Source organism: Coprococcus sp. OM06-34AC (genome assembly GCF_003462545.1).
Classification (GTDB): Bacteria; Bacillota; Clostridia; order Lachnospirales; family Lachnospiraceae; genus Coprococcus; species Coprococcus aceti.
On record NZ_QTZF01000001.1, the window covers coordinates 634,385 to 692,055 of the forward strand.

Consider the following 57,671-nt stretch of genomic DNA (forward strand, 5'->3'; position numbering starts at 1 on the left):
TCTGGAATACTTTTGGAATAGTGATAAACATCAGTGATGGTCCGGCCTGAAGGGTATCCGGATCTCCCCCAGAGAATGCAAATACCGCCGGGATTATCATAAGTCCCGCCATGATCGCTATACCAGTGTCAAATATCTCTACATTTCTGGTCGAATCCTCTATCGCCGTATCCTTCTTCATATAAGAGCCAAATGTTATGAGTATTCCCATGGCAATGGAAAGCGAGTAGAACATCTGCCCCATGGCAGAAACCACTGTCATCCACGAGAAGTTCTTCACATTTGGCACAAGGAAGTATTTTACCCCCGCAAGTGCGCCCGGTCTTGTCACGGAATATACCGCAATGATGACAGACAAAACGATCAGTATAGGCATCATGATCTTGGATACCCTCTCTATTCCGTTCTGCACACCGGCAAATATAATGATAAGTGTAAATGCGCAGAATGCCACAAAACACAGCTCCGTTGACACACCATTCGATATGAAATCGGTGAAATATCCATCCTCAGCCAGCAGCTTTGCATTTCCTCTGAAATACTCCACCAGATATTTGATAACCCAGCCGCCGATAACCGAATAGTACGGCACTATAAGCACAGGTATAACGGCATTTATCCAGCCGCCAAACGACAGCCATTTCTTCTTTCCAAATGATTTGAATGCCCCAACCGGACTCTTTCTCGTCATTCGTCCGATCGCCGTCTCCGCAACTATCATAGTATAACCAAATGTAAGTGCAAGCACGATGTATATAATGAGGAAAATTCCTCCTCCGTACTTTGCCGCAAGATAAGGGAATCTCCATATATTTCCAAGGCCCACAGATGCACCTGCCGCCGCCAGCACGTACCCCAGCTTGCCCGAAAATGAACTTCGCTTACCATTCTTCATATCTTCCATATACCTTCACCATATTTTACCTGGAACTAATCCCCGTAATCTTTCCTTCCACATTTATTTGCATATACATGTGATTCTAACATGACCCGAGAGGAAAAGCCACTATATATTTGAACATCATCCAAACTGCTGACATCTCGCCCTCAACACTCCATTTATTTTTGCCGCATCGCGATAAAATACTTCCTTTGAGACCGCCTTGGGGTTATCTCCAAAGGCCCTTATCCCCTGTACTACTCCATCAAGATATAAACCATCTTCCTGAAAAATATGTGTCATAGGGAGATCCCCCAGCATATCCATCAGCACAGCTACTTCCGATTCAGCAACCTTCTTTACCCCGATCATAAATTGTCCTTGTTTTCCAGGATGCTTTTCTGCTTTTTTGCACAGAGCAAACGGATACATTTTTATTGGATTTTTCTTTATCCACGCTATTCTCAGTCTCCATTCTACAAATACCCTTTTATCAAACGTGCATACTTATTCTCCGAATCCTCCACAACCTTTATCTTGCCCTGCCTGATGAAATGTTCTATCCTCGCCGCATACCACCAGTCGCCGATTCCAATCGGAACCTGTCCTAGAATATCTCCGATCAGCCTGCACTCCTTAACAGGCTTTTCAGTCAGCCTGTTCCAAATAATAAAATCGTAGAAATCCTCTGACACACTGAGCACAGTTCCGTTTACCACAGCCCTGAGCGGTGCATTTTCAAGGACAAGCTCGCCCCACATCTCCGCATACATTCTTATCTCATCTGATGTGAGTTTCCTCTCATTTCCGAGGAACCCAGCGAATTCCTCCGCCGCCACCTCGTTCCAGCTATGATACGACACTATGACGTTTTTCTTCACAACATGCTCTGGCTGCGTGACAACAGTCACTTCATTTGGATAGTTCTTCAGGATGCTGCATACATGATAAAATCCACACCTTGAATATGGAGCGTCACTGTACCATATTCTTACCGGCTCACCACCCTCAAGAAATCTTATAAGCCTTACCAGTTCCCCAGCATACACATCACCAAGTTTCTTAAGTTCATTGTCATATTCCTCGTCCTGCTCCCACTGGTTCTTAGCATACATTGAGTAGATAAAATCCTTGCGGTACTGACTGTCAACTACCTCGCCGATGTAGCCCATGTCCAGCATGAAACCAAGGCAGATCACCTCGTCAGAAGAACCCTGTATCCACAGTGGCTGTCCATTCTTATATTCCACATTCTCGCATTTTGCCGCTTTCATGGAGCCTGCCGAACTTTCTCCAAATAGTATCTCTAACATAATCTGCTCCTTTTGAATCTCGTTTCTATTTTGTGCATTTATCTGCATCACATTCTTTTACCCATTCGCCCAGTTTATCCTGTAGTAGCTTTTTATCTGGTAAATAAAGCTGATACTTCGACGCAAATATATTTGAATCCTTTGGAAGAGTCAATTCCACCATAGAATCGTCCTTGTCTTGGCAAAGTAGAACTCCTATAGTAGGATTTTCATCCTCCTGCTTTTCATAACGATCATAGTAATTCACATACATCTGCATCTGTCCTAAATCTTGGTGTTTCAGCGAACCTATCTTTAAATCAAAAAGAACAAAGCATCGTAACATTCTATTATAAAACACTAAATCTACCCTGAAATGTTCTTCATTAAAAGTAAATCTTTTCTGTCTGGCTACAAAAGTATATCCGGTGCCCAACTCTAGAAGAAATGACTGCAGATTATTGATCAACCTCGTTTCCAGTTCATTCTCTGAATACTCACTTTTATCCTCCAGCCCCAAAAATTCTAAAACATAAGGATCTTTAACCAAATCAGAAGATTTCTCTATTATCTGTCCCTCCACAGATAGTCTCTGAATCTTATCTTTATCAGTACTAAGTAAAATTCTGTGATACAGAGCACTATCGAACTGTCTCTCTAATTCACGCAAGCTCCAGTCATTCTTTACAGCTTCAATTTCATAAAAATGCCTCTCATCAACATCTTCTATTCGCATCAATTTCAAGTAATGTGACCAACTAAGATAAAATTTTCTTCCCGTGTTAATCGATGGAAGATCCTTGAATTGGCTAAACACTGTTTCGCCAATTTGATCCGCAGAATAAACCTTATAAAATTGACGAATATTTTTTAAATTTCCAACAGAAAATCCTTTTCCAAAATTCTGTGTTAAATAATCAGATAATCCCTTCAAGAGTTGCTGTCCATATGCTGCTCTCCGTTCTCCGCGCTGTTCTTCCTCTACGATTATTCTGCCAATTTCATAATAGGCATATACCATAGTGAGATTAACTGCCGTTTTAGCATTCTTCCTTGCTTGTAACAATACATCAGAAACGCTTTCCAGGAATACATGATCTATGGTAGCAATTTCATTCTTACTCATAATCCACGCTCCTTAATCTTTGTGCTTATTTTATGTATCTCTTGAATACCTTAACAAACAACACTGCTTTGTCTATCATTTCATTCATTAAATAATCATAATTTGAATGGTCGTCGAAATTTAATCCAGGTAACCTGTACATGATACGTGAGGCTTTTTTGTCATCCAGTCTTTGCCAATCTAACTTTAATCCTAACTTAGACTCTATCTCTGTTCTCGACAATTCTAAATGATCGAACAATTCTTTATCATCATTTATATACAACTCAATCACAACACAACTGTCCTTATTTACAAGATTTAATGCAACATGACACCCACTTACCCCTATAGCTATATCATACCAATGATCCGTGGATGCTTTTCTGACATTGAATGGCTTTCCTCTTTCCGCAACTATTTCGTTAAATCTATTCCAGAATTCCAGCCTTTCTGATTGTGATCTATTATATTCACCTGATCCAGATTGAGTTTTGGCATTCTTTATAAATCCATTTGGTTTTTCAACCACTTCAAACTTTGGTGCATAAAGTGAATCTCCAATTTGATATGCATGCACCTCAATCAGGAAAAAATTGATATTCGTGGCAGTATTATTATTAAGCCACTCTATAGCACTTCTATGCTCCTCACGAGCCTCCTTAACAATCCATACAATAACATTTGCATCCAACCCGGAAGCATATGTAATAATTTTGCCAAGATGATCGTGATTTGATGCTTCAAGCTGATTTTCAATGATTACTTTTTCTCCTGTAACCTCATCTTTCCCTACCAAGTCACATCTATATGCACCTACATAAACTTCTTTTTCAACTTCACTTAGCGTTAATCCTATTGTCTCGTTTAGTAATTCAAGGTTCTCTTTATCCGCAAGCCAATTTGAAAAATCATACTGTTCATGTCCCCATAACTTTCTGATATCAACCTCGACCAATTTTCCCATTTTTATAGTTGCCATTTCTTTATCCCATCCTTCACATCAGTATAATTACTTTATCTTTCCCCAATACCGCCTATTAATCTGTCAATCTCATGATATGCCGTTTCTGTCCGTGCTGAATATGTACCATTCGGAGAATCTCCCTGCATAACAAACAAGATTTCTTCATCAGTTTTCGTGTATAGATCAATTCTGTCAGAATACCAGTTATAAACATGATACGGATATTTATTTAATATCCCATCTATCTTTTCAACATCACCATCATCATACCAGATAATATCCTCTGCGCAAAACTCAAAACAGGATATTGCCGCCTCATATATCAACATTCCCATCATAAATGCAGACAAACTATTTTCAGCCTGGCCGATCTCGTTGACCGTGCCATCGTCATCCGTTTCCACGACATACACAGGTGGATCATCCTCAGCCATATCAGCCCTTCTGATCGCGACCTGATATACACCTTGATTCTCATTCAAGATATAAAAATATCCTTTTGTCTTCCTTGTCCATTTATACCTGCGCTGAAAATCAAGAGTAACCCAGGGATCATTGCTATGATCAAACAGCTCGCTTGTTTTACCACATTTCTTCCATATCTCATATAGCGTATGTGGGATGCTCTCAAATCCCGCTCTCAGCCCTTTTATCTCCTCATCTGTATATCCTACAAATGACTTGATATTGTATATTTTTTGTAATAAGGCATAATCCATTTACATTTCTCCATAATTCTCATCCCGGTTTTAAGTTTCGGTTTATCAACTCTCAATCCACGATGTCATACCCTGCTGCCGCCAGAACTTCAAGTGCATCTTGAAAATTCTCCTTCTTCACCATAACATAATCCGTATTGTATGTGGATACTGCAAATATCGAAATTCCGTTATCCGCCAGAACAGATGCGATTTTTGCCAGAATCCCGATCAAAGAAAAGTCCAATACGCCCTGAATGCGGAAGGCCATCCAGCCGTCATCACGCTTTATAACATTTGCCGGCACTTCACTCACCGGGCATACCAGAGACTTTTCCTCATCAGTTTTTCCTAGAAAACAATAATCAGAATCGAGATTCGCATATGTATAAGCTTCCACCTGACACACTGAAAATTCTTCATCAATCTTTTTTATCTCCATGACCTCTCCTTAAATCTATTTTGTAAGCACCTTTTTGCAATATCTATGTGCACCACAATGAGGACAAACTAATTTACGCTTTGTTAATGTATGTGCTCCCATTACATATGACTTCATATCCGGAACAAACCTTGTGTTGCAATCAGGGCATTCAAATGCTCCTGCCTCTCTATCAAGAATACACGCAATCACTATTCCGCCACATACCACTACTAACCCTATTGCGATAAGCAGAACCCTCAGCCAATTCTCCATCTCCAGAATTCCTGACAATAAAAACAATGGAAATGCCGCAACTATCGTAAGTGTCGCGACCATTGCAGACAAAATAATTTTCTTTTTGCTTTCCTGTGCCTCTCTAACTAAATTCACCATATTAACCTCCGCTTTCTTTCGATAATCCTCTTCAGATACTCTTTCGCCAGATAGTAATTCATTCACTGTTATCTCTAATTCATCACATAACGGCAACAGTAATGAAACTTCCGGAAAACCATTTCCTCGTTCCCATTTTGAAATTGTTTTATCGCTGATTCCAAGTTTTTCAGAAAGCTGTTTTTGAGTATATCCCTTTCTCTTTCTCTCATCAGCGATGAATCGTCCAATTTTAATCTGGTCCATATGTTTTCCTCCTTTCTGGCTCAACTATCTCCCCTTTTTATTGCAAATCACACCCACGAGGCGTAGAATATGGTGAATCTATGCGGGTTCTACGCTTCGTAGACTAATCTATTTATCTGTTATCACCTATTTCTTACCAAAGCTACTTATATCTTCTAAATCACTTACCATCTACGACAGCCTGCAAACCATTATATATTCCTCATTATTCTCATCCACGATCTGGAATCCAACGCTCCACTATCTCCAGCTCATCCCGTGTAACCCGGCACGTGAGATTTAACACCTCCACGCCGGCAGCCTTCGCCCCATAGAAAGTCTCCGCGAACTCCCTGTGCATTTCCGCATTTGGCCTGACCTCAGTTATCCCTGTCATCGGAATGACAAATGCCACATAGCATTTATATCCCTCGGAGACCGCCTTCATCAGCTCCCGCAAATGCCTGACTCCCCTGTCGGTGGGTGCATCCGGGAAATATCCTATACCACCGATCTCCTGCGTACAGCCCTTGACCTCCATGAGATACTTTGTGCCATCCTTTTCCATATAGAAATCAATCCTTGAATCCCCGTATACATACTCCGGCTTTATAAAGTCATAATCCTTAGTTTTAAGCCATTCCAAAACCACCTTATTCGGCACCTGACTGTCCACGTTCACCCAGCCAAGCTTTGGATCCTCCACCGCTATGAGATCGTATTTCGTCTTGCGTTTTGGATTTGCAGACTTCTCAAGGCTGACCGTGTTCCCCGGTATCAGCAAACTGCTAAGCCTCCCCGTGTTCTTTACGTGCACGGTCTCTGTAACTCCGTCTATCTCCACATGGGCTGTGAACCTGTTTGGTCTGTCTACGAACTTGCCTGAGATAACATTTGTATATTTCACCTTGCCTTACATCTCCCATCTATTCCACAACAGAACGGTTCATCATGTAGAATGAGAACCTTGCCTTGTCTACAAGCTGTCCCTTGTCATCGTAAATATTTGCCTCGTACAGTGACACCTTCTTGCCCTGGCGGATCTCGATTCCCTCACAGATGAGATACTCCGTGTTCATAGCTGGAGCTATATATGTCATGGTTCCATCTATAGTTGAAGAAAACTTTCCGTAGGTACATGCTGCGATCCCGCTCACTATATCCGCAAGTGAGTACAGACATCCACCATGCACAGAACCATATGGATTAAGGACATCCTCTGTGACCATCATCTTGCCCTTCACATATCCAAGGCTCATATCGACCAGCTCTATCTTCAGGTTCTGAACATAGATGTTGTCCTTGTTAAACCTTATCAGTGCCCGTTTCACATCCTCGGACATAGCTTTTTTGTTGTCGTTTATCTCATTCATGCTTCATTTTACCTTTCAACTCTATTTTCAAGTTCATACATCCTGCGCACATATCAAAAGCACTTGTCCAGAATATCCGGATCAAGTCCTTTTCTTCCCGTTATAAACCCAATTCCAAAGTACAGCACCGCACCTACCATCAGTCCCCACACGACCGCATTTATCCCAGCGATCTTGATAAAATACGTTGCAAATATATATGTCGCGATCGCACCTACGCTGCTGCACACCGCCGCCTGCTTAGTTCCCTTCTTCCAGAACAGACCTCCCACAAGAGGCCAAAAGAATGTGCATTCAAGTCCGCCAAATGCAAACATGTTGAGCATGAAAATTATATCTGGCGGATTGATCGTGAGAACCATCACCACCACGCCGAGCAACATCGTAAGTATCGTGCTCACCAGCTTGACATTCTTGTCGTATTTCTCATTTTTCACCGGATCATCACCCACCACGTAATTCTTCCACAGATCCTTCACTATAGCTGCTGCGGCAAGTATGAGGAGCGAATCCGCTGTCGACATGACTGCTGCCATCGGCGCTGCGAGGAATATCGCTGCTATTCCAGGCGGCATGATCTTCTGTACTATATACGGTATAAAATAATCCGAAGTTGGAAGATTGTCCGTATCGACAAGTGCGCCAGCCCATGTTCCTGCAAGATGCATTCCCACGATTACAAAGCTGCATGTGAGAACTCCGATCCACATCGCTCTGTGCATGCTCTTCGTATCCTTAAATCCCATGGCGCGCACAGCAGTCTGGGGAAGTCCCAGCGTTCCAAATCCCACAAGCACCCAATAGCTGAGCAGTCCTCCTGGCGTGTATTTCGAGAAAATGTCATCGTACACCTCCGGCAGATTTGTCTGAAGACCGGCATCTATCGCGGCAAGACCGCCCCCGCTCCTTAAGACAAAGAATATAAACAGGAATGTTCCGATACACATTACTATTCCCTGAATCGTGTCAGTTATGACAACCGCACTGAATCCGCCAATAGCTGTGTACAATATCACGACTGTGCCAAATATCAAAAGTGAACTCACATGATCCATTCCCGTTATGGATGCTATAAGTGTGGCCCCTCCCGTAAACTGGCTTATCATCTGTGCTATGAAGAAAACTATAAGTCCAAGGCTCGTGATGACCACCAGCGCATCGCTCTTGTATCTCGCCTTGAAGTAGCCCACCACTGTCACAGCGCCCGTTCGTCTGGACACTATCGCCAGCTTATTTCCAAGCACACCGAGCACCAGAAATGTGACCGGGACCTGGATAGCAGCTATCCACGCCTGTGCATATCCATATGTAAGACCCGCTGCACCCGGCCCTGATATAAATGAACTTGCGGAAGTGTATGTCGCCATGATCGTCATGGCTAGGACGATTCCGTTCATATTTCTTCCGCCTATGAAATACTTCTTCTCGGACGTTGTGTGCAGACTTTTCTCCGCCCTTCTGCTGTAGACAAAGCTCACCACAATATTGAATAACAGATATCCGAGAAAAACCGATAAGATCAATATCTGATTACTGTTCATTTTCACCCTCACTCTCATCCTCTTCATATTGGAAATCTACAAACACAAACTTAAGCAGCCAGAATACACCGATTACCGCAAGCACCACTGTTCCAAGCACCGAGACCACAAACCACGCCGGCATATGGAACACCGTCCACCCGGTGCCATTTAGCAGGAACGCGGTTAGCACATGCCATAAAAAACATATAAATACCACAAGCAACGTCGCTTTGATCTCTTTTATACACTGCCTGTGCTGTTCTTCCTTTGTCAGTTTCATCATAATAATATATCCCCTTATATTTCATAAATACATCGAACAATGCTCATTATATCACGCTGATCAGTTTTTTCATAGTTGCCCCGACAGCCACCCAAATCCTGTGCATATACAAACTCTGTATTATTGTCTGCACAAAAAAACTGGCGCACAGACGTTTCGTCCATACACCAGCTATTTATAGTTTACTGTATACCGATTTATGTTACGCTATTTTCTCTTTAACATTTTCCAATTCATATAACGTATCCGGATCAATATCCAGACATTTTGATGTATCCCTCGTTCCTGTCACATCCCATGCCAAAGTTCCATTCAAAATTGTACATGAATTCAAAAAGAAATCTTTGTCTCTAAGCGGTTCAAACACTTTCTTATCCAGTAGTGGTTTTGCATCATAACATACAATTTTGCCATCCTCAAAATACACATATACTGTATAATCTTCAAATGGAACTACCTGTACTATATCATATATCATGCCAATTCCCCCTCTCTGTATAATACATAACTTTTAAATCAATGGATTTATTCTGTTTAATGGCAAACCATCCTTCGATAATTCCCAATTCTGCATTAACTCATCTTGATGAATTACGCACCATGCAAGTATGAGCTTTAACTGCCTTGAAGGCAATGCACCTTTTATAACCCGTGCTTCATTTATATCTATTATAGCTTTATTTCCGTTATATTCTGCATGAAAATGTGGCGGATTATGATCATCATAATACATAGTTATTCTGATTCCATAAAACAGTGATATTTCTGGCATACTATCAACCTCCAATTATTATTGATAATATTATACTATATCATTCCAAGGCTGTTCAATAACTATCATGACTATATCAAAAGATAACCTAAGTAGATTTAGTCTTTTCTAAAACAGCATACACACCCCGGCGACCACAGCGCAGATAGGAATATATATAATAAAGTGCATAACATGCATCTTCATATTGTATCCGAACATATGAGGTCCCACAACTCCCTTGACCTCCGGATAATAACGCGGGAAGAAGTTTGAATGACAGAGCAGCACCCAGTCAAAGAAACCTATATCATAGATCTCCATCACATACATTATCACTATGAATCGCGCGAAGAACTTCCAGTAGCCGAAATCATGCCGTACGCCATCCCACACGCTAAGCACGATAGCTCCTATAAACAGCAGAAGTGCAACTACTTCTATACACCATCCAACCGCATGAGCTCCGCGAAATCTCTCTTTTCTGTCAGGAATCACCGCCAGATTCTCCTTCGGTGCTGTGCCCATAAATCTCTTATCCTGTACAAATGCGACCATTCCGTACAGAAGAAGGAAATAGGCCACCATAACAATTACCGCCGCAACTATTGTCACCAACATCTCTTTAGCCCCCTTAACACTCTTTTGTATTAATTTTTAGGTTAGTTTTCGCTAACCATACTAACACATCTATTTCCAAATGTAAACCTTAGAATGTACCTATTCGTACCTTAGCAAATGCAAATCTAATGAAATTACGACAAGAATTTTTATGCGTAGAATTGAGCTGTCTGTCAGTCCATGTAATCCGCATTCCGCCGCAAAATGACACCCATTCAATATATAAAAAGCGCCGGCACATAAGCTTGTTGATATGTCCATGACAGAACAGACATATCAACACTGCAAATGCGCCAGCGTCTTATTTACTCTATATACATTTTAATTCAGATCTTTATACATTGATCTCCGCAGTAACACCGAGGATATCCTTGTTCTCATCGAGGATAGGCTGAATGACCTCTGCAAGGAACTCTCTTGTCTGCTCAGGAGCACGACCTACGAAGTTCTTTGGCTCAAGGATAGATACGATCTCCTCCTTTGTCATACCAAAGTCAGGGTCTGCTGCGATACGGTCAACGAGGTCATTCTCTCTTCCGTACTTCTTGACCTGCTCGCCTGCAAGCATTGAGTACTCTCTGATCTTCTCATGAAGCTCCTGACGGTTGCCGCCACGCTTAACAGCATCCATCATGATATTCTCTGTTGCCATGAATGGAATCTCCTTCATGAAGCACTGGTAGATAACCTTGTCATATACCACAAGGCCATCTACAACATTCAGGTACAGATCAAGGATTCCATCAACTGCAAGGAATGCCTCTGGAACTGAGATACGCTTATTTGCTGAGTCATCAAGTGTTCTCTCAAACCACTGTGTTGCGGCTGTGATAGCAGGATTGAGCGCGTCACACATTACATAATTGGCAAGTGATGCGATTCTCTCACTTCTCATTGGGTTTCTCTTGTATGCCATAGCTGATGAACCAATCTGGTTCTTCTCAAATGGCTCCTCTATCTGCTTTAAGTGCTGGAGAAGTCTGATATCATTTGAGAACTTGTGTGCACTCTGTGCGATGCCTGAGAGCACATTAAGAACTCTTGAGTCGACCTTTCTTGAATATGTCTGGCCTGATACAGGATAGCACTCAGCAAATCCCATCTTCTCAGCGATCTTTCCATCTATCTTTCTCACTGTCTCGTGATCTCCTCCGAAGAGCTCAAGGAAACTTGCCTGTGTTCCAGTTGTTCCCTTTGATCCGAGAAGCTTCTGCTGGCTGATCATGTACTCTATATCAGAGAGGTCAAGGAGCAGCTCCTGCATCCAGAGTGTTGCACGCTTGCCGACTGTCGTTGGCTGTGCAGGCTGGAAATGTGTAAATGCAAGAGTTGGGAGATCCTTGTACTGATCTGCGAACTTTGCCAGCTCATTTATAACATTGATGAGTTTCTTTCTGACAAGCTTTAATGCCTCTGTCATAACGATAACGTCTGTGTTATCGCCTACATAGCAGCTTGTTGCTCCAAGGTGGATTATTCCTGCTGCCTTAGGGCACTGAACACCGTATGCATATACGTGGCTCATTACGTCGTGACGAACCAGCTTTTCTCTCTCTCTGGCAACATCATAGTTGATGTCATCAGCGTGAGCCTTGAGCTCCTCGATCTGCTCATCTGTGATTCTTGGATTGCCGTTCTCGTCCTTAAGACCAAGCTCCTTCTCTGTCTCAGCAAGAGCTATCCACAGCTTTCTCCATGTCTTAAACTTCATATCAGGTGAGAAAATATACTGCATTTCCTTACTAGCGTATCTTTCACACAGTGGGCTTTCGTACTTGTCCTTACTCATGTCTTTACCTCTTTCTTCCTGTAGTCTCCCGCATCTGCCAGCTGACAAATGCTTTTATATCTTATCACACAACTATTATACATGGGTTTCAGATTATTTCCATGCTTTTTTTGCATAAACCAGAAATTCGGAATCAATATCCGCTTTTTCCGCTGATATGATTCCGAATTTTCACAATTTTTGTCTTGCGACAAGTGCGCACTTTCGTGCGCTATCACCAGGACTCCTCCCGCTTACGCGGGCCCCTCCTCATGTCTTATCTTCCGACAAGTGCGCACTTTCGTGCGCTATCACCAGGACTCCTCCCGCTTACGCGGGCCCCTCCTCATGATATAATATGAGACTCCGATCCTCTCTTGAAGTCTTCGTGGTCGCCTCTGATGTCCTCTGTAGGCGGTTTCATAGGATATTGGCCGCTGAAGCATCCGTGGCAGTACTGTCTTCCGCCTGAGATCTCCGGAAGCCTCTCCATCTTCAGGTACGCTAGAGAATCGGCACCTATGATCTTGCATATATCATCTACAGACCTGTTGTATGCTATGAGCTGCTCTCTGTCCGGAATATCAGTTCCAAAGTAGCATGGATACAGGAATGGAGGTGAACTGATCCTTACATGGACCTCAGTCGCTCCTGCCTCCCTGAGCATGCCAACTATTCTGTCACTCGTGGTTCCACGAACTATAGAGTCATCTATCATTATGACACGCTTGCCATTTACAGCCTCCTTAAGGACGTTCAGCTTGACACGCACACTGGACTCTCTCTGGCTCTGCTGTGGCTTTATGAATGTTCTTCCCACGTATCCATTCTTGACAAATGCCGTTCCATATGGAATACCCGATTCAAGTGAATAGCCCATGGCCGCTGCATTTCCCGATTCAGGAACGCCAACTACCACATCAGCGTCAACCGGGCTGTCCTTTGCAAGGCATCTTCCGGCTGTGATACGCGAATCGTACACAGACATTCCATCTATGACTGAATCAAGTCTCGCAAAATATATATACTCAAATATACATCTTGCATGCTGCTCCTGGCACATGTTCTTGTACGACTGGATTCCGTACTCAGGTGATATGGTTACAACCTCTCCAGGCTCCACATCCCTGACAAATTCGGCACCTATTGTATCGAGCGCACAGCTCTCAGATGCCAGTATGTATGCGTTATCACGCTTTCCTATACAAAGCGGTCTGAAACCAAATGGATCTCTGGCTCCGATAAGCTTTCTAGGACTCATGATGACAAGTGAATATGATCCCCTTACTTTCTTGAGAGCTCTAGTGACAGCCTCCTCAACGGAACCACACTTAACTCTCTCCCTGGCTATATGGTAAGCTATTACCTCAGAATCAATTGTAGTCTGGAATATAGCGCCTGTGAGTTCCAGCTCACGTCTAAGCTCAGGAGCATTTACCAGATTGCCGTTGTGTGCAAGTCCCAGAGTTCCCTTTACATAATTGAGAACCAGTGGCTGTGCATTCTCTATAGTGCTGGCACCGGCTGTTGAATATCTCACATGACCCACACCGATATTTCCCTTTAGCTTGCTCAGTGAATCAGGTGTGTACACCTCATTCACAAGGCCCATGCCCTTTAAGGAGCTGACCTTGCCCTTAGGACCGGCAGTGTCTGACACCGCTATACCGCAGCTCTCCTGCCCACGGTGCTGCAATGCAAACAGACCATAATAGATCGTGTTCGCCACATCATTTCCATCGAAATCATAGATACCGAAGACTCCGCACTCCTCGTGCATCTCGTCCTCGTCATAATAATGGGATCTTAAACATTCGTTCATAAATATATGCCTCTCATGTTATATTATTGTAACTGTCACGGCCACATAATTCTCATCGTATGTCTGGTGACAGTCATATCTTTCGCCACATAAAACTTTATCTGTTTTGCCACAACATGTCAACAGATAAATTCTATCATTTTTAGGATTATACCCCACTTTTTTCATGCATTTTCGCCAACAGCAGTATATTTCGCAAGTATTTGTCTGTTTGAACTTGAGAAAATCCACATATCTCTGCCACAACCTCGCCTCACCGGTCGCGCTGTACTTCTCTCCTGACGCGGCAGGTTACCACATAGTCCTTCCGGCTTCCACCTGGAATTGAAAAAAAGCCCAAAAGATACAAATTTTACGTACTTTGTATCTTTTGAGCTTTTATACCACTCTCTACTCCACTGCGTGTCCCTTTGCCTTTATGAGATCCACCATCTTGTATACATACTTCTCACACAGCTCATCTGTGGCTGCCTCGACCATAACTCTGATGACAGGCTCTGTACCGCTCTGTCTGAGAAGAAGTCTTCCGTCGTCTCCAAGCTCTGCTGCTATCTCATCGTTCAATTTCAGCACATCAGCATCGTTCATGACTGCATCCTTGCTTGAAACTTTGACATTCACAAGGAGCTGTGGATATATCGTCAGGCTGTGGAACAGCTCTGAGAGCTTGACCTTACGTCCAAGTATAGTCTCCATGATCATCAGTGAGGTGAGGACACCGTCACCGGTTGTTGCATACTTGGAGAAGATGATATGTCCTGACTGCTCGCCGCCGATGGAATGTCCGTGCTCCATCATATTTTCGAACACGTACTTGTCACCGACTGCCGTCTTCTCATAGTTGATGCCCTTCTTGTCAAGTGCTTTGTAAAGTCCAAGGTTGGACATGATAGTTGTGACGATGGTATTGTTGTTCAGCTCGCCCTTATCCTTCAGATAACGACCGCAGACATAGAGTATCTTGTCTCCATCCACGATTTCGCCCTTGTCGTCCACTGCAAGACACCTGTCCGCATCACCGTCAAATGCAAATCCCACATCAAGTCCCTTCTCCTTGACAAATGCCTGAAGCTTTTCAATGTGTGTTGAACCACAGTCCGTGTTGATGTTTGTTCCATTTGGCTCATTGTTGATGACATATGTCTTTGCTCCGAGAGCGTCATACACCGACTTTGCAACCAGATATGACGCACCATTTGCACAGTCAAGACCAATTCTCATTCCCTTGAAAGGTCTGGTAGGGATCGTGAGCAGATAACCTATATATCTGTTTCTTCCCATTGTGTAGTCGGTGGTCTTACCGATGCTGTCCTTCTTTGCAAATGGTATCTCGCCAAGCTCACCATCTATATACTGCTCGATCTCATTCTCGATGGCAGCCTCAAGCTTGTAGCCCTGACCATTGATGACTTTTATACCATTGTCATAGTATGGGTTATGGCTGGCTGAGATCATGATACCGCAGTCAAAATCACCTGTGCGGACTATATAAGACACACTAGGTGTAGGTGTTACATGCATCAGGTATACATCAGCTCCGCTGGCTGTAAGTCCCGCAACCAGGGAATACTCGAACATGTAGCTTGAAAGTCTCGTATCCTTTCCGATGACGACATGAGCCTTTCCATCCTCATGCTGCTTGCCATAGTAGTAGCCAAGGTATCTTCCAACCTTATAGGCATGCTCCACTGTAAGGTCTACATTTGCCTCGCCTCTGAACCCATCTGTTCCAAAATATTTACCCATTGTAAAATCCTCGATTCTATTATTCTATAACCTCATCCTGCTCGCTTTCTTGAACGACCAGAAGATCTATCGCTCTCCTGTGGATGTGTATCTTGGTCTCCTTATATTCTCCGCCGAACTCACCATCACATGTCCATGCAACCGGATCCTCTGCATCAAACTTGACCCTGTGAGCCCTGAATGAAACCATGCTCCTCTCATTCACATCACCTGTAAGAAGTGCCCTGACCACTCTCTCCAGGTCAGCCGGTGTCTTCATTGTCCTTATCAATACTCCCTCAAAAAGTCCGTCATCGAACTCAACTCCTTTTCGGGTTATACTCTTAAACCCTCCAACGGATACCGAGTTGGACACCATACCGAATATAAACTCGCCTTCCTGCTCGTCCCCGTCTATTGTAACCTTCATCTTGTAAGATGGTACATTTGCCAGGCTTTTTATCCCCTGCAATACATATGCCGCATGTCCAAATATATTCTTCATATTCTGCGGCGTTGCATATGATGTATCTGAGAACATTCCAAAAGCTGCGACATAAACAAAGTTCTTGTCGTTCAGACTTCCTATATCTATGGAGAACGGCTCTGCCTTCACTATCATCTCAGCCGCCTCAACCGTCTCTCTCGGTATGTCCATGCTCCTTGCAAAGTCATTGGTGGAGCCACACGGAATATATCCAAGTGGAACCCTTATCCCGCTCTTCATATATCCTGTAACTGTGTTGCCCAGGGTTCCATCGCCCCCCGCACATACGATCACATCGTAGTTTGCGCCTTCCTCCTGAACAATTCTCTCTGCGTCATCTGCCGATTTCGTAAGATATGTCCTGACCGCGTAATCGTTATTGCAGAACACTTCCAGCACATCCACCAAAGAATTCTTCAGAGTAGTCCTACCCGCTTTGGGATTCATGATGAACAGCATATTCTTCATACTTTCAATAACACAACCTTTCCCTTTGATACTGCTTATTTACTTGTGATCCTCCTTGTACTTCATGTACAGATCATACCCCTTCTTGCGGAGCTTGCATGATGGACAATGTCCGCAGCCCTCGCCCTTGATGCCATTATAACATGTAAGTGTCATATCTCTGATGACGTCCAGTCCGCCCAGCTCATCAGCCATCTTCCATGTCTCCATCTTATCGATCCACATCAATGGTGTTATTATATCAAACTCGTAGTCCATTGCAAGGTTAAGTGTTGTATTTAACGATTTGATAAATATATCCCTGCAGTCTGGGTATCCTGAGAAGTCACTCTGGGACACTCCTGTTATTATATCAGATATTCCCCTCTGTTTGGCAAATATTGCTACAAATGTAAGAAATACCATGTTTCTTCCATCGACAAATGAGTTCGGTGTACCCTCATCAGGTGCATTCTCATCAACCTTCATGTCTGTTCTTGTCAGTGAATTTGGCGCAAGCTGGTTAAGCAGACTCATGTCGAGTATGTGATGCTCCACTCCGAATTTGTCCGCGATCTCCTTAGCACACTCAAGCTCTAACGCATGTCTCTGTCCATAGTCAAATGATACGGCGTACACTTTCTTATACTTCTTGAGTGCCCACAACAGACACGTTGTGCTGTCCTGTCCGCCGCTGAATACTACAACTGCCTCATCCTTATTCTTTAAATTCTGCATGATCTCATCCTCCATATATAATCAAATATGATATTCCGAACCGCATTATAACGCTCACGGATAAACAAATTCACCATTATCAATTCAGTGTACCGATAACTATCTTCCCGCATTGTACATCATCAGCATCTTGTTCTGCAGAGCTGTGTCGCTCTCAAATCTTCCCCTGAGAGTGGTCGTCATGGTCTTGCTTCCCGGTTTCTTGATGCCCCTTGCCGTCATGCAGCTGTGATGTGCCTCTATCATGACCGCCACGTCCTCAGTTCCAGCAGCCTTGGATATGACGTAGGCTATGTCCGAGCCTATCCTCTCCTGGAGCTGAAGTCTCTTCGCCACCATATCCGCAATCCTCGCTATCTTAGAAAGTCCGAGCACTCTTCCATTTGGAATGTATGCGACTGACACCTTCATGTCGTACATAAGCGCCATGTGATGCTCACAGTAGCTGAACACCTCTATATCCTTGACAAACACCATGTCACCGGCCTGCCTTGCCACTCCGTCCTCTGCAAATGTCTTGCCGAACATCTCGGCCAGCTCGTCGTTGGTGTAGTTCATTCCCTCAAATACTTCCTCATACATGCGTGCAACCCTGTCAGGAGTCTCTACAAGCCCCTCTCTGTCCGGGTCATCCCCAAGTGCAATCAGTATCCCTCTTACGTGCTCCTTTATAGCCTCTTTATCTATCGCCATCTTATACACCTCTTTCTTCCGGATCCCAAATGAACTTGTGAAGCTGTAACTGAAGCTTTACATCGTTCATATCGTTCTCGATCATAAAATCCACTATATCCGCAGGATCTATGCTGCCATACACAGGACTGATGAATACTCTCGTCTTCTCATCCAGCGCATACTCCTGAACTATCTCAAGACACTTCTCCAGATCTTCCTGTGAACCGACCACAAATTTCACCGAATCATTCTTGTCTATATAGTTATAATTTGCAAGGCACATGTCACTTTCCATGCCGCTGGACGGACATTTGTAATCCAGCGTGTATGACACATTCCCTCCAAGGGCCTTGAACTCTGCTATATCCACACTTCCGTTCGTCTCGATCTCAACCCTTATATCGTCCTCCAGCTCAAATGCAAGGAGGAGCTTATCTATATCCTTCTGTATCAGCGGCTCCCCACCTGTCAGGGTGACGTTCTTCACCTCTGTCCTTCTGACATAATCGATAATATCATCCTCGGTCAGCTCCTCATACGGAACGCCTGCCTCATTTGCCCACTTGGTATCGCAGTAACCGCAATCAAGATTGCATCCCGCAAATCTTATGAACACGGCAAGTTCTCCGGCTCTTGCAGCCTCACCGTTGATACTTATAAATCTCTCTACTACTCTGTATGTGCTCACGACTGTATTTCCTTTCTCCCGGTGTATATTCTCCATTCTCTCACATCTTCCAGATTTTTAGACCTGCCAGCTTCTCACCGGAATCCTATCATATATATTTACTCACAATAAGAAGCCACGTTGTTCGGTGTCTCATACACACTTGCCTCTATGACCTTGTAGCCCCGGCCTGCCATCTCATCATATATATACTTTGCAAAGTTCTCAGCAGTAGGTCTGAAATCAACCTTCACGATTCTCAGATTTTCCGCCAGCAGCGCATCCTCCGTCGCCTGCTTCAGGCTTCCCGTTTCCATGATAAGGCTGTGGTCAAAGTGATCCGCAATCTCCTTCAGATCCTTCTTCAGATTGGAGAAATCAACCACCATTCCTCTGTTCTGTGTATCGCTCTCAAGAGTCTCTGCACCGACCTCGATCTCCACAGTCCATCTGTGTCCGTGGATATTGCTGCATTTGCCGTCATAATCTTTCAAAAAATGGGCGCTGTCAAAACTTGCCTTTGTCTTTAACTTATACATAACTCCTCCTATAAGCATCCAACTGTTCACCACAAAAAAAGACCAGAATAGGACATTCTGATCTTCTTATGTCCTAGTTTTGTTTAGTGACAGGATGGTACTAATGAACTGTCAATCTATAATATTGTATTTATGCTTTATTCGTATATTATATCTGCCTATTTCCTATCAGATATACCAGCTTATGTCTCTTACTATGCTTTAGATATTAAGGAATCCCTTAACCTCTGCAAGCATATCCTCCTTGTCACATACTGTGTCATGGAGAACCTTTGCTGATCTGATATCCTCTATAGCCTGAGGTACCTTTACGCCTGAGAGCTTCTCAAGCTCGTCGACAAGCTCAAAGTCTGTCTTGGAATCATACTCAGCGTCTATAGCGTTCATAACGCTTCTTGTGAACTTGTATGGGCTTGCTGTTGACGCGATGACTGTAGGTGTCTTATCTCCTGTCTCTGCCACATACTTTTCATATACTGTAGCCGCAACTGCTGTATGTGTATCGATGATATAATCATCTGACTCATATACCTTTTTGATGGTAGCTGCTGTCTCTGCCTCTGTTGCATATCCACCATAGAACTCAGCAAGCTTTGCCTTCATATCGTCTGTGATGGTGTACACTCCATCTGTTGTGAGTTCTTTCATAAGCTCTGAGTTCTTCTCAGCATCATTGCCAGCAATCTTGTATATCAGTCTCTCAAGGTTGCTTGAAATGAGGATATCCATCGATGGCGATGTTGTGAGTATGAACTCTCTGTTTCTATCGTATGTTCCTGTCTGGAAGAAATCAAACAGAACCTTGTTGTCATTTGATGCACAGATGAACTTTGCGATTGGAAGTCCCATCTCCTTTGCGTAGTATGCAGCAAGGATATTACCAAAGTTACCTGTTGGAACATCCACGTTGATCTTATCGCCGGCCTTGATGGTTCCGTCTGCAACAAGTCTTGTGTAGGCGTATACATAGTATACCATCTGAGGGACAAGACGTCCGATGTTGATGGAGTTTGCTGATGAGAACTGATAGCCCTTCTCATCCATGTACTTTGCAAGCTCAGCATCTGAGAACATCTTCTTCACACCTGTCTGGGCATCATCAAAGTTACCTGTGATACCAACAACAAATGTATTGTCACCCTTCTGTGTAACCATCTGCTTCTCCTGGATTGGGCTTACACCGTGCTTTGGATAGAACACGATGATCTTTGTTCCAGGAACATCTGCAAATCCTGCAAGGGCAGCCTTACCTGTATCACCTGATGTTGCTGTGAGGATGACGATCTCATTCTTTACGCCATTCTTCTTTGCTGATGTTGTGAGAAGATATGGAAGGATTGAAAGTGCCATATCCTTGAATGCTATTGTTGATCCATGGAAAAGCTCAAGATAATATGCTCCTGCCTTATTCACAAGTGGTGCTATAACCGGTGTATCAAACTTTGAATCATATGCTGAATCTATACAATGCTTAAGCTCAGCCTCTGTGAAGTCTGTGAACATAAGCTTCATAACTTCGTATGCAACCTGCTGATAGTTCATCTTTGCAAGATCTTCCAGAGACACATCAAGTGCTGGTATAGAATCTGGTACAAAGAGTCCCCCCTCATTAGCAAGTCCCTTAAGTATAGCCTGTGATGCTGTTGCTGTCTCATTTGCATTTCTTGTGCTTCTGTAGATAAGTTCCATTTGCCAATCTCCTTAATAAATATATTTAAACATTTCGTTATGTACTAAACTCAGGAATCACCTGTATTCTTACAAATAATCGTGTGCATTATAACACAGCATTTTATAAAAAACAAGCTATAGCCCGCCTCATTCGTGCGACTTTTTCAACACTTATCTCACTGCATTTAAAAACCCGCCTTACGGCGGGTCTTTAATATATCTGTATACAATTTCTGCTTTTTATTACTTTACATATACATCATAGTAGCCTGTTGCGAAGTTAAGAGCTGCCTGATGGTTTGAGAAGTAGATATCAAGATGATTGCCATTGATAGCTCCACCTCTGTCCTGAACTGTGTATGTATGACCATCAACTATAAGCTCTGTACCAAATGCAAAGTTACTTGGCGCTGCACATGTCACACCCTCGACTGCAGGTGCACCTGAAGCTGTTGTCGGGTTATCCATGTTGCTGTACTCACCGCAGCAGATTGGACATGGACAATATGCCGTAATCCAGAATGTTCCGAGATATGTACCTGATGCCTCACCATTCACATAAATAACCTTGTCATCAGGAAGTCCATCTGTTGACTTCTCTGTTGATGGATCAACTGATATCTGATCGTCAGGAAGTCCTGCTGCTGACTTATCCTTATCCTTAACCTTCATCTGTGTGGTAGGTTCTGACTTTGTTGTGTCTGCTGCCTGCTGTGCAGCCTCTGTTGCACGAGCCTCTGTTGTGCTCTCCTGAACTCCACCGCTTATGGCTGAAGTCTTCTTAACTGTCTTCTTGCTTGAGAGGGCTACTGAACCAGTCTTGTTGACATCTGACAGAGTACCATCTGCCAGTGCAACTGATGATGTTGCCTCTCCATAGTCTGCTGTGTTGTCTGCGTATAATGTATTACCTGCTGCTGCGATCGACACTCCCTTGCCCTTGGATGAAACCATGCTGTCATCTGATGCGATAACTGCGTATGATGAAAATCCAACTGCCAGGAGTACTGCTCCTATGCTAATCTTCTTTACGTTCCTTTTCAGTGATGTCTTCATTAGTTTCTGTGATTTCATACGTGATGAATCTGAAAACTTTTGCATAACCTTTTCTCCTTAATTTCTTTACGGTTTCAGAATTGTTACAAAACCGTTAAAATTTAACTCATGACGCTATTATAATCTCTGTCGAAAGAAAGGTCAAGCAAAGTGGCTATTTTTGTAAATCATGCACAGCTCGCATAAAATCTTTAATTCAGTTAATGTAAATATGCAACATTTTAAAATGCCATTTTTGTGCATATTTTACATTTTAGTACCGTAACATTTTTGAAACAAATTAGCATCTTGTATATTTTTACTTTAGAATTTTTAATAAATTCTTTATTTCCTGTTACATTTTTTGTTTTTATGTTAACTCACAATGACTTTTTCAGGTGCGCTGTCAGCCCATCTACAGAGCAGTTCCTCAAGCTCCTCGTAAGTCTCAACCTGGTTCACATTGCTCCTGAGCTTTGCCGAATCATACATTCCGACTGAGTACCATGCCACGTGCTTTCTCATCTCATGGATACCTGTGTACTCACCCTTGAACTCAACCATGAGTCTCGCATGTCTCAGCATCATATCCTTCACTTCATATATGTCAGGCTTGTCCGGCAGCTCGCCATGCTCGTAGTAGTATTTCATATCGCGGAATATCCACGGGTTGCCCCTCGCACCTCTTCCTATCATAAAGCCGTCACAGTTCGTCTGCGCCCTCATGTCTATGATGTCCTGAGGAGTGTTTATATCGCCATTGCCAATGATCGGGATGATGCACGCCTCCTTCACCCTGGCTATGACGCTCCAGTCCGCATGTCCCTGATAATACTGCTGCCTTGTCCTTCCGTGCACCGCCACAGCGGCAGCCCCACTCTCCTGGGCTATATGTGCTATCTCAGGCGCATTTATATGCTCTGAATCAAATCCGCTTCTTATCTTGATGGTCAGCGGTATGCTTATAGCTTTTGCCATGGCCTCGACTATCCTTCCAACGAGAACCGGATCCTTCATCAGCGCAGATCCCTCTCCATTGTTGACCACCTTCGGCACAGGGCAGCCCATATTTACATCTATGAACGAATAACCGTTGCTCTCTATCCTCTTTGCCATCTCCGCCATGATCTCAGGATCAGAGCCAAAGAGCTGCAGCCCAAATGGCTTCTCCCGCTCATCCATAGCCAGAAGCGGCTTCGTGTTCTTATTTTTATAATATATTGCCTTGGCGCTCACCATCTCGCTGTACAGGATATCACAGCCCTGTTCCTTGCATAAAAGACGAAATGGCTGGTCACATACACCAGCCATCGGCGCCAGGATCAATTTATCTCTGAAATCCATAAATTTCTCCATTGCTTCTATAATAATATATAATTTGCAAAATCCGACTTATTTCTGCTTGTCCATGATAAGTCTGAGTCCGTGAAGTGTGAGATCCGGATCATACACATCTATGCAGTCCGTGTTCTCATATATCATCTTTCCAAGTCCGCCGGTAGCCACGACCTTCATGTTGTCGTATCCTGACTCCTTGCGCATTCTCTTCACTATATACTCTGTCTGGCCAATATAGCCCATGCACACACCGGCCTGCATACTGGATATCGTGTCCTTGCACAGTATCGTCTCAGGCACCTTTATCTCTATCTCAGGAAGCTTGGCTGTTCCCGTCCACAGAGCATTTGCAATAAGCCTTATACCCGGCGATGTGACCTCAGCCTCAAACACGCCATCGGCATTGATGAGGTCGTACGTTGTGGCAGTTCCAAAGTCCACCGTGAGAACCGGTCCGCCATACATGTGATAAGCCGCAACTGCGTCAACTATTCTGTCAGCTCCAAGCTGCTTCGGGTTTGGCAGCGCTATATTGATCCCCGTCTTTATTCCCGGCTCAACTATGAGTGGTGTTATTCCAAAATATTTCTTTATGCCATTCACCAGGGAATGCATGATCTTCGGAACAACCGAAGCGATTATAACTTCATCTATAACATCAGTTGACAACTGTCTCATTCTGAGCCAGTCGCGCAGAAATACTCCGTACTCATCCGATGTTCTCGATATCCCGGTGGTCATCCTGAAGGTCTTCTCCAGGCGTTCTCCGTCAAACAGTCCTATCGTAATATTTGTATTTCCAGCATCAATAGCAAATAACATGCCCCTTTTTCCTTCCTGATCTTCCAATTATTTTATATCATTCATTTACAAGACTGTTAATGTCAACACCCTGTATAAATATCTTATAGAACAGCTCCAGACTCTGGAACAGCTCCTTCTTTTCATTCTGCAGCTTCTTGACCTTGAGTCCGCATCCTATGTCGTCAAATAACAGGTCATCCTCAAGTGCCCTCGTCTGTATCTTCAGATTGCCGGCGTCGTCAAACACCAACATAAATATTCCTCCGACCTCCTGTGTAAACGCTCCACACATGGCGTGAAGCTCGTCCTTTATCTCATCAGGAAGCTTTGAAAATTCCTTGTTCAGATAAAACTTCTGATTATATATCGAGCTGGCGCACAGAACAAGCTCGCCATCCTCTGTCCTGGTTGAAATCTCCATAACCGCTCCTATCCTATAACGTCCGCCATATCGTACATTCCTGCAGGCTTGCCCTTGAGGAACTTTCCTGCCTCAACAGCACCCTTTGCAAATACTGACTTGGAATATGCCGTGTGCTTGAACTCTATAACCTCATCAATACCTGCAAATATCACCTCATGCTCTCCAACTATAGTGCCGCCTCTGACAGCAGAGATTCCGAGCTCCTTCTTATCCCTCTTCTTTCTCACCTGGCTTCTGTCGTACACATACTCATACTGCTCATTGCATGCCTCATTGATTGAATCAGCAAGAGCAAGAGCTGTTCCGGATGGAGCATCCACCTTCTGGTTGTGATGCTTCTCAACTATCTCTATATCATATCCGGCTGGTGAGAATACCTTCGCAGCATCCTTCAGAAGCTTCATGAGTGTATTGATTCCCAGTGACATGTTCGCTGACTTGAGTATGGCAACCTTTGCACTGCACTCCTTTACCTTTGCAAGCTGCTCATCTGAGAGACCTGTTGTGCAGAGAACAATAGGAGTCTGTGTCCTCACACCGTAATCGAGGAGCTTGTCAACAGCTACAGCCGCTGCAAAATCTATGATGACATCAGCCTCGACATCGCAGGCATCTATGTCTGTAAATACCGGATATCCGTTATCCCTGTTGTCCACAACATCTATTCCCGCTACGATCTCGGCATCAGGATCGCCTGCAACGATACCTGTTATTACCTGTCCCATCTTTCCATTGCAACCATGCATTATGATCTTTACCATGTCTGTCTATCCTCCATATATATAAGCTTTGTCATTTGTTGTCGTCTTTTGTGTGGTCTATGCACGCTGACATGCGCATATATTTCAACATGTACTCCATTTTACACATTTGCTGTCCATTGTGCAACGTTTATATCCACCTCGGCAAATAAAAATGTCTGCAGCCAGTTGAGACCGCAGACATCTGTATTGTTTCTATGATAATTACAGTCCTAGAGAACTCCGTACTCTTCCATTGCCTTCTTGAGCTTCTCCACGTTCTGTGGCTCCATCTCAGTGAGCGGCATTCTCATTGTTCCATCACACATACCAAGAAGCTCTACAGCCTTCTTGACAGGTATTGGATTGACCTCGCAGAACAGTGCGTTGCAGAGATCAATGGCCTTGAGCTGGAGATCAAGACTTCCCTGAACATCTCCGTCAAGATACTTCTGAACCATATCGTGTACATCCTCAGGGATTATATTGGCTGTCACTGAGATAACTCCCTTTCCGCCAAGTGAGAGAAGAGGTACAACCTGATCGTCATTTCCTGAGTAGATATCTATGCATCCCTTTGCAAGGCTTGCAAGCTTTACAACCTGACTTATATTGCCTGAAGCTTCCTTGATACCGACAATGTTCTCAACGTTCTGTGCAAGATATACTGCTGTTTCCGGCTGGATATTGCAGCCTGTACGTGATGGCACATTGTAAAGGATTATAGGCACATTTACTGAATTTGCAACGGCTGTGAAGTGTGCGATGAGGCCCTTCTGTGTAGCCTTGTTGTAGTATGGTGTAACCACGAGCAGACCGTCCACTCCGTAGCTCTCTGCCTCTGTTGAGAGATATATTGCTGTTGCAGTACAGTTTGAACCTGTTCCTGCTATTACCTTTATTCTGTGGTCAGCGAACTCTACACACTTCTTCACGCACTCAAGATGCTCCTCGTGTGACAGTGTTGAAGCCTCGCCTGTTGTTCCGCAGATAACTATGGCATCCGTCTTGTGTGCTATATGAAACTCCACGAGCTCCTTGAGCTTATCATAATCCACATCTCCATTTTCAAGAAATGGTGTTACAAGTGCAACTGCTGAACCGGTAAAAATTGACATATTGTCGTCCTCCTTAAAAATAAATAGTCGATACAATATAGCATAAAAATGGGCTGGCAAAAAGCCAACCCATAAAAACATCTCATTCTTACAAGTAGCTCTCCATCCTCAGATGACAGTCATACAGTTCTTAACTGCACAACCAGCAACAGATCCTGTGGAATATCCATCACTTCGGCGGTCTTCCCTTTCGTCAGGCATCTTCTGCATCCACATGCATCAGCCTGCTTAATCATTAATCCCGCGCCTCTACTATATTGTATTCAGTTTAACCTTAGATAGTGCTACTATATCACCGCATCCAGACCATGTCAACCATATATTTTACTGCGTGCTTCACAAGGATTCCTCCCACTGACGTGGGCCCCTCCTTATGAAATATCATTCAAGACATTCCATCTTGCTCACAGACACCTCGTATGCCACCTTGCTGATCACCTGGTCATTGTCGATACGCTTCTGATACTCCCTGCTCTGGATCCTTCCCCAGATGGCCACATGCTCTCCTACCTGGAGCTTTCCGGCAAATCTCGCATTTCTGCCCCAGCAGATACATGGTATGTAATCGCTCTTGCCGTATGCTCTGTTGACCGCCAGCAGCACATCCGCGATCTCCCTTCCAAGGGGCGTCATCCTGTACACAGGTGCCTTACATATGTAACCGTCAAGATAGATCTGATTTGGTCTGTTCTCATCCTCAGCATCATCCTCGTCGATGGTCTCGATCTCTCTCACAAACACAGACAGTATAAGGCGGTTTCTGGTCTCCTCATGCTTGTTGTATGACCTGAACTGTCCCTTTGCCATGATGCGCTCCCCTATGTGGGATTCGTTCACATCGAACAGTCTGTCAGACACCATGAGCGGAATAGTATCGTAAGCATCGCTGAGTCTGCTGACGATGAGATCCACCATATAGAAGCCCTCGCCAAATATCTCGTGGCTGAACACGAACTCTGATGCTATCTCTCCTGCCACCACTACCTGATTGTTGTTTAATGTTTTTTCAGTCATATTTTCTCCCTCCGTTATAACAAACTTTTGCATACTTTAAAAGTTATGCCACGCAGTACAAAAATATGCTGTCTTGTTTGATCTAGTTTTGTCGGTCTCTCTTTCGCTGTCTCATTACCTCATACGACAAAAGAGTCGCCGATATTGCAGCGTTCAGCGATTCGACTTTGCCCTCCATCGGAATCCTGAGAAGTCTGTCGGCTCTGCACGCCACCTCATCCGTCAGGCCATTTCCCTCATTTCCTATGAGGAACGCCACCCTGTCCGGGAATACTATGTCGTAGAGATCGTCGCCGTCCAGATGTGCTCCGTACACCACAACACCTGACCGTCTCAGCTCCTCCACGGTCCCGGGCAGGTCATCGCACATGACAAATGGCACCCTGAATATGGCACCCATCGTCGATCTGACTACCTTCGGATTGTACGGATCGCATGAACCTTTTCCTATAAGCACGGCGGTCACACCTGCTGCCTCGGCGCTTCTGAATATAGTTCCCATATTTCCGGGATCCTGGAGCGTATCCAGCACAAGAAATGTCTCTCTGTCATTCCTGCCGAGCACGGAATCAAGCTGATAATGCATGCATTTCACCACAGCCATGCACCCCTGTGGAGTCTTGGTCTGTGACACCCCTGCGAACACTCCGTCGCTGAGTATCCAGGTATTCCTGCCATCAAGCACACCCATGCTCTTGAATTCACCCCTGTATTCCTTAAGCGCACTCTCCGACAGATACACCTCCTGAACATTCTGAAGCGGAAGCTCCCTGAACATGCGTATCCCCTCGACCACGAACACGTCTCTGTCCTTCCTGAGCTTTGCATCCTTGTTCAGCTTATTAAGTTCTTTTATCCTCGGATTACTGTTTGCTGTAATTACTTCCACTTTTTTCTCCTTTTACAGTGTCTTATCACACTTTTCTGAGCAATACCCTGTCTTTGCCGTATTCCATCTGAAGTGCATATACAACGCCGGAATTCTCATCCACACAGAATCCCCGGCCCATATTCTTCGCCTGTCTGGACTTCTTGAGCTGCACGTACACCGGACATGTGCCCTTGTACTCCTCAAGGATCGACATAAATGCAGATTCGTTCTTCATATATTCGTCCACATCCTCGAACAATACCCATAGCTGGCTGTTGCTCTGAACAGGCTTCTGTCTGTTGTTCCATGGCTTTCCCGACTGAAAGCTCTTGCCACCTTCTGCCTCCTCAAAGCTTATCATATCCGACAATATGAGCTTGTTTTCCTTCTCGCCGAGATTCGCCCTGCCCCTGACAAACACTCTGGAATCCACCAGAAGTCTGTCCCTGAACTTCTCGAAATCCCTCGGGAATACTATAACCTCGACCTGTCCGACCAGATCCTCTATAGTCACATACGCCATATTCTGATTGTTCTTGGTGAGCTTCACCGTCACCCTTGATATGAGTCCGCCGATGACATACATTGCATTGTCCTGAAGCTTCTGTCCATCTCCGTCACCCTGATCCTGGCTCATCTCATCGTCATCCTCGGTGTCCACCACGAAATCCGTCGCCTGAGCCGTGCATGTTCTCTGCATAAGCTCGATGTATTTGCCAAGCGGATGTCCCGATATATACACTCCGAGCACAGACTTCTCAAGCGCCAGCTTCTCCTGATCTGAATACTCCTCCACATCAGGGTAAGGCACGAGATTGCTCTGCACAAAATCGTCTCCCATCAGGTCAAACAGAGACATCTGCCCTGACTCCCTGCTCTTTCTCTCCCTTGCGGCTTCCTCCGCTATGGCCGGCAGAGCCATCATCATCTGCTTTCTGTTTGCTCCCATATCATCAAATGCACCGCTGAGTATCAGAGCCTCAACAGTTTTCTTATTTGTGTCCTTTGAAGGCATCCTTGTGAGGAAATCCCTGAGATCCTTAAACGGTCCATTCTTGGTCCTCTCCGCTTCTATCCTGTCGACAACAGCACCGCCGACACTCTTTATACCGGAGAGTCCGTATCTTATCTTGCCGTTGCTTATGGAGAACTTTGCCACTCCCTCATTTATATCCGGAGGGAGCACCTCAACTCCCATCTGCTTACACACACTTATATACTTTGCAACCTTGCCATTGTTGTCAATTACCGATGACATCAGCGCAGCCATGAACTCCACCGGATAGTAATACTTAAGGTACGCTGTCTGTGCCGCAAGTACCGCATATGCCACGGAGTGGGACTTGTTAAATGCGTACTCCGCGAACTTCATCATCTCGTCAAATATCTTATTTGCCACAGTCTCCGAGATTCCATTTGCCACGCATCCTGGAACATTGAGCTCCTTGTTGCCGTACACAAAGTTATGACGCTCCTTCTCCATCTCCTCAGGCTTCTTCTTCGCCATGGCTCGGCGCACAAGGTCACTTCTTCCCAGCGTATAGCCCGCCAGCTTCATAACGATCTGCATTACCTGCTCCTGGTAAATGATACATCCATAAGTCGGCTCAAGTATCTCCTCGAGCTCAGGAGTATCATAGTGAACCAGCTCACGGTTCTCCTTGCCCCTGATGTAGTCGTCTATAAACTGCATAGGACCCGGTCTGAACAGAGCAACACCGGCAATTACATCGTCCAGACTCTGTGGCTTCAGCTTCATCATGAAGTTTCTCATGCCCTCACTTTCGAGCTGGAACATACCCTCGGTCTTTCCCTGTCCCATGAGTCCAAGTATATTCGGATCATCGTAATCTATATTGTCTATGTCTATATCCTTGCCTGTTGTCTGCTTGACAAGCTTGACTGTATCCTGCACAACGGTCGCCGTTCGGAGTCCCAGGAAGTCCATCTTGAGCATTCCCAGATGCTCCACCGTGTTCTTCTCAAACTGGGTTACCACCGCGCCCTCGGCTCCAACTGACAAAGGCGCATACTCCTCTATCGCCTCACGGCCTATAACCACTCCCGCCGCATGCATTCCTGCATTTCTAGGGAGTCCCTCAAGCTTTCTGGCTATGTCCACAAGCTCCTTGATCTCGTCCGAGCCCTCGTACATATCCCTGAAATCCTTGCTCGTCTTGAGTGCTATATCTATGGTCATATCCTTCTCTGCAGGTATTGCCTTTGCAAGGGAATCACACACCGCATACGGGAGATCCATGGCTCTTCCAACGTCCCTTATGACGTTTCTTGCGCCCATGGTCTGATATGCTATTATCTGTGTCACGCACTCCTCGCCATATTTCCTTACGCAGTAGTCGATGACCTCCTGACGTCTGATATAGCAGAAATCTATATCAATATCCGGCATGGATACTCGCTCCGGGTTCAGGAATCTCTCAAAGAGAAGGTTGTACTGCAAAGGCTCAATGGTCGTGATGTCCAGACAGTAAGCAACCACACTTCCAACCGCCGAACCTCTTCCAGGTCCAACCGCAATTCCCTGCGATTTTGCAAAATGAATGAAATCCCACACTATCAGGAAATAATCCACAAATCCCATGCTCTTTATGACAGACAGCTCATAATCTATTCTCTGTCTGACCTCGTAGCCGTGGGTTCCCTCGGCCATCTTACCGGACTCCTCATATGTAAATCCGTACTTTTTCTCCATACCCTCATATACCAAATGATCCAGATATTCCTCCGCGGTATATCCCTCCGGCACATCGAATCTCGGAACCTTCTGCTCGCCAAATACGATATTCACATTACACCGCTCTGCGATCTTATGTGTATTCTCCAGAGCCTCCAGGGCGTATGGGAACAGCTCAGCCATCTCCTCCTTTGATTTGAGGTAGAACTGACCTCCCTCATAGCGCATTCTGTTCTCGTCCTGAACCTTGTGGTTAGTCTGTATACACAGGAGAACATCATGTGCCTCCCAGTCCTCGGCATAGATGTAGTGCGAATCATTTGTCACGACCATAGGGATACCCAGTTCCTTTGACAGACGCATGATCCCCGCATTCACAGTTGCCTGCTCAGGTATTCCGTGATCCTGCATCTCCAGAAAATAGTTTTCCTCGCCAAATATATTCCTGTATCTTATCGCAGTCTCCTTCGCACCGTCATAGTCGCCCTTTCTGAGCTTTGTCGCAACCTCACCGGCAAGACAGGCGCTGAGCGCTATAATTCCCTCATGGTACTTCTCCAGCACCTCCATATCGACCCTCGGCTTATAGTAAAAGCCCTCGGTAAATCCTCTGGTCACGATCTTGGACAGATTATGATATCCCAGATCATTCTCCGCCAGAAGGACGAGGTGATAATATCTGTCATCGCCCTTTCCAACTTCCCTGTCAAATCGTGATCCCGGACTGACATACACCTCACATCCGAGAATAGGTTTTATCCCCTCTCTGAGACAAGTCTCATAGAACTCTATAACACCGTACATGACGCCGTGATCCGTTATTGCGAGGGAATCATATCCCAGTTCCTTTGCCCTGCGCACAAGTCCGTCTATCTTCGCCGCACCGTCCAGCAGACTGTAGCCTGTATGCACATGCAGATGTGTAAACTCCATATGTCTCCTCCTTATTTGTTATGCAGTATCTCCCGCCTTATATAGTCAAATGTATAATCTTCGCCCTTCTCAGCCAGAGTCGTTAGCATGTCCTCCAGCAGATCCGCCGATTCAGGGTGCAGATGATGTCTGGATCTGCCCCTCAGATAATACTCAAGCGGAAATGAATCCGTATACTTATCACCATTATAATTCTTGCTGGCAGCCACCCTGTCGCAGAACATCTCCACAACGTACTTCTCCGGCATGCGCATTCCCACCAGCTCCACACAGTTCCTGTCAACACTGTAGTCTACCCAGTATTCCAGATGGTGCTTGTTTCTTCCCTTGTGGTGCAGCCATGCGCTTGAATACCCCTTGCTCTCGCGCTCCGCATCATTCGGGCTTCTTGTTCCCTGATAATACTTTGCCCCGACTGAGAACTCAGTCCACGAATACTTTGACAGATCGTGCACAAGCCCCTGCCAGTATAATCCGCACTTAAAGCAGTTATGCATGACCATTCTCTTATGTCTGTTTATGGTTTTCAAATGTCTGTACCATTTTGGAGCATCCATATCATCCCGTCCTTTCCCACTGAGTACAAAAGGCTGCCGCAAAAACTTTTGCAGGCAGCCTTCCTCAATATTGAAGCCGAAAAAGGGACTCGAACCCTCGACCCACGCATTACGAATGCGTTGCTCTACCAACTGAGCTATTTCGGCATCTATAAATTACTACCATACGCTATCGGTTAGAAACACCAGATACCATATAGCGGTATATTTACCAATCCTTTATCGACAAACATGTCATCTGTAGATATCCTCACTGAAGTCTGATTGTCATATCTCTGTTTGAATACTCTGGAGCTCTGGGCCTTGGTGTGCGGACTTGTCTGAACATCCACTGGAATGACCTCTCCATCGCCCTCATACACGAAATCAACCTTCGCTGTGGCCGATGAGATCCAGAAATACAGATCCCCGATACTCCTGTTCACATACAGCTCTGCAAGAGCGTACTGCTCTGCTATAACTCCATCCATCATATCAAGAACATTATCTGTGTCAATATCCTGAACCAGAATACCAGCCATGACCCTGAGCAGACCATGATCAAGATGATACAGCTCAAATGACTTGTCATCCTTCTGGTTTGCCAGAGGAAGCACTCCATTCCTGACTCTGTACACCTGACGCACAACGCCCATCCTGACGATCTGATCAACTGACGCCTCATACTCCCTGGCACGGGCCTTCGGATCAACGTATCCATACATGAACTTCTTGTTCTCCTTGGTAAGCTGAACCGGAATACTGTTCCATATAGCCATGACCTTGGTAAGATATCTCTTCGGAGTGGAGTTTATCAGATATTCAGTAGTTCTGTCAAGTATAGACTTCAAAACCACATCAACTCTTCTGAGATCTCCTGTCTTATAATATTCATCCACCGCCTCCGGCATTCCTCCGGTCACGAAGAAAGTCTCAAGCATTGTCTGGACGCTGTCCCTGACCTCATCCGGCATCGGTGTGATCTTCTGGTTCTCTATAAATGCACAGAGCTTTCTGCCCTTTCCCGCTTTCAGGAATTCCTCAAAGTTCATAGGCATCATCTCATATACGCATATGTCATCCTGGCACTCTTCCTCTCCCGGGATTGGTCCACAGGATGTCGCAATGACACAGATCCTGCAGTCAGTATTGTATCTGCTATACTCAACAAGGTTGCCGAGCAGTCCCACACAGTTCTGCGCATTGTCAAATATAAGAAGCTTATCCTTGAAATCATACTTGTCAAGCGACGTTGTAAGCTTGGCATGAAGCTTCTCCGGCCTCCTCTCCTTTGCTGCATATGCGGCAAAGTCCGGATACTTGTCCATATCTATTATTATATGATCCTCAAAAAATCCCATGGCAAAATCAGCCACAGCCCATGTCTTGCCAACAAACTTGCCACCACGGACAACTGCAATCTTATCCGCTCCGGTCTCATACCATGTTGCAAGGTCATTCATAACATTTCTAAACAAGCATCTCACCTCGATTCGACCACTTTTTCCAAATCTATTATAGGATACCACTAAAAATTTGCAATGTAAATAGTTAAACCCATATCATTGCACTCTCTGATTTTTTATCACTTTATACTATTCATACAGGAATTTTTCCCTGAAATACGTCTTAAGTGCTGGTTCATCGATATCCATGTACTTCATCACAACCTCATACAGGAACTCCTTATAATATTCCCAGTCTTTTCCCGACATATCCAGCTCCTGTACATCCTCATAGAATATCTCTCCAAGCTTATTACGAAGTCTTATAGTCGCTACATATAAGTTGATATTACCATTTGCATTCTCTGACTTCACCACATCCACCGTCATGTCTCCATACTTCAGATGGGTCTCTCCACGCATGATCCTTACTTCCTTCTCAATGCGCGAAAGGCATTTCTCCTCAACCATATCCCGCAGGAAATACCCACGATTTTCAAAGAGATATTTCTTTATGGACATGAGAATGATCTCATTCTGAGAATAACCGGTATAATCAGATAATCTCTCCAAATCCCTCGCCATTCTGGAATCCATTCTCAAAGGCTTGCTCGTGAGCTCTCTCTTGTTAAGTCCCGGCATAATATGCTCCCTTTCTCTATCCCTATGGGGTAAAAAACCCGGAGGAGATATGTCCTCCGGGATCATTCTGATCTAATGATATCCTGTTGTATTACTCGCCCTTGCCGATCGACAGGAATCCACTCTCATTAGCCTTCAGCAGGAATGCAAGACCGATGTTCTTCTTGCCCTCCTCTGTCGCCTTGTAGATCTCACCTGTCTCAACAAGAGACTTGGCTATTGCAACTACGACATCCTTGAACTGCATCATCTGACGTCTGTCCTTAGAACTCAACTTAAATATGTACTGGTTCTTGGAGCTTATCAGAAGGATGCTGAATGTATGTACGTTATCCTTTGAAGCCCTTATTGCAGATCCGATCATTCTTGAGTTTGCAATGATCACATCCGCATTCTCATCAGGCAGATACTCTGAAACTATCAGCTTGTAGATCTTCAGGTAATCCTGCTCTGCCGTAGCATTGACAGGCATCTCGGCAACTGCAAACTCAACGACGGAATCAGCCATCTTGATAGTACCGCCATCATCATTGATGACTGCGTTACACTCCTTTGGAACACAGAGTCTGAAGAACTTGTTCTCCACAACTTTCTGTCCCTTGGCAGGTTCTCTGAGTATGAGATCTACATAGTTCATCTCCAGCTTGTTCATCGCAACTATCGCTGACTCATCGCCGGTCTCAGCAAGATCGATAAGAGCGTCGTACAGGCTCCATATCTGCTGAGTAGTTGTAGGAACGAGCTCCATGAGCTTCTCAATAGCAGGAACATATCCCATACTTGCATTCTCTATGTACAGCTTGACCGCCTCATCGCTGGCCAGGCCCTTCTCAACCTTGTAATTAATAACCTTAAATAAGTTCTCCTTATCCCAGTCATCGAAGTTCGCATTGAACGCCTTCTCGAAATACTTGATACTCTTGATCTCGCCCTTGTAGTTATCCTGCTTCTCCTGTACCTGATAGATTCTTCCGAGCTCATATCCGGCACGGGCGCTTCCAAGACCAAGTGCCTCAAGATAAGCCTTCTCAATCTCATATGGTGTTGCAATGTAGAAGATCTGTCTCTGCTTCATCATGGCTATCTTGATAGCCGCTGACTCGCTTCCGGCCTCCACTGCACGCTCCCACTTCTCAACAGCCGTCTGAAGGTCCTCTCCCTTGAGATCCTCAAGATCCTTGATATAGCCCTCAGCCTCCTGAATACCGTTCTCTCTGGCCTTCTTGAAGTAAGACAGTGCCTTGACTCCGTCTCTCTTCGTTCTGAGCAGACCGTAATAATATATTCTTCCAAGATAGAATGCAACTCTCTTGTGTCCAAGACGCTCTGCATTCTCATACCAGTTAACTGCCTTCACATAATCCTTGAGCTGCTGGTCATATACGATTCCAAGAAGGAATGCAAGCTCAGGATCCTTAGTTGCCTCAAACAACTGCTTTGCATAACTTATAGTCTTCTCAACATCCCTGTATGGGCTGTCCTCATCGTAGTACAGCTCTATCAGAAGGTAACTTGCCTTTATGCTTCCAAGCTTAAGAGCCTGCTTTGCGGCTCTCATGGCGCCCTCATAATCCTCAAGGTAGTAGCAGTATATAGCCTCGTTATAATACTGCATATCCTTTCTGTTGGCACTGTGGTCACTGGCCAGCGTAGGATCTACAAACGCAAATGAGTTGGCTGTCTCAAATATGATCTCCTCGTACTGCTCTATGATCTCCATTGTAGCACACACGAATCTCATACATGCCAGTCTACGTCCATGATAGAAGGCAAATGACACGATTCCCTTCTCCATGTCCTTGTGATAGTAAGTTGTACATATTCCATCTGCATACTCTGTGACATACGCCTTGAGCTGCAGCTCTTCGTCAAACGCATCGTTACAGTATCTCAGGTAATTCTCAAGAGTCATCTTGGAATCCTTTGGCACACTGTCATAATATACATACATTGCAAAATCCTTATATGTAAGACTTGGTGCGTAATACTCCTCACCTGTTGACTCGTTGATCGTCTTCACCCAGCCCTTTGGAAGCTTGTGGATGAATCCCTCAACCTGATCATGTACATATGTGTACTGATACTGAAGTCTTGAAGCCTCGATAACCTTGTAACGTGGCTCCTTTCCCTTTGCCTTTCTGGCCTCTGCTATATCCGTGTACAGCTTGTCCTTCTCCTCGAACTCAAGGCTGTCACCGTGGGTACTAATGTACTCAACTCTCTCGTATGAAGCCTTCGCCTTGGCATCGCCGGTATCAGCGAGCTTCTTGTACCACATCATGGCCTTGTCCAGATCGATAGGTACGACATAATCACTCTTGTTGCCATACTCATCCACTCTGTTAAGTCCGCTCTCATATATCGAACCAAGGCTCATATACGCTGCCTTTATACCGTAATCTGTGGCTGCAAGCTCATAATACTTGATGGCCTTTGAGAAGTTCTGGACTTCCAGAAGCATCTTGGCAAGCTTGAATATAACATCGCCGTCATGGTTCTGATTCACATACTTCTCGTAATACTTGGTAGCCTTGTTCAGATCCACATCCACAACTGCGTTGCGGTACTTTCCCTTCTCATAAAACTCTGCAAGTGCAAGAAGAGCATCATCCCCATATGACTTATACTGCGCATCCATTATTCCTATGTCTGCAACCTGTTCAAGTATGTTTACTGATTCCTCAGCATCTCCGTTGTCCATAAGGTTCATGGCTTTGTTGAACTGGAGCTCCACATTGTTGACCGGTTCCTTCTTTTTGGAAAATCTGGATACGAATGGTATCTTCTTTAATAATCCGTCAAAAAATCCCATATCCTGTTCCTCCGACAAATGTCCATTGATAAATTTATTTTACCACATACACATCCGAGGTGCAATAAATCATCCAAATTACTTATTGTTTTTTGTCAGATATTCTGAAAGTGCATTGACTGCTGCCTCTTCGTCGGCGCCGTCTGCAACTATAGTGAGCTCACTGCCATTCTCGAAGCTCATGCTCATCATACCCATAATGCTCTTAGCATTGATTCTCTTATCTCCGGTAACAAGGTGAACCTTGCTGTCATACTGACTTGCAACCTGTACAAGAACTGCAACAGGTCTTTCCTCTGCCTCTCCCATCATTGATACAACAACTGTCTTTTCGATCATTACATCCTCCTTGGGCTCATCAACAGCCCCGCATTTCTTCTGCGATCTCACTTATTTTTCTTAATCTATGATTAACCCCCGACTTACCGATCGGCGGCGTCATCATCTCACCAAGCTCCTTAAGGGAAGCATCCTCATTCTCCAGTCTGGCAAGCGCCAGCTCCTGAAGGTTATCGGGCAGATATCCTATGCCCTTTGTCTCTATTATGTAATTAATGTCATTCATCTGCTTTACGGCAGCGCTCACGGTCTTGTTGAGGTTTGCAGCCTCACAGTTGACCCTGCGGTTGATATTGTTACGGATATCCTTCCTGATCCTTATGTTCTCCATATTCATCAGGGATATGTGTGCGCCCATTATCCCAAGCATATCAACTATCATCTCCCCATCCTTCAGATAGACGACGTAGTATTTCTTCCGCTGTATTATGCGGGCTTCCACTCCAAATCCTTTTATTATCTCCTGTATGAACTGTGCCCTTCCCTCGTTCTCGCACACCACCTCCATGTGGTAGCCCTTGTTCGGATCACTGATCGATCCCGAGGTCATGAACACTCCTTTTATATATGCTCTCCTGCAGCAATCCTGCTGAACATCCATCCTGCTGACCTTCATGAGCTGACACTGTATCAGTCCCTCATATTCATGTTCGTTTTCTATCTTCAAGGTCATCAGTATCGTATTGACAATCTCTGGAGAATTGATCTCCATCCTGTATACTCTGCTGTCAGCTCCGGTCCTTCTTACACTTGAGTCCGGAATATATCTGAACAGCCTCTTTATCAGGGAAGCTATCTCCTTTGCGATAACACTTCTCTCTGTAACTATCACCAGCCCGGCCGGTCTGCCAGCCCAATATCTCACATATGCCACCATTGAAATCATCGCAGCCAGCTCAGCTATCTGACAATGCCTCGCTCCCGGAACATTCCCTGCCAGCTCCATCTTAACGTCTGAAGAAAATGACATATTCCACCTGCTATACTATCTGTTATTACATGCTACAACTTCTTGACTATTGAATCCTTCAAAATATCCCTGTGAACTATCCTCACTGTATACTTTGACTTCTGCAAACGGGCATAGACAGCATTGGCTATCGTGACGGATCTGTGTTTTCCGCCTGTGCAGCCGATGGAAATGACCAACTGATTTTTGCCTTCCTTGATATAATTCGGTATCAAAAATGTTATCAGATCTATAAACTTTTCCAGATACTCAGGGCCCTCCTTGCAGTTCATAACATAGTCCTGTATCTCTTTGTCGTTTCCCGTTTTCTCCCTGAGTTCAAGGTCATAGTACGGATTAGGCAGAAATCTCACATCCTGAACTATATCAGAATCCCTCGGTATTCCATACTTAAAGCCAAATGACATGACCGTAATTATGAAATTCGAATACTCTTCATTCTGCACAAATATCTTGTCAAGCTCCGCCTTAAACTCTCTCACAAGGAGGTTGGTAGTATCGATTATATAATCAGCCTCCTCCTTGAGGAAGCCGATAAGCTCACGCTCCTTGTTTATTCCATCTATTATTCGCCCACCCTTGACCGAAAGAGGATGGTTTCTTCTAGTCTCTTTATAACGCTTTACCAGAGTTGCATTGGAACACTCAATGAACAGGATCTCATAATTCATGCCCTCTCTTCTGATATCCGCCAGGCACGAATTGAGTTGTGACAAAGCCCTTCCACTTCTGATATCAACACTGATAGCAACATCATCCACCTGGATCTGCTCATCATAAGCGATCTCGGCAAATCTTTTTATGAGCTGGATAGGCAGATTATCAACACAGAAAAATCCGGCATCCTCAAGCGTCTTAAGCGCCGTTGCCTTTCCTGCTCCACTCATTCCTGTCACAATAACAAATCTCATGCTCTGTTCTCCCTGTCTCACTGAATGCTAGAAATCGCCAAGCATCTTCACCTCAGGCTCCAGCATCACGCCAAACTGATCCATAACCTTCTTCTGTACATCACGGATCAGACCTGCCACATCAGCAGCGGTTGCACCGCCCCTGTTCACAACAAATCCGCAGTGCTTCTCGGACACCTGTGCTCCTCCCACAGAATATCCCCTGAGTCCTGCATCCATTATAAGTTTACCCGCAAAATATCCCTCAGGTCTCTTGAATGTAGAGCCCGCCGACGGATACTCAAGCGGCTGCTTTGTTCTTCTGGAATCCGACAATTCCTTCATTCTGTCATCTATATCCTGCTGCACACCTGCTGCCAGCTTCATGGTAACCTCAAGAACTATGAGCCCCTCAGCCTCCACAGCACTGTGTCTGTACGAAAAATCCAGTTCATCCGATGACATATCATATATATGTCCATCGGCATCCATCACCTTGACACTGGTGACAACGTCCTTCATCTCACCGCCATAAGCTCCCGCATTCATATACACCGCACCGCCTATAGTACCGGGAATCCCGGAAGCAAACTCAAGACCGGTCAGCGAATTATCCCTTGCCAGTCTGCTGACTCTCACCAGCTTTGCCCCGGCCTGGGCTGTTATCACATCACCATCAACTGTTATCCCATTCATATTGTCCATTATATTGATTATCATGCCCCTGTAGCCAGCATCCGACACAAGCAGATTACTGCCATTACCAAGGACAAAATACGGTATCTCACATTTCCGACAAAGTTCTATAATCCCCACAACCTGATCTGCATCAGAAGGACTCGCAAAATAGTCGGCAGGACCGCCCACCCTGAAGGTAGTGTGTGCGCTCATCACCTCATCTGCGCTTGCATTCTTCTCTCCGGTTATCTCTCGAATACTGTTCAATATATCTAAATCTGACATGTCAACCTCATACAATCTGTCTTCTATATTTTATTCACATGTGCATGTATTTTAAAACAAAAGTAAAAGCACCCCCTGTCACAGAAAACTGCTTTTTTCTTAACATACACAATAAAAGTCTTTAATATATTGGATTTTACGGCACTATTCATCACCATTAAATTCATCATACATTAAAGACTTTTATAATTCAATATTAAAATTTAATATAAATTTACCATCTTTCGCAAAACCTTTGGATATTTTCACAAATTCTACTGGTAAATTTTACCGAAATTACATTCAGGTCAATTACCTTCCAAGCATGCTGCATGCACTTCCATAAATACCTGCATCATTGCCAAGCTGTGCAAGTGCGAACTTTGTCTGTCTGCATGCATGGAATGCATAATGCTCGAAATACTTCTTTACTGAATCTGTAAGTATGGAGCCCGCCTTTGACACGCCTCCACCGATTACAAATATCTCAGGATCAACTACACATGCTATCTGTGCAAGCGCACGACCCAGGATACGTGCCTGTGTATCAACTATCTCAAGTGCAAGCTCGTCTCCTGCCTTTGCTGCGTCAAATACATCCTTTGCAGTAACAGCCTCGAGCTCACGGAGAGTTGACTTCTTATCTGAAGCTGCCATAGCTCTGCCCGCAAGTCTTACCACGCCTGTTGCAGATGTGTACTGCTCCAGACATCCCTTGTTTCCGCATCCACATGTCTCAGTCTCTGAATCGTCAACACATATATGTCCGATCTCACCGCCGGCACCATTCACGCCGAACAGCATCTTGCCGTTGAGTATGATTCCGCCGCCAACACCTGTTCCAAGTGTTACCATTACCAGATTGCTGTGGCCCTTGCCACCGCCCTGCCACATCTCTCCGAGCGCAGCGACATTTGCGTCATTTCCAGCCTTTACGGGATATCCGACCAGCTTCTCCAGCTCGTCCTCAACATTCAGTATTCCCCATCCGAGGTTTACACACTTGAGAACCGTTCCATCCTCCTTGACAGGTCCCGGAACTCCGATTCCAACGCCCTCAACATCTTCCTTTGCAAGCTTCTTGCTTTCAATAACTTCCTTTATAGAATCAGCAATGTCCGGAAGAACATTCTTTCCACCGTCCTCTGTGCGGGTCTTGATCTCCCACTTGTCGAGCAGTTCGCCCTCAACGGTAAAAAGTCCCATCTTTACTGTAGTTCCTCCAACATCAACTCCAAATACATACTTAGCCATGTTTTTTCTCCTTCCACATTCTCCGCTTTTTATTGTAATATCACGGCCGGCAGTCATTTACTGCTTGTCACCACCGCCGTTGCCCTTCATAATATTCTGTGTAACTCTGTTATAAAGCTCCTGAGCTGCATTGTATCCCATCTTCTTCTGTCTGTGGTTTACAGCCGCCGACTCAACTATGATCGCGATATTCCTTCCCGGTCTGATTGGTATGTTGTGACTTACCACCTTATTTCCCAGGAACTCCATATAATTGTCCTCAAGTCCGAGTCTGTCGTATTCTGTATCTTTGCTCCACTCCTCCAGGTTGATGACAAGATCGATATTCTGATCTATCTTAACGCACTCAACACCAAACAGTGATTTCACATCTATTATTCCAATTCCTCTGAGCTCAATAAAATGCCTTGTTATGTCAGGAGCTCTTCCTACAAGAGTTGCATCGCTGACCTTTTTGATCTCAACCACGTCGTCCGCAACAAGTCTGTGTCCTCTCTTCAGAAGCTCCAGCGCCGCCTCCGACTTACCGATTCCGCTCTCACCCATGATCAGTACGCCCTCGCCGTATACATCGACAAGAACCGCATGCACCGATATTCTTGGAGCCAGCTCCACATGCAGCCATCTGTCCACCTCATGTACAAATGCAGATGTGACCGCATCGGATGTGAGTACTGGAACCCCATGCTTCTTTGCCATCTCTATGATAAATGGATATGGCTCAAGGCCTCGGCAGAATATAAGGCATGGCGGCTTGTATGAGAAGAACTCATCCATGATGCGCTTGTTCTCCTCCTCAGTATGCATAGCTGCCACATAGGCATGCTCAACATTACCACAAATCTGTATTCTTCCTGCATCAAAGTGCTCGAAGAATCCACCAAACTGTACTGCCGGTCTGTTCATACCCGGATCCTGGATAAGTATCTTATCCGTATCGATCTCCGGAGTATGGTTCTTGAGATCCATCTTCTCTATAAGCTGTGTAACCGTAACACTGTAAACCATATAAACCCTCTGCAACACCGAAACCGATGTTTTTCCTTTCCTAATATAGTCAATATGACTTATTTTATCGCAATTAATTATACTTATGTACGCTCTCTGTTGTCAAGCAGACATGCACAATTACACAGCCAAATATGCAACTCATTTGTGGTCTATTTATTCAGGAATCTCGCCTCATCCTGAACCATGCTGACCTCGCTTCCATCCCTCGCATCTATCAGTACAAGCTGTATCGGGTAAGTGTCGGAATGATCCGAATCCAACTGTGCAAATGAGTACACAGGTATAGCCTCATACTCGCCATCCCCTGTCTTTATCCTGAAATATGTGAGTCTCACATCGTTGAACTCCACTGAATTATATCCGGTATAATCCGCAAAGTGGCTCTCCATGACTCCCTTGAGGCTTGTCACCGCAGAATCCCAGGTGATCAGTGTCCCTGCATCCTGAATATCCCCCGCAGACTTCATCGGCCAAGTACATGTAAATCCCGTAAGTTTCTCTCCTGTAAATGCGATACTGTATGTGGACTTCTCCGTATAGTAGTATTTCTCTGCAGAAAACGAACCACTGTCCTCCGCATTCTTCTGGTTTGAGATGGTGTCTATGCCAAATGCATCCGGCTGATAGAGCGGCTGTCCATTCACGGACGCCTGAAATGTCACAGAGTATCCATCCTTCTCATATCCTACAACCTCTCCATACTCATCACTATATTGGCGGTAAAGCTCCGACTGTGATGTAGGGACCACATCATTAAAGCCCCATTTGTCCATGTAGTCCAGCGCTTTTACCATTCCGGCATCCTCATCCATGCCACTCATATTGGATTCATCAGTCTGAACGTCCGACGGATTCCCTTCATTTGCCGTTATCAGTTCCGCGGGATCCCATGAGGTATACTCCGTGAATGTCGCACCCTTGTCCGCCATATCTTCAGGAACAGGGTCCGTCACCGCAAGCTGGATAGAAAATCCCTCATCTGATATCCACGACAGATCATAAAAATACAGTATGTATTCAACTCCATCTATCTTCCCAATAAAATAATCCTTGCTGTAATCAACATCGGCACCCCTATGAGCGAACAGTTCATCTCTCTGTTCCTGTGTCACACTGTCCTTCATATCATATGGATACTCAAAAACTCCATCCTCCTCGTCAAATATGCTTTTGAGTATCGTCTCCCTGTCTTCAGCTCCTATGCTGCCCATGGTGAACTTCTTCGTATACATCTTATCGGCATCCGGAGTCTTGATCTCCGACGCTTTGATGCTTGCAGACTCCAAAGTTCCGCAATTTTCAACAGGAATATCAACACTTACACTGGTCGGAATGCTGAGTGTTCTGGCAAGTCCGCCCACACTGTCATCATAATCTGCATCCTTCTCGGTGTCCCCGGACGTGTCCGTTCCGCTGCTGTATTCCTTGATATCATCGCCCTCTATGACCGCCGTGTTTGCTTCCTTTTTCTTATCCGCGCAGCCACCGCACGCCATCGCAAGGCAAACCAAAGCTGCACATATCATCCATCTTCTTTTCCTCATATTTACTCTCCTTCACCAAGATATATTGTCATATACTCATAATAACTTGCCATTGAACTGCTCGGACTTACCTGCATGTAACAATCCTCAAGCTCACTCTCGTCAACAAGGAAATACACCGTCAGCAAATGTTCTTCGCCATCCCTCTTCAGGCAGCAGTAGCCATCCACGCTCTTTTCAGCAATCTCTGTGCCGTCATCTACTACATACGCAGGTACTCCATATGTCATCCGTCTTTCATAACTCGCACGAGGCTCACCATCTCCGCAATAATAATTCGTGTCAACCGGTGGCGCCAGCTTGTCCCCCGAGAGTTTTTCTCCCCTCTCAAGATCTATAACTATATCGTCATACGGATATGCTCTGTAGTCCGCTTTATATGTGATATCCACCGCAACCATCCGCAAGCTGCTGTTATTATAATCTCCCCAGCTTGTAAAGCTGTTATCTGTCGCTTCGTTCATCCTCCGACATCTGACATCCACAAAGTTTCCGTCCGTATCCACCAGACCTTTCTCCTCGAGATCTCCCACAACACAGAGCATATCCGCAGGATCTATTCCCTGGGTGTCATCGTATACGTTCACACTGTTTACAGTCATCTCTACGCCATCCACAACAAACAACTCGTCCAATCCTATAAATGTGTACTTGTCATCCACCTGGATCGTATCAACATTATCCGGATTGTCATCATAAAATGTTGAGTCAACTCCGACCCAGTTAGATGGATCATCGCCCTCAGCATCCTTGACATTTATTCCGGTCACGATCTTGTCCAGCTCCTCATCCGTTATATCGCAGCCGATATACACAGTCAGAATAACGGACTCTTCTTTTATCGGAACATACAGCACTCTATCAAATTCCCAATCAACTCCTCCCCTCTCAAACAACAGGTACTCATAACTTCCCGCCTGTCTGACTGTGGCATCCTCAATGCTTCGGTTTATCACAGTATTCGACTGTCCATTCCACTGGGTTGCCGCTATGGATATTCCCATATATCCTTTCCTGTCCGGGCTGTCATACTTACATTCCTCGACCTGAACCACGCCTTCCGGCAGATAATCAAGAGTGATCTCCACGTATCTTTTGCCCGAATTTATCATGTATGAATTACCATCGCTTTCTTTCATTATGCTCTGTGTTCCATTTTCTTCTTCCTCCGCCATTCTCTTTTTCATCGCGTCCAGAGTCTCCGTGCTCTCGGTGTCATCTGCAGCTGTGGCAACACCATCGTCATTGAGCTCTATCGTTCCACTTGCATAATCACCATTCTTCTCGATCGTAAATCTATACACGCTGACCGCAGCATGGATCGATACCGGTATAAGGATCACACCACACAGCAGCAGTGCTGCAACCTTGATAAATCTCTCCATTCCTGCATGTCTTTTCCTGAGGCCTGTCGGTCTGCCGGACTCCTCCATATCTCTCATTCCGGCGAGCAGACTTTCCTTTTTAGCTTTGTATTCTGCCGAAAATTCATGTTCAGACAGCTTGTCCATATTATCCGTATTGTCCGTGTTATCAACATTCTCCATATTCCTATTCTCCATCCAGCATCATCTCCTTCATCAGCAGTTTTCGCGCTCTCTTTACCGCCCGCTCATATTTCTTCCGGACCGCAGCCTCTGTCAGCCGCATCAGATCAGCCGTCTCTCTTACACTGAGCTGCCGCACTATCCTTAGCTGGAGCACCAGGGCATCATCATCAGATAATCTACCAAGTATGCCTGTTATCAACTGCCTGTTCTCCACCTCATCAGCCATATTGCTCTTCACCGATGGATCGGCATGACTCCACAGGATGTTGTCTGCAAGTTCCGTGGAATCGTCATCCCCCTGCAGACTGCACACAGCCTCTTTATCTCTTTTATTTTTCCTGTACATATCAACAGCGATATTTCTTGCAGTCTTGGTTATGTACGCCGACCTCTTCTCCTCCGGCATCCTTTTTATCATATTCCTGTATCTTATGACTTTCAGAAATGTCTCCTGTACAGCCTCCTCCGCCTGCCATATATCTCCCAATACGGCATACGACAGCCTGTATAACTTCTGTTCGTACTTGTCATAATATTCTGCTATCAATTCGCTGTCTTTCTTATCATTATGCATAATTTCCCTATCCTTTTTCATGTGTTCCCCGCCATGAACACCCCTAGATATTCTGTCTTTTTTGAACGTTCACTATATATAACGATTACATTATCATAAATGTGACACTTTTTCATAAAAAAAGAGGTTAAAGATTTCTCTTTAACCTCTTTTATGGGAAATATCACTATCTTCAGGCTTTATGCCTGTTCCGAATCCAAGTCTTCTTTATTCCCTGTATCCTCTTTATCCTTTTCTTCAGCTTCAGCCTCGGCTTCTAACAGTTTCGCAGCAGCTTCAGCCTCCTCCTTTGCCTTCTTCGCCTCTTCCTCGGCTTTTCGGGCGGTTTCCTCCAGTTTCTTCTCGTTGAGTCTGAATATCTTCCTCATCGTCGTACTGGTTCCGTATGCAATCGCACCAAATATGAATAAAACCCACAGGTACCATATATTCACAAATATAATAGGGTATCTCACGCATATAAATATAGGTGCAAACCATGCGATAAATACTTTTAACCATGATCCCTTATATGTGATAGCCAAAGCCAGTGAGTTTCTCACCGTGGTTCCCAGCTTATTGTTGTATCTGGCTATCAATGGGAACAAAAACGGAACAATAAGTCCCATAAATATAAGTTCTGTCACAAGAATTCCTGTGTAGAATGTAGATATGAATCCCGTCACTCTCTTGACAAGCAGGAATTCAAAATACATTACAAATATCGCAAGCAGAATAAAGAAATACGCTATGGTCGACTGTTTAAAGTTTCTCTTAAACTCATGGATAAATCCGGCGACAACCGTCTCTTCCTCATCCTCCTGCAGTCTTATACACATAGCATAAAGAGCTGACAGCGATGCTCCCACTGTAAATATAGGTATACAGCCAACTACAAAGCACACATTAAGTGCAAATATAGTTCCAAACGCATCCATTGCCCGTCTCAGAAGTGGTTCTTTCTCTTTTCCCCTGTCATTCTCTCTGCTCTCTTCCCTGTTGTTTGATATCTCGCTCATTCAAAATGTCCTCTTCGCTTATTGTCTCGTTAGAAAAAAAAATAATATAATGCGGGTATCGATTAACCCGAGAGTCATCGATACCTACATTATATTTAATTGATTACAATATATATTACTCCTTCACACCACCAAGTGCAACACCTGCAATAATATACTTAGAAAGGAAGAAGTACATTACGAGAATTGGAAGAACTGTTGTGAAAAGTCCACAATAGATCTGACCCCAATCTCTTGACTTATCATTTGCCTTTAACGCCTGAACGTACATTGGCATTGTCTGCTTCTTTCTCTCTGTAGCAAGTATGATAGAAGGTGTATACAGGTTATTCCATGATGCAACGAATCCGAAGATTGCCTGAGTTGCCATAGCCGGCTTCAGAAGAGGAAGTACGATCGTGTTGAACGTATGAATTTCTCCTGATCCATCAATTCTGGCAGCCTCTACGATCTCTGTCGAGAGACCTGTCTCCATGTACTGCTTCATAAAGTAAACAGTTGTTGGTGCTGCGATCGCTGGAATGATCATTGCAAGATATGAACCATAAATATGTGTGAGGTTACATACCTTGATAAAACCTACGATAGATACCTGCTGAGGAATCATCATGATAGCATATATGAAGCCCCATGCAAACTTCTTTGCCTTGAAATTGTAAACTGTAACTGCGTAAGCTGTCAGAGAACCGAAGTAGATCTGAAGAGCTGTTGCAGGTACTGTGATAATCAATGAATTGAGCATAGCCTGAAGTACGTTTACTCCACTCGTCTTAGCACTACCCTCTAAAAGTCCCTTGAAGTTAGTGATGAACTGTGATCCAGGAACAAGCTTTATTCCTGTAAGAATATCACTGGACTTAAGTGTTGAGTTTATTACCAAAATATAAAACGGTATGATTGACAGGAAACAAAGTATGATACAAATGACATATCTAAAAACTCTCGTTCCTGTTGCTTTTGATTCTGTCTGATCCAACTTTGTTCACCTACTTTCCTTGTTTTGCTGTTTTCTCTGATGTCAGCTTATAGAACAGTAAGCTTATTATCAATGTGAATGCGAAAAGCATTACTGAGTAAGCTGCAGCTTTACCATAATCCTGTGTAGGACCTGCACTTACATACTTCTTGATAAGCATAACTACTGTTGTTGTAGAATTGACATCTGATCCACCTACTCTTACAACTGGGTTACCTTCGTTGAACAGCTGTGGAATATCGTACATCTGCAGACCACCGATAGCTGATGTTACGAGTGTGTACTGTAAGATCGGCTTGAGCAGTGGAAGTGTTATTTTGAAGAACTGCTGCTTTGATGTAGCACCATCAACACTGGCTGCCTCGTAAAGTGATGGATTGATACCGAGAATACCTGCACAAAGGACAATCATTGTATTACCATACCACATCCAGAACTGGATGAAAGCAATGATTATAAGTGATGCCCAGCCGTGATTCAGGATACCACCATCATCACACCATCCCCAACTTCTGAACAGGCTCGTGATAGGTCCCTGAACCTCGAACATACTGTAGAAGAGAACGGCGATTGTAGCTGCTGTAATGATGTTAGGCATGTACATGATTACCTTGAATGCACCCTGACCCTTTAACTTAACCTTGATGTCTGTGAACCAGGCAGCAAGAACAAGTGCGAGAAGGATCTGAGGGATGAAGTTTACTATCCACAGAACAACTGTTATAGCAAGTGCCTGCCAGAACTCACTTCCGGTCTTTGCAAACACATAATTGGTAAAGTTACCGAGTCCTACGCTTGTTGTCACATATCTACCATTCTTAGCTGAGTAGACAAGTGAATTGTAGAACGTATAGATAAGTGGATACAGCTGAAAGATAAGGAAAACAAGGAAGAACGGAATGAGGAACATCAAACCATACTTGCCGTATTCAACTGTCTTGTTCTTTTTCATAGTGTGATACGCCCCCCTTAAAATATTGGTCTATAGTACACACGCACCAGCAACTTTCATTACTGATGCGTGCATTTTGTTACTTTATAGTTTTATCCTTTATTTTAGGGATAGATTACTTTGAGATACCAAGCTCTGAAGCACACTTGTCCTCGATGTACTTAACAGCATCATCAACTGATGTGTATGTACCTGAGTTGTAAGCTGTAGCTGCCTCATCGATGAATCCCTTGATTGAAGCGTCATTGTATGTTACGTTGCTGAGGTTGATTCCCTCTGCTGCTGCTGCCCATACCTCGATTGGGTTCTGTCCGCCAAGGAATTTCTGAGCTGCATTGTTGCTTGAAAGCTCACCATTGATAAGTCTCTCGTTAGCTGCCTTGTTGTTTACACAGTCACCTGTCTTGTTTGTGATCTCAACACCAACATCTGGATCACATGTTAACTCGTAAAGAAGGAATGCACAAAGCTCTGGGTTTGGTGTATCCTTACCAACCATTACGTATGTACCGCCCCAGTGGTATGATGTAGGGCCTGTAACAGCTCCCCAGTTACCATCTACAGCGCCGTTACCCTGCATTGAACCGATGAACCAAGGACATCCGAAGTAGCAGAATACCTTTGAATCATTTGTCATATCAGCAGCCCATGATGAATCCCAAAGGGCTGTGTTGTTTGAATATCCACCATCATAGATCTTCTTACCTGTCTCAAGGTACTCTGTAACTGCACCATCAAGTGTAAGCTTCTCTGATGAACCGTCATCTGTTACCCAAGGCTGTGACTGAGTATCCCAGATAGCATACTTAACATCTGAAGGACCAGATACGATCTTGTATCCAGCATCCTTTAACTTGTCTGCTGTCTCGAAGAACTTGTCCCAATCAGCAAGAGCTGCCTGAACTGTCTCAGGATCATCTGATCCAAGAACTTCCTTAGCAATGTCTCTTCTGTAGAATACAGAACCTGCTGTAGCCTGCCATGTAACGCACTTAAGCTGTCCATCTTTTGTTCCATACTGCTTAGCGAAGTCGTATGAATTAGCCATAACATCATCTGTGAATCCAAGATCTGTAAGGTTTGCTGTTGCGTCTGTCTCTGACCAGTACTTAGCTACATCGTTATCAGCTGGGATAAGTGAAGGATACTTGTCTCCACTTTTAAGAGCTGTGTCGATAGCTGTCTTGTACTCATCTGATGTTCCACCAACACCAAGTGTTACGAACTCAACATAATCCTTGTACTCTGGGAACTTGTCAAGAACGACGTTCATCTTCTTTGAGAAATCCTCATCCCATGAGTAAGCGTAAATCTTCTTGCTGTCATCCCAGCCATCTGTGCTAGGTGCTGCAATTGCTCCTGTTGCTGAAGCGTCTGCCTCTGTTGCCTCTGTAGCATCATCTGATGCTGCGTCTGTTGCCTCTGTTGCCTCTGTCTTAGCCTCTGTCTTAGCCTCTGTTGTAGCATCATCATTTCCGCCACATGCAACGAGTGATAATCCCATTGCCATAGCTAATGAAAGTGCTAACGCCTTTTTGATTTTTCTCACAAAAAAACCCTCCTTTTAAATATGTGTGCTATTCCAATGTTATGCTCTAAAATCGCCTTATCGAGCATATCCGGAATGCCGTGTCATGCTTTTCCATGACCTCTGTTGTGATTTTATTGACAACGTCCTTGTCAACATAGGCTTATTATAGGGCATATTATCTAATTTGGCAACCCCTTTTTTGAGTTTTTTTATCTTTTTTGCACATTTGCCTTTTTTTAAGCTTAAAAAATAACTAATTAAACTTTATCTATAAGGCGTGTATTTTATCATTTTTGTCAAATAGTCTATTTTTCGTACATTCCATGCGCCTTTCCGGCTAATATGGCAACTGTACTTTATATATATAAAACAGCTTATTTACAGGGTTTTCTTTTAGTCATTATGTATAGTGCATGCAAAACCGATCTGTTTTATTGTGCAATTTTAAATTTTAGACTTTTTTCACTATTGGAGGGGTTCTGTTCTCCTCTTCTATATGTTAGTATACTATTATTAAATATATTTGACGCGGAAGACCGGACGCCCTCCGGCTCTTTTCGTGCAGAGGAGTTTTGAATGAGCAAAAAAGATAATACACAGGAAGAGGTGCTGGAAAGCACACAGAAGGATGCCCCGGATGACATTTTGATCCAGCCAAGGGGTGTCAAGCGTGAGGTGGCCGACGGTTTCTCAGATCCTAGATCTGCAGCGCCCAAAGCGGACCTTGCGACCGAAAACAGTCTTGAGCTTCACGCCATGACGAGATCAGAGCGCCGCAGATACAGACGGGCGCAAAAAAAGGCTGAGACAGCGGACATGACACGCTCACAGCGTTTTCATTATTTTATAGACTGCAACAAATGGAAGATCATAGGAATACTGATGATCGTAGTGTCACTGGCCTGGATCTCACTGGCGGTATATTCCAATACCCGGCCGACGGTATTTGCATATGCGGTGGTCAACAGTCCTGATCCATGGAGCGTGGACACATCCGTTATAGACGACTATAAGAGCTACTATAATTATAAAGACTCGGACAAGATTAAATATATGCAGAACCTGCATTACGATCCGACTACATTTGACGCTGACTACGATGCAAATGGAACGGAATACTCTTCCTTCCCGCTGCTGTGCGAGGACAATGTATATGATGTGCTGATATCCGACAAGGCCGGAGTTGAGTGCTGCAGTTGGATAAATCTGATACATCCGCTTGATACATATGATGGCACTCTCAAAACTCTCTTCGAGGGAGAGCTCAAGGATCGTGTAGTAACGGCGCAGGATTCCGCAAATCACACTTCCGCATACGCAATAAACATCAGCGGAACGGATTTTGCCAACCGCATGAACCTGGGATACAACGATGTGTATCTCTCATTCCCGGGCAACAGCGAGGAGAATGTTGACCACATTATCAAGCTGTTGAATTACATTTTTGATCTTGGTATAGAATAAGAAAAAATGGCTGTGACATATTGTTGTGTCACAGCCATTTTTTCTGTCATGATCTGTATTCAGGTGATCATATATCAATATATCAGTCCTCAGAATCCATATTCATAACCTGTCTCTTTCTTGCAAGCTCGTCATTAGCAAGATACTCATCATATGTAGTCTGCTTGTCTATGAGACCGGTGTTTGTTATCTCTATAATTCTATTGGCTGTTGTCTGTACAAACTGGTGATCCTGTGAGGAGAACAATACGACTCCAGGGAACTTGATAAGTCCGTTGTTGAGCGCTGTGATCGACTCCATATCCAGATGGTTTGTAGGCTCATCAAGAATCAGGGTGTTTGACCCCATGATCATCAGCTTGGACAGAAGACATCTTACCTTCTCTCCTCCAGAGAGGACTTTGACCTTCTTAACTCCATCCTCACCTGCAAAGAGCATTCTTCCAAGGAAACCTCTTACATATGTGGCATCCTTCTCATCTGAATACTGAGTGAGCCAGTCTACTATCACAAGGTCGTTGTCGAACTCCTTGGTGTTGTCCTTAGGGAAATATCCCTGTGAAGTTGTAACACCCCACTTGTAACTTCCCTCATCAGGCTCCTCCTCGCCTGCAAGTATCTTAAAGAGCATGGTTGTTGACTTTGTATTTGGTCCTACAAATGCTATCTTGTCGTCATGTCCAACTGTGAATGAGATATCATCTAGAAGCTTCTCACCGTCAACTGTCTTAGAAATATGTGACACGGTAAGCACTTCATTTCCAATCTCTCTCTTAGGTCTGAAATCGATATATGGGTACTTTCTGCTCGATGGCTTAATATCATCCAGTTCGATCTTCTCAAGAGCACGCTTACGTGATGTCGCCTGCTTGGACTTTGAAGCATTTGCCGAGAATCTCTGAATGAACTCCTGGAGCTCTTTGATCTTCTCTTCCTTCTTCTTGTTGGCTTCCTTCATCTGCTTGATCATCAGCTGACTTGACTCGTACCAGAAGTCATAGTTACCTGCGTAGAGCTGGATCTTGCTGTAATCTATATCTGCTATATGGGTACATACCTTGTTCAGGAAATATCTGTCATGCGATACAACGATAACCGTGTTCTCAAAGTTGATGAGAAATTCCTCAAGCCATGCGATGGCATCCATATCAAGGTGGTTTGTAGGCTCATCCAGAAGAAGTACATCCGGATTGCCAAAAAGGGCCTGGGCAAGAAGCACCTTGACCTTGAGTCCACCATCCAGATCCTTCATCAGGCTGTAGTGATACTCTGTGCCTACACCAAGGCCATTCAAAAGTGTTGAGGCATCTGACTCAGCCTCCCAGCCGTTCATCTCAGCAAATTCAGCCTCAAGCTCTGCAGCCTTGACTCCATCCTCGTCTGAGAAGTCCTCCTTCATATATATAGCATCTTTTTCCTTCATTATCTCATACAGACGCTTGTTACCCATGATTACTGTGTCAAGCACCTGGTACTCATCGTATTTGTAGTGATCCTGCTGGAGAACTGAAAGTCTCTCTCCATCATTCATGGTCACATCACCCTTTGACGGCTCTATCTCTCCTGACAGGATCTTCAGGAAAGTTGACTTGCCGGCACCATTTGCACCGATCAGTCCATAACAGTTACCCTCTGTAAATTTGATATTTACATCCTCAAATAAAGCCTTCTTACCAAATCTCAATGTTACGTTATTCGCACTAATCATCGACGTATATACCTTTCACTATTTACTCTGTCTGCACACGCAGACGTCTCCATTTTCAGTGATTAAGTATATCAATACATGTCAGATGTGTCAACTTTACTTTATGTACAGAGCGGCGCTTTTCCTGCCCCGCTCCACTCTTCCATTCTGATATCCTTTACCAGAATTTTCTGGCTGCCAGCTAGAGATTCTTGACTATAGGATCATACAGATCAAGCTCACAGTACTCTGTGTCTGTAAAATGATCGCAGTTAAGACAACTCTTACCCGTCACATCGTTTGAAAGGCCCTTACAAGAACACTTCTTCTCATACGCACTGCATCTCTCTGCAACTTCTTTGTAGGTTTCTGTTGAACTTCTCATGATGTTCTCTCCTTTTTGCTATGCATTTTTCTGCTGCCTTATTATTGTGTGTCTTTTTCTGCTTTTTATTCCCCATTTCATTCTTCGCTGATTCTTTGCCACATCAAGGTACGGATTCTTGACAATATGCTATATATTAAGTACAATCAGAATTAAAAATTTTTTAAATGATTGGAGATGAAATCTTGGACGCAGGTTCCATAATAAACATTATCATTCTGGTGGTGCTGATCGCACTGTCCGCATTCTTTTCTTCAGCTGAAACAGCACTCACAACGGTGAGTAAATTCTCGCTCAGGTCTCTTGCAGACAACGGCAACAAGCGGGCCTCACGGGTTCTCAAGGTCACAGAGAATTCAAGCAAGCTGATAAGCACTATTCTTATAGGAAATAACATTGTCAACATATCAGCATCTTCTCTCACGACCACATTCGTAACAAAGGCATTTGGAAGCTCTGCTGTCGGTATTGCAACCGGAGCCCTGACACTGATCGTTCTCCTCTTCGGAGAAATCACACCAAAGACCCTGGCTCAGCGTTATAACCTGAAGATATCGCTGTTATACATTGACATAATCCAGTTCCTTATGATAGTGCTCACACCTGTGATATTCATAGTGAACAAGATCGCTGATTTTATATTCTGGATCATAAGGCTCGACAAGGACGGCGGGAACCAGAAGATGACCGAGGATGAACTCATAAGCATGGTGAACGTCAGTGAGGAGGAAGGCGTCATCGAGGACAAAGAGAAGGAAATGATAACCAATGTGGTGGACTTCGGAGATTCCATTGCAAGGGATGTCATGATCCCAAGAGCAGATATGACCATCGCCTCTGTTGATATGGCTTATGATGATCTGCTGAAGCTCTACATGGAAGTACCGTATACGAGAATTCCTGTATATGAGGACTCCAGAGATAACGTGATCGGTATCCTTCATGTTAAGGATCTCTTCTTCTACAAGGCAACCCATGATATCAATAATTTCAGCGTTCGTAACATCATGAGAAAGCCACTGTATGTATATGAATATCAGAAGACCAATGATCTTCTGCACTCCATGAAGTCGGATTCCAATACCATGGCCATCGTGCTCGATGAGTACGGAATCTGCATAGGACTTATTACCATTGAGGATCTCATTGAGGAAATCATCGGAGACATCAAGGATGAGTACGACACGGAGGAACACAACAACATCATCAAGGTTGACGACACCCACTACAATGTCGATGGCTCCATCAAGCTGGATGATCTGAATGATGCACTGAATCTAAAGATAGAATCAGAGGACTACGACTCCCTCGGCGGTTACATAACCGAGCTGCTGGATCACATTCCAGCCAAGGGCGAGTCCGTCACCGACATCTCATGCATCTACAAGGTACTTGAGATGGACAAAAAGCGAGTCGCCAGAGTGCTTATCACGCTGGCTCCGCAGGAGCCAGGCGACGCCGACGGCGAGTAAGCCAGCGCCGGGTGGCGGGGTTATGCGCAAACAGACATTTTCGTTGAAAAAGATACAATTTTGTGATATTTCTCGAAGGAATTTACGAAAAGCACACAGGCTTGCGAAAGCTTGTGTGCCTTTCTCTTTTTTCGGCTCAAAAAGATACAATCGTCAAGCTTGCAGCCAGCTAGCGTCCTGAGCATTCTCTTTCCTCTTGATTTTTAACAAATTAATACGTTTTATAGTAAAACAACCTTGTAATGTAGTTTTGAATACTATATAATATGACGTGTTGATTCAAAATCAACTGTTTATATGCGGTATTACACACTGCATAAACAACACATACTGCACAAAACAGCACATGCTGCGTAAACAATGCATACTGCATACACAGCACGTACAACTGTTGGAATATGTCAATTTGTGAACGGTATTTATGAACAGCATTTTCGCACAGCAGTTCCTGTGCGTGCTCCAATTAATATAAGAGGTGTCTATATGGATAAAAAGACAAATATTAAAGACATAATATCAATGGCCGGTGGCCTTGATTATATAAACCCTAAGGATATTCCTTCCATTGACCTGTACATGGATCAGTTGACCACCTTCATGGAGGATCAGCTTGGAAAGAACAGGCGCAATGACGAGGACAAGGTGATGACCAAGACCATGATCAACAACTACACAAAGAACAATCTTCTGCCATCGCCTAACAAGAAGAGATATTCTAAGCAGCACCTTATACTGCTCATTTATATATACTACCTGAAGAACATGCTCAGCATCAACGATATACAGACTCTGCTTGAGCCTCTTATAGATGGTTATTTTGATTCCAACAAGGACGGAAAGGATATTTCTGATATATACGCCCACTTGTATGAGCATCTATCCCAGCATTACGGTGACATCATCAAGGATATCGTGAGAACAGCCAACAAGGCTGATGCCATGTACGATCCTGAGAAGGACTCCTATCTCCACGATCTCAGCATGATCTCACTTCTCTCAGTTGATATATATGCCAAGAAGAAATATGTGGAGCATCTGGTAGACAAGCTCAGACAGGAATCTGAGGAAGATGCCAAGGCGAAGGCTAAAGCCCAGGCACAGAAAGCCAGAGAGCAGGCAGCAGCCAAAGCCGCAAAGGCTAAGCAGCCACAGGCAAACGCCGCAGCCGAGGGCAAGAAAAAATAGTCAGCTTACGCACAACCAACAAGTATTGCGACCAGATTTCACAGGACTCCAGCCTGTAACACAAATAAAACCCCTGAACGATAAAATGTAATCGTTCAGGGGTTTTGTCTGACTACTTGTCGGTTTTCTCGTTGCTCTGCTTGTCATTCTGCTGGAAGCTCTTCATTCTTGAAAATACAAGCTCATATCCGTCCTTGCCATAATTCAGGGATCTGTTGACCCTGCTTATCGTGGCTGTGGATGCTCCGGTCTTCTCCGCAACCTCCAGATATGTGTTGTCTTCCTTCAGCATCTTGGCCACTGCAAAACGCTGTGCTATAGATAACAGTTCATTCACCGTGCATACATCCTCAAAGAAATTAAAGCACTCCTCTTCTGTCTCCAATGTAAGTATTGCCTCAAACAGATCCTGTACTGCCTCTGTATGTACTGTTTTTCCCATGTCTAAGCTCCTTTTTGACTTTCA

At 44.4% G+C, this 57,671-nt stretch carries 56 protein-coding genes, 1 tRNA gene and 1 riboswitch (1 of these 58 cut by a window edge); of the genes, 3 read left to right on the top strand and 54 right to left on the bottom strand.

Features of this window, described 5'->3' with window-relative positions; translation table 11 throughout:
- From DXB91_RS02790 to DXB91_RS03045, 51 genes are all read right to left on the bottom strand, one after another.
- Positions 1–904, bottom strand: partial view of a sodium-dependent transporter gene (locus tag DXB91_RS02790; RefSeq protein WP_118016759.1) — the 5' portion only. The gene continues 473 nt to the left of window position 1, outside the view; the window shows 904 of its 1,377 coding nt (coding positions 1–904); the start codon lies at positions 902–904; its stop codon lies off the left edge, out of view.
- 117 nt (positions 905–1,021) lie between these two features.
- On the bottom strand, positions 1,022–1,252 hold the full coding sequence (locus tag DXB91_RS02795) for a hypothetical protein (RefSeq protein WP_147343967.1): 231 nt from the start codon (positions 1,250–1,252) through the stop codon (positions 1,022–1,024).
- Between the two features lie 104 nt (positions 1,253–1,356).
- The gene (locus DXB91_RS02800; RefSeq protein ID WP_243003497.1) at positions 1,357–2,193 is read right to left on the bottom strand and encodes a DUF3658 domain-containing protein; all 837 of its coding nucleotides are present in this window, start codon (positions 2,191–2,193) and stop codon (positions 1,357–1,359) included.
- A gap of 25 nt (positions 2,194–2,218) precedes the next feature.
- Complete coding sequence (locus DXB91_RS02805; protein WP_055143871.1) at positions 2,219–3,298, bottom strand: PDDEXK nuclease domain-containing protein; 1,080 nt, start codon at positions 3,296–3,298, stop codon at positions 2,219–2,221.
- A gap of 25 nt (positions 3,299–3,323) precedes the next feature.
- A complete protein-coding gene (locus DXB91_RS02810; protein ID WP_055143869.1) occupies positions 3,324–4,259 on the bottom strand; it encodes a DUF4268 domain-containing protein in 936 nt (311 codons plus the stop codon).
- A gap of 35 nt (positions 4,260–4,294) precedes the next feature.
- On the bottom strand, positions 4,295–4,678 hold the full coding sequence (locus DXB91_RS14355) for a hypothetical protein (protein WP_243003498.1): 384 nt from the start codon (positions 4,676–4,678) through the stop codon (positions 4,295–4,297).
- A gap of 337 nt (positions 4,679–5,015) precedes the next feature.
- Entirely contained in the window at positions 5,016–5,384 is a 369-nt protein-coding gene (locus tag DXB91_RS02820; RefSeq protein ID WP_118016763.1) for an ACT domain-containing protein, read from the bottom strand.
- Positions 5,385–5,399: 15 nt separating this feature from the next.
- Positions 5,400–6,005 (bottom strand): helix-turn-helix domain-containing protein, encoded by a 606-nt coding sequence (locus DXB91_RS02825; RefSeq protein WP_055143865.1) that lies wholly within the window; start codon positions 6,003–6,005, stop codon positions 5,400–5,402.
- A gap of 211 nt (positions 6,006–6,216) precedes the next feature.
- Positions 6,217–6,891 carry a DNA/RNA nuclease SfsA gene (gene sfsA / locus DXB91_RS02830; protein WP_118016764.1) on the bottom strand — a complete coding sequence of 225 codons (675 nt, stop codon included), beginning with the start codon at positions 6,889–6,891 and terminating at the stop codon, positions 6,217–6,219.
- Positions 6,892–6,910: 19 nt separating this feature from the next.
- On the bottom strand, positions 6,911–7,357 hold the full coding sequence (locus tag DXB91_RS02835; protein ID WP_118016765.1) for a PaaI family thioesterase: 447 nt from the start codon (positions 7,355–7,357) through the stop codon (positions 6,911–6,913).
- Between the two features lie 53 nt (positions 7,358–7,410).
- Positions 7,411–8,898 carry a sodium/pantothenate symporter gene (gene panF, locus DXB91_RS02840; protein ID WP_118016766.1) on the bottom strand — a complete coding sequence of 496 codons (1,488 nt, stop codon included), beginning with the start codon at positions 8,896–8,898 and terminating at the stop codon, positions 7,411–7,413.
- Positions 8,888–9,163, bottom strand: a complete 276-nt coding sequence (locus DXB91_RS02845) for a YhdT family protein (protein ID WP_004849642.1) — start codon at positions 9,161–9,163, stop codon at positions 8,888–8,890. The genes panF and DXB91_RS02845 overlap by 11 nt, the downstream gene beginning before the upstream one ends.
- Positions 9,164–9,365: 202 nt before the next feature.
- Positions 9,366–9,641, bottom strand: a complete 276-nt coding sequence (locus DXB91_RS02850) for a DUF2442 domain-containing protein (RefSeq protein WP_022059619.1) — start codon at positions 9,639–9,641, stop codon at positions 9,366–9,368.
- A gap of 33 nt (positions 9,642–9,674) precedes the next feature.
- On the bottom strand, positions 9,675–9,935 hold the full coding sequence (locus tag DXB91_RS02855) for a DUF4160 domain-containing protein (protein ID WP_015533263.1): 261 nt from the start codon (positions 9,933–9,935) through the stop codon (positions 9,675–9,677).
- Between the two features lie 108 nt (positions 9,936–10,043).
- Entirely contained in the window at positions 10,044–10,535 is a 492-nt protein-coding gene (locus DXB91_RS02860) for a hypothetical protein (protein WP_118016767.1), read from the bottom strand.
- A gap of 334 nt (positions 10,536–10,869) precedes the next feature.
- Positions 10,870–12,324, bottom strand: coding sequence for an adenylosuccinate lyase (gene purB / locus DXB91_RS02865; protein ID WP_015533264.1), 1,455 nt, complete (start codon positions 12,322–12,324; stop codon positions 10,870–10,872).
- A gap of 325 nt (positions 12,325–12,649) precedes the next feature.
- A complete protein-coding gene (gene purF, locus DXB91_RS02875) occupies positions 12,650–14,125 on the bottom strand; it encodes an amidophosphoribosyltransferase (RefSeq protein WP_118016769.1) in 1,476 nt (491 codons plus the stop codon).
- Positions 14,126–14,515: 390 nt separating this feature from the next.
- Positions 14,516–15,871 (bottom strand): phosphoglucosamine mutase, encoded by a 1,356-nt coding sequence (glmM, locus tag DXB91_RS02880; RefSeq protein WP_118016770.1) that lies wholly within the window; start codon positions 15,869–15,871, stop codon positions 14,516–14,518.
- Between the two features lie 19 nt (positions 15,872–15,890).
- Positions 15,891–16,805 carry a diacylglycerol/lipid kinase family protein gene (locus tag DXB91_RS02885; protein ID WP_022216588.1) on the bottom strand — a complete coding sequence of 305 codons (915 nt, stop codon included), beginning with the start codon at positions 16,803–16,805 and terminating at the stop codon, positions 15,891–15,893.
- Between the two features lie 39 nt (positions 16,806–16,844).
- On the bottom strand, positions 16,845–17,522 hold the full coding sequence (queC, locus tag DXB91_RS02890; protein ID WP_118016771.1) for a 7-cyano-7-deazaguanine synthase QueC: 678 nt from the start codon (positions 17,520–17,522) through the stop codon (positions 16,845–16,847).
- Between the two features lie 99 nt (positions 17,523–17,621).
- A complete protein-coding gene (gene folE / locus DXB91_RS02895; RefSeq protein WP_117548574.1) occupies positions 17,622–18,215 on the bottom strand; it encodes a GTP cyclohydrolase I FolE in 594 nt (197 codons plus the stop codon).
- A 1-nt stretch (position 18,216) separates the two neighbouring features.
- A complete protein-coding gene (gene queE / locus DXB91_RS02900; RefSeq protein ID WP_199413814.1) occupies positions 18,217–18,921 on the bottom strand; it encodes a putative 7-carboxy-7-deazaguanine synthase QueE in 705 nt (234 codons plus the stop codon).
- A gap of 62 nt (positions 18,922–18,983) precedes the next feature.
- On the bottom strand, positions 18,984–19,403 hold the full coding sequence (gene queD, locus DXB91_RS02905) for a 6-carboxytetrahydropterin synthase QueD (protein WP_199413816.1): 420 nt from the start codon (positions 19,401–19,403) through the stop codon (positions 18,984–18,986).
- Between the two features lie 201 nt (positions 19,404–19,604).
- Entirely contained in the window at positions 19,605–21,092 is a 1,488-nt protein-coding gene (gene thrC / locus DXB91_RS02910) for a threonine synthase (RefSeq protein WP_022216593.1), read from the bottom strand.
- Between the two features lie 225 nt (positions 21,093–21,317).
- Entirely contained in the window at positions 21,318–22,175 is an 858-nt protein-coding gene (locus DXB91_RS02915; protein WP_117548572.1) for a 3D domain-containing protein, read from the bottom strand.
- 309 nt (positions 22,176–22,484) lie between these two features.
- On the bottom strand, positions 22,485–23,453 hold the full coding sequence (dusB, locus tag DXB91_RS02920; RefSeq protein ID WP_022216595.1) for a tRNA dihydrouridine synthase DusB: 969 nt from the start codon (positions 23,451–23,453) through the stop codon (positions 22,485–22,487).
- Between the two features lie 48 nt (positions 23,454–23,501).
- Positions 23,502–24,269 (bottom strand): type III pantothenate kinase, encoded by a 768-nt coding sequence (locus DXB91_RS02925; RefSeq protein ID WP_118016773.1) that lies wholly within the window; start codon positions 24,267–24,269, stop codon positions 23,502–23,504.
- Between the two features lie 37 nt (positions 24,270–24,306).
- Positions 24,307–24,672, bottom strand: a complete 366-nt coding sequence (locus DXB91_RS02930; protein ID WP_015533275.1) for a DUF6145 family protein — start codon at positions 24,670–24,672, stop codon at positions 24,307–24,309.
- An 8-nt stretch (positions 24,673–24,680) separates the two neighbouring features.
- Positions 24,681–25,436, bottom strand: a complete 756-nt coding sequence (gene dapB, locus DXB91_RS02935; RefSeq protein WP_022216597.1) for a 4-hydroxy-tetrahydrodipicolinate reductase — start codon at positions 25,434–25,436, stop codon at positions 24,681–24,683.
- A gap of 212 nt (positions 25,437–25,648) precedes the next feature.
- Positions 25,649–26,533: a 4-hydroxy-tetrahydrodipicolinate synthase gene (gene dapA / locus DXB91_RS02940; RefSeq protein ID WP_118016774.1), complete on the bottom strand. Its 885-nt coding sequence runs from the start codon at positions 26,531–26,533 to the stop codon at positions 25,649–25,651.
- A gap of 87 nt (positions 26,534–26,620) precedes the next feature.
- Positions 26,621–26,793, bottom strand: a riboswitch (Lysine riboswitch).
- 121 nt (positions 26,794–26,914) lie between these two features.
- The gene (locus tag DXB91_RS02945) at positions 26,915–27,547 is read right to left on the bottom strand and encodes a single-stranded DNA-binding protein (RefSeq protein ID WP_117548569.1); all 633 of its coding nucleotides are present in this window, start codon (positions 27,545–27,547) and stop codon (positions 26,915–26,917) included.
- Positions 27,548–27,629: 82 nt separating this feature from the next.
- Complete coding sequence (locus tag DXB91_RS02950; protein ID WP_118016775.1) at positions 27,630–28,436, bottom strand: TrmH family RNA methyltransferase; 807 nt, start codon at positions 28,434–28,436, stop codon at positions 27,630–27,632.
- A 25-nt stretch (positions 28,437–28,461) separates the two neighbouring features.
- Complete coding sequence (locus DXB91_RS02955) at positions 28,462–32,046, bottom strand: DNA polymerase III subunit alpha (protein WP_118016776.1); 3,585 nt, start codon at positions 32,044–32,046, stop codon at positions 28,462–28,464.
- An 11-nt stretch (positions 32,047–32,057) separates the two neighbouring features.
- Entirely contained in the window at positions 32,058–32,603 is a 546-nt protein-coding gene (locus DXB91_RS02960) for a DUF5662 family protein (protein ID WP_015533282.1), read from the bottom strand.
- A 74-nt stretch (positions 32,604–32,677) separates the two neighbouring features.
- Positions 32,678–32,750: transfer RNA gene (locus DXB91_RS02965), tRNA-Thr, on the bottom strand.
- 29 nt (positions 32,751–32,779) lie between these two features.
- A complete protein-coding gene (locus tag DXB91_RS02970; protein ID WP_022216601.1) occupies positions 32,780–34,060 on the bottom strand; it encodes a DUF4143 domain-containing protein in 1,281 nt (426 codons plus the stop codon).
- 117 nt (positions 34,061–34,177) lie between these two features.
- Positions 34,178–34,669: a hypothetical protein gene (locus DXB91_RS02975; protein WP_118016777.1), complete on the bottom strand. Its 492-nt coding sequence runs from the start codon at positions 34,667–34,669 to the stop codon at positions 34,178–34,180.
- Positions 34,670–34,760: 91 nt separating this feature from the next.
- Positions 34,761–37,481: a tetratricopeptide repeat protein gene (locus tag DXB91_RS02980; RefSeq protein ID WP_118016778.1), complete on the bottom strand. Its 2,721-nt coding sequence runs from the start codon at positions 37,479–37,481 to the stop codon at positions 34,761–34,763.
- A 78-nt stretch (positions 37,482–37,559) separates the two neighbouring features.
- On the bottom strand, positions 37,560–37,820 hold the full coding sequence (locus DXB91_RS02985; protein WP_117548563.1) for an HPr family phosphocarrier protein: 261 nt from the start codon (positions 37,818–37,820) through the stop codon (positions 37,560–37,562).
- A 19-nt stretch (positions 37,821–37,839) separates the two neighbouring features.
- Complete coding sequence (gene whiA, locus DXB91_RS02990) at positions 37,840–38,790, bottom strand: DNA-binding protein WhiA (protein WP_117548562.1); 951 nt, start codon at positions 38,788–38,790, stop codon at positions 37,840–37,842.
- Between the two features lie 32 nt (positions 38,791–38,822).
- Positions 38,823–39,701 (bottom strand): RNase adapter RapZ, encoded by an 879-nt coding sequence (gene rapZ, locus DXB91_RS02995; RefSeq protein ID WP_015533288.1) that lies wholly within the window; start codon positions 39,699–39,701, stop codon positions 38,823–38,825.
- 27 nt (positions 39,702–39,728) lie between these two features.
- On the bottom strand, positions 39,729–40,643 hold the full coding sequence (gene murB / locus DXB91_RS03000) for a UDP-N-acetylmuramate dehydrogenase (protein WP_117548561.1): 915 nt from the start codon (positions 40,641–40,643) through the stop codon (positions 39,729–39,731).
- Positions 40,644–40,934: 291 nt separating this feature from the next.
- Complete coding sequence (locus DXB91_RS03005; RefSeq protein ID WP_120000313.1) at positions 40,935–41,876, bottom strand: ROK family glucokinase; 942 nt, start codon at positions 41,874–41,876, stop codon at positions 40,935–40,937.
- Positions 41,877–41,933: 57 nt separating this feature from the next.
- The gene (gene hprK / locus DXB91_RS03010; protein WP_015533291.1) at positions 41,934–42,884 is read right to left on the bottom strand and encodes an HPr(Ser) kinase/phosphatase; all 951 of its coding nucleotides are present in this window, start codon (positions 42,882–42,884) and stop codon (positions 41,934–41,936) included.
- Positions 42,885–43,036: 152 nt separating this feature from the next.
- Positions 43,037–44,431, bottom strand: coding sequence for a hypothetical protein (locus DXB91_RS03015; protein WP_118016779.1), 1,395 nt, complete (start codon positions 44,429–44,431; stop codon positions 43,037–43,039).
- Positions 44,432–44,433: 2 nt separating this feature from the next.
- Positions 44,434–45,993 (bottom strand): hypothetical protein, encoded by a 1,560-nt coding sequence (locus tag DXB91_RS03020; RefSeq protein ID WP_118016780.1) that lies wholly within the window; start codon positions 45,991–45,993, stop codon positions 44,434–44,436.
- Entirely contained in the window at positions 45,983–46,555 is a 573-nt protein-coding gene (locus DXB91_RS03025) for an RNA polymerase sigma factor (RefSeq protein WP_022216606.1), read from the bottom strand. The genes DXB91_RS03020 and DXB91_RS03025 overlap by 11 nt, the downstream gene beginning before the upstream one ends.
- Positions 46,556–46,734: 179 nt before the next feature.
- The gene (locus tag DXB91_RS03030; RefSeq protein WP_055143836.1) at positions 46,735–47,553 is read right to left on the bottom strand and encodes a YesL family protein; all 819 of its coding nucleotides are present in this window, start codon (positions 47,551–47,553) and stop codon (positions 46,735–46,737) included.
- Positions 47,554–47,668: 115 nt separating this feature from the next.
- The gene (locus DXB91_RS03035) at positions 47,669–48,529 is read right to left on the bottom strand and encodes a carbohydrate ABC transporter permease (protein ID WP_117548555.1); all 861 of its coding nucleotides are present in this window, start codon (positions 48,527–48,529) and stop codon (positions 47,669–47,671) included.
- A gap of 10 nt (positions 48,530–48,539) precedes the next feature.
- Entirely contained in the window at positions 48,540–49,481 is a 942-nt protein-coding gene (locus DXB91_RS03040) for a carbohydrate ABC transporter permease (protein WP_117548554.1), read from the bottom strand.
- 115 nt (positions 49,482–49,596) lie between these two features.
- Entirely contained in the window at positions 49,597–51,030 is a 1,434-nt protein-coding gene (locus DXB91_RS03045; protein ID WP_118016781.1) for an ABC transporter substrate-binding protein, read from the bottom strand.
- Between the two features lie 558 nt (positions 51,031–51,588).
- On the opposite strand from DXB91_RS03045, the gene DXB91_RS03050 reads away from it, so the two are divergent.
- The gene (locus tag DXB91_RS03050; protein WP_022216609.1) at positions 51,589–52,476 is read left to right on the top strand and encodes a hypothetical protein; all 888 of its coding nucleotides are present in this window, start codon (positions 51,589–51,591) and stop codon (positions 52,474–52,476) included.
- Positions 52,477–52,558: 82 nt separating this feature from the next.
- Here the strand turns inward: DXB91_RS03050 and DXB91_RS03055 are convergent, their stop codons facing one another.
- Both DXB91_RS03055 and DXB91_RS03060 read right to left on the bottom strand, forming a co-directional pair.
- Entirely contained in the window at positions 52,559–54,184 is a 1,626-nt protein-coding gene (locus DXB91_RS03055; protein WP_117548552.1) for an ABC-F family ATP-binding cassette domain-containing protein, read from the bottom strand.
- 181 nt (positions 54,185–54,365) lie between these two features.
- Complete coding sequence (locus tag DXB91_RS03060; protein ID WP_015533298.1) at positions 54,366–54,548, bottom strand: hypothetical protein; 183 nt, start codon at positions 54,546–54,548, stop codon at positions 54,366–54,368.
- Positions 54,549–54,733: 185 nt separating this feature from the next.
- On the opposite strand from DXB91_RS03060, the gene DXB91_RS03065 reads away from it, so the two are divergent.
- The gene (locus DXB91_RS03065; RefSeq protein WP_330410571.1) at positions 54,734–56,020 is read left to right on the top strand and encodes an HlyC/CorC family transporter; all 1,287 of its coding nucleotides are present in this window, start codon (positions 54,734–54,736) and stop codon (positions 56,018–56,020) included.
- A gap of 483 nt (positions 56,021–56,503) precedes the next feature.
- Positions 56,504–57,205, top strand: a complete 702-nt coding sequence (locus tag DXB91_RS03070; protein WP_055143830.1) for a DUF1836 domain-containing protein — start codon at positions 56,504–56,506, stop codon at positions 57,203–57,205.
- A 112-nt stretch (positions 57,206–57,317) separates the two neighbouring features.
- On the opposite strand, the gene DXB91_RS03075 is transcribed toward DXB91_RS03070, so the two are convergent.
- The gene (locus DXB91_RS03075; RefSeq protein ID WP_015533300.1) at positions 57,318–57,647 is read right to left on the bottom strand and encodes a YerC/YecD family TrpR-related protein; all 330 of its coding nucleotides are present in this window, start codon (positions 57,645–57,647) and stop codon (positions 57,318–57,320) included.
- Positions 57,648–57,671 lie beyond the last annotated feature (24 nt).

What these genes read in the sequence shown, in the direction of transcription:
- DXB91_RS02795 (WP_147343967.1), bottom strand. Translation starts at nt 1,252, where the DNA reads ATGATCGGGGTAAAGAAGGTTGCTGAATCGGAAGTAGCTGTGCTGATG.
- DXB91_RS02800 (WP_243003497.1), bottom strand. Translation starts at nt 2,193, where the DNA reads ATGTTAGAGATACTATTTGGAGAAAGTTCGGCAGGCTCCATGAAAGCG.
- DXB91_RS02805 (WP_055143871.1), bottom strand. Translation starts at nt 3,298, where the DNA reads ATGAGTAAGAATGAAATTGCTACCATAGATCATGTATTCCTGGAAAGC.
- DXB91_RS02810 (WP_055143869.1), bottom strand. Translation starts at nt 4,259, where the DNA reads ATGGCAACTATAAAAATGGGAAAATTGGTCGAGGTTGATATCAGAAAG.
- DXB91_RS14355 (WP_243003498.1), bottom strand. Translation starts at nt 4,678, where the DNA reads ATGGCTGAGGATGATCCACCTGTGTATGTCGTGGAAACGGATGACGAT.
- DXB91_RS02820 (WP_118016763.1), bottom strand. Translation starts at nt 5,384, where the DNA reads ATGGAGATAAAAAAGATTGATGAAGAATTTTCAGTGTGTCAGGTGGAA.
- DXB91_RS02825 (WP_055143865.1), bottom strand. Translation starts at nt 6,005, where the DNA reads ATGGACCAGATTAAAATTGGACGATTCATCGCTGATGAGAGAAAGAGA.
- DXB91_RS02835 (WP_118016765.1), bottom strand. Translation starts at nt 7,357, where the DNA reads ATGAATGAGATAAACGACAACAAAAAAGCTATGTCCGAGGATGTGAAA.
- panF (WP_118016766.1), bottom strand. Translation starts at nt 8,898, where the DNA reads ATGAACAGTAATCAGATATTGATCTTATCGGTTTTTCTCGGATATCTG.
- DXB91_RS02845 (WP_004849642.1), bottom strand. Translation starts at nt 9,163, where the DNA reads ATGATGAAACTGACAAAGGAAGAACAGCACAGGCAGTGTATAAAAGAG.
- DXB91_RS02850 (WP_022059619.1), bottom strand. Translation starts at nt 9,641, where the DNA reads ATGATATATGATATAGTACAGGTAGTTCCATTTGAAGATTATACAGTA.
- DXB91_RS02855 (WP_015533263.1), bottom strand. Translation starts at nt 9,935, where the DNA reads ATGCCAGAAATATCACTGTTTTATGGAATCAGAATAACTATGTATTAT.
- DXB91_RS02860 (WP_118016767.1), bottom strand. Translation starts at nt 10,535, where the DNA reads ATGTTGGTGACAATAGTTGCGGCGGTAATTGTTATGGTGGCCTATTTC.
- purB (WP_015533264.1), bottom strand. Translation starts at nt 12,324, where the DNA reads ATGAGTAAGGACAAGTACGAAAGCCCACTGTGTGAAAGATACGCTAGT.
- purF (WP_118016769.1), bottom strand. Translation starts at nt 14,125, where the DNA reads ATGAACGAATGTTTAAGATCCCATTATTATGACGAGGACGAGATGCAC.
- glmM (WP_118016770.1), bottom strand. Translation starts at nt 15,871, where the DNA reads ATGGGTAAATATTTTGGAACAGATGGGTTCAGAGGCGAGGCAAATGTA.
- DXB91_RS02885 (WP_022216588.1), bottom strand. Translation starts at nt 16,805, where the DNA reads ATGAAGAATATGCTGTTCATCATGAATCCCAAAGCGGGTAGGACTACT.
- queC (WP_118016771.1), bottom strand. Translation starts at nt 17,522, where the DNA reads ATGCAGAATTTAAAGAATAAGGATGAGGCAGTTGTAGTATTCAGCGGC.
- folE (WP_117548574.1), bottom strand. Translation starts at nt 18,215, where the DNA reads ATGGCGATAGATAAAGAGGCTATAAAGGAGCACGTAAGAGGGATACTG.
- queE (WP_199413814.1), bottom strand. Translation starts at nt 18,921, where the DNA reads ATGGAGAATATACACCGGGAGAAAGGAAATACAGTCGTGAGCACATAC.
- queD (WP_199413816.1), bottom strand. Translation starts at nt 19,403, where the DNA reads ATGTATAAGTTAAAGACAAAGGCAAGTTTTGACAGCGCCCATTTTTTG.
- thrC (WP_022216593.1), bottom strand. Translation starts at nt 21,092, where the DNA reads ATGGAACTTATCTACAGAAGCACAAGAAATGCAAATGAGACAGCAACA.
- DXB91_RS02915 (WP_117548572.1), bottom strand. Translation starts at nt 22,175, where the DNA reads ATGCAAAAGTTTTCAGATTCATCACGTATGAAATCACAGAAACTAATG.
- dusB (WP_022216595.1), bottom strand. Translation starts at nt 23,453, where the DNA reads ATGGATTTCAGAGATAAATTGATCCTGGCGCCGATGGCTGGTGTATGT.
- DXB91_RS02925 (WP_118016773.1), bottom strand. Translation starts at nt 24,269, where the DNA reads ATGTTATTTGCTATTGATGCTGGAAATACAAATATTACGATAGGACTG.
- DXB91_RS02930 (WP_015533275.1), bottom strand. Translation starts at nt 24,672, where the DNA reads ATGGAGATTTCAACCAGGACAGAGGATGGCGAGCTTGTTCTGTGCGCC.
- dapB (WP_022216597.1), bottom strand. Translation starts at nt 25,436, where the DNA reads ATGGTAAAGATCATAATGCATGGTTGCAATGGAAAGATGGGACAGGTA.
- dapA (WP_118016774.1), bottom strand. Translation starts at nt 26,533, where the DNA reads ATGTCAATTTTTACCGGTTCAGCAGTTGCACTTGTAACACCATTTCTT.
- DXB91_RS02945 (WP_117548569.1), bottom strand. Translation starts at nt 27,547, where the DNA reads ATGACTGAAAAAACATTAAACAACAATCAGGTAGTGGTGGCAGGAGAG.
- DXB91_RS02955 (WP_118016776.1), bottom strand. Translation starts at nt 32,046, where the DNA reads ATGGAGTTTACACATCTGCATGTGCATACAGGCTACAGTCTGCTGGAC.
- DXB91_RS02960 (WP_015533282.1), bottom strand. Translation starts at nt 32,603, where the DNA reads ATGGATGCTCCAAAATGGTACAGACATTTGAAAACCATAAACAGACAT.
- DXB91_RS02975 (WP_118016777.1), bottom strand. Translation starts at nt 34,669, where the DNA reads ATGCCGGGACTTAACAAGAGAGAGCTCACGAGCAAGCCTTTGAGAATG.
- DXB91_RS02980 (WP_118016778.1), bottom strand. Translation starts at nt 37,481, where the DNA reads ATGGGATTTTTTGACGGATTATTAAAGAAGATACCATTCGTATCCAGA.
- DXB91_RS02985 (WP_117548563.1), bottom strand. Translation starts at nt 37,820, where the DNA reads ATGATCGAAAAGACAGTTGTTGTATCAATGATGGGAGAGGCAGAGGAA.
- whiA (WP_117548562.1), bottom strand. Translation starts at nt 38,790, where the DNA reads ATGTCATTTTCTTCAGACGTTAAGATGGAGCTGGCAGGGAATGTTCCG.
- rapZ (WP_015533288.1), bottom strand. Translation starts at nt 39,701, where the DNA reads ATGAGATTTGTTATTGTGACAGGAATGAGTGGAGCAGGAAAGGCAACG.
- murB (WP_117548561.1), bottom strand. Translation starts at nt 40,643, where the DNA reads ATGTCAGATTTAGATATATTGAACAGTATTCGAGAGATAACCGGAGAG.
- DXB91_RS03005 (WP_120000313.1), bottom strand. Translation starts at nt 41,876, where the DNA reads ATGGCTAAGTATGTATTTGGAGTTGATGTTGGAGGAACTACAGTAAAG.
- hprK (WP_015533291.1), bottom strand. Translation starts at nt 42,884, where the DNA reads ATGGTTTACAGTGTTACGGTTACACAGCTTATAGAGAAGATGGATCTC.
- DXB91_RS03015 (WP_118016779.1), bottom strand. Translation starts at nt 44,431, where the DNA reads ATGAGGAAAAGAAGATGGATGATATGTGCAGCTTTGGTTTGCCTTGCG.
- DXB91_RS03020 (WP_118016780.1), bottom strand. Translation starts at nt 45,993, where the DNA reads ATGGAGAATAGGAATATGGAGAATGTTGATAACACGGACAATACGGAT.
- DXB91_RS03025 (WP_022216606.1), bottom strand. Translation starts at nt 46,555, where the DNA reads ATGCATAATGATAAGAAAGACAGCGAATTGATAGCAGAATATTATGAC.
- DXB91_RS03030 (WP_055143836.1), bottom strand. Translation starts at nt 47,553, where the DNA reads ATGAGCGAGATATCAAACAACAGGGAAGAGAGCAGAGAGAATGACAGG.
- DXB91_RS03040 (WP_117548554.1), bottom strand. Translation starts at nt 49,481, where the DNA reads ATGAAAAAGAACAAGACAGTTGAATACGGCAAGTATGGTTTGATGTTC.
- DXB91_RS03050 (WP_022216609.1), top strand. Translation starts at nt 51,589, where the DNA reads ATGAGCAAAAAAGATAATACACAGGAAGAGGTGCTGGAAAGCACACAG.
- DXB91_RS03055 (WP_117548552.1), bottom strand. Translation starts at nt 54,184, where the DNA reads ATGATTAGTGCGAATAACGTAACATTGAGATTTGGTAAGAAGGCTTTA.
- DXB91_RS03060 (WP_015533298.1), bottom strand. Translation starts at nt 54,548, where the DNA reads ATGAGAAGTTCAACAGAAACCTACAAAGAAGTTGCAGAGAGATGCAGT.
- DXB91_RS03070 (WP_055143830.1), top strand. Translation starts at nt 56,504, where the DNA reads ATGGATAAAAAGACAAATATTAAAGACATAATATCAATGGCCGGTGGC.
- DXB91_RS03075 (WP_015533300.1), bottom strand. Translation starts at nt 57,647, where the DNA reads ATGGGAAAAACAGTACATACAGAGGCAGTACAGGATCTGTTTGAGGCA.